Origin of the sequence: Plantactinospora sp. KLBMP9567 (assembly GCF_033446045.1) — a bacterium.
Lineage (GTDB): Bacteria > Actinomycetota > Actinomycetes > Mycobacteriales > Micromonosporaceae > Plantactinospora.
Genome location: NZ_JAWQRR010000044.1, coordinates 1 through 54768 on the forward strand (window position 1 = coordinate 1; position 54768 = coordinate 54768).

Genomic DNA, 54768 nt, shown 5'->3' on the forward strand with positions numbered 1-54768 from the left:
CGGCGGAGCGCCCTGCGCCGGGCCGGTCGGCGGAGCGCCCTGCGCCGGGCCGGTCGGCGGAGCGCCCTGCGCCGGGCCGGTCGGCGGAGCGCCCTGCGCCGGGCCGGTCGGCGGGGCGGTCTGTGGCGGGCCGGTCGGCAGCGCGGCGAGCGCGTACCGGCGGCCGAGGTCGGGCAGCAGCCAGTGCAGGGCGATCACCGTGCCCTGCCGGTTGCCGCCGGCGTCGTGCAGCAGCACGATCGCCCCGGGCGCGACTCTGGCGGTAACCCGTGCCGCGATGGCTCCGGGGCCGGGCCGGGTCCAGTCCTGTGGATCCACGGCCCAGTGCAGCGACGTCATGCCCAACTGACCGGCCACCGCGACCACGGATGCGGTCCAGGCGCCGCCCGGCTGCCGGAAGTACGGGATCCGCGCGTCGGGCACGGCCGCCCGGATCGCCTCGTTGGTGCGTACCAGGTCGGCCCGGATGCTGGCGGCGGGCCGGCCGCCGAGCTTGACGTCGTGCGTCCAGGAGTGGTTGCACAGGGTGTGCCCGTCCGCCACGATCGCCCGGACCAGCTCCGGATGCGCCAGGGCGTTCTGCCCGACCAGGCAGAAGGTGGCCTTGACGTGGTGTTCGCGCAGGACGTCCAGGGTCTGCGGGGTGTACCGGGGATCGGGGCCGTCGTCGAAGGTCAGCGCGACGTAGCGGGCGCCGGTACTGACCCGGGCCCCGTACGGTCCGCCGGGCTCGGCCGGCAGCTGCGGCGGCTCGTACGCGTGCGCCCGGTCCGGGTCCGTCGGCCCGGATGTCGGGGTGCCGCCCGGCGCGGTCGTGGTCGGTGCCGGAAGCCCCGGTCCGGTCCGGCCCGCGTCCGGTCCGCCCGGCTGCCCCGGGTCGGCCCGTTTCTCGGCAGTGCCGCCGAGCTGGTCCCCGGAGCGTGCGTCCGCGTCCGACTGGTCCCCGGACTGCGGGTCGGCCTGGTGCCGGGCCCGGCTCTCCGGCACGGCCAGTGGCCCGCCGGGCCGGCCGAGGGTGTGGCCGAGCGCGTAGGCGCCGCCGAGTACGGCGGCGCTGACCGCCGTCGCGACGACGAACATCTGGGTCCTGGACATGGTCGGCATCAGCGGACCGTCCCGGGGTGAACCTGAGCTGCCCCGCCAACCACCGTGGGAACCGCTGCTGCCACGTCTGCCTCCTCCGGATGCTCCCGGTCAAGGCTACGTACGGGTTGGCCGAATTATTATGGTTTCTCACACTCGTATGGCCTGATGCTGCGTCGTACCGGTATGGCGCCGGATCCGGCGCGTGCGTTGGGACGCGGTGGTCGCCGGGCGCGGGCTCGACCGCGAGCGGCAGGAGACCGAACGTGTCATCGCCCGGGGTCTTGGAGAAGGCTCAGGCGGTGGGCAGCGTCCGCGCCGATCTGACCGTCGCCGACTTCCGGCTGTTGAACGCTGCCCATCACGGCGTCATCCAGGCCGCTGGATCCAACGGCCGCCGCCAACTCCCAGCGCTACCTCAGGCTTATGCTGCGCTCGCTGCAAGCCTGAAAACGCCACGTCGCGTGGCGGGAACTCCGCAGGGCGCACCCTAGCGCCCTAGACGGGCAGTGGCACGCTCTCCGACTCGGGCAGCGGCCGGGACGGCGGGGTGACGAACTTGTAGCCCACCTGCCGGACGGTGCCGATCATCGACTCGTACTCCGAGCCGAGCTTGGCCCGCAGCCGACGTACGTGCACGTCGACGGTGCGGGTGCCGCCGAAGTAGTCGTAGCCCCAGACCTCGCGGAGCAACTGGTCCCGGGTGAAGACCCGGCCCGGGTGCTGGGCGAGGAACTTGAGCAGCTCGAACTCCTTGTAGGTCAGGTCGAGCGGCCGGCCCTTCAGCTTGGCGGCGTAGGTGTCGGGGTCGATGGTCAGCTCGCCGGCCCGGATCAGCCCGCCGGCCGCCGCGGTCGCGTTGCTGAGTCGGCCGACCGCGAGTCGCAGTCGGGCCTCCACCTCGGCCGGGCCGGCGCTGGCCAGGATCACGTCGTCGACGCCCCAGTCCGCGTTCAGGGCGATCAGACCGGCCTCGGTCACCACCGCGACCAGCGGCACACCGAGCCCGGTGGCGTGCAGCATCCGGCAGGTCGCCCGGGCCTCGCTCAGTTCCGAGCGGGCGTCGACGAGTACGGCGTCCGGGCTCGGCCCGGAGACGAGGGTGCGGACATCACGCGGGGCGGTACGCACCGAGTGGGGGAGCAGGTCGAGGGCCGGCAGCACGACGGACGGTTCGCCTGCGCGCGCGGTCACCAGCAGCAGGATCTCCACACATCACCTCCGTCCCGGCGGCACCTGGGCGCCGCGCGGTGGCCAGCGGCACTCGGGCGGGGACCCCGGGACCGCTGGGGATTGGGGTAGTCCCGGCGTCACTGACGGGCAGGTAAGGCTTAACCTTATCGGAACTTCCGCCGGACGCTCTCACACGTTCGGTTCATCGGTTGTGTGATCGGTCATTACAGGCAGGTTTCCCGGATCGTGTTCCGGTTCGGGGACGTCGGGCCCGGCGCGTCGGTTGTCGGTCTGGCACGATCGGGGCGTGTACCCCTCGACGCCACCGGAGACCGGCCGTGACTCCTGGCCGGAGAACCGCCCCGGTCCGGCCGGCCCGCACCGCGCCCCGGACCCGCGCGGTCGCCCCGCCGGGCCGGACGCCCGCAGCCCCTTCGACGGCCCGCGCGTGCCGGACGGCCCCCGGCACGGCGACGGACCCAGGCCCGGGGACGGCCCCCGGAACCCGGACGGCCACCGCGCCGGCGCCCGGGTCACGGACGGCCCGCGCCCGGACGGCGAGGTGGACCCCGAGGAGCTCGACGGCGAGGAGGAGTTGCCGCCGGTACCGGTCCGCCGGCTGCTCTCGGTGGCGATCGCCGGCTTCGCCGGACTGCTCGGCGTCGGGCTGATCTTCGGGGCGCAGACCGCCGGGCCCGGCGCCCGGCTGCCGTTCGCCGTGGTCGTCTTCGGGGTGCAGTTGCTTTTCGTCCTCGCCTGGACCATGGCGATGCGCCCGCCGGCCCTGCTGCTGGTGGGCGGGGTCGCGGTGGCGGTCGCGGCCGCCGCCGATGCGGCCGCCGTGCTGCCGCAGATCGCCGCGCTCGCCCCCCTCGGGTACGTGGCCGCGGGCGGCTTCCTCGTCGGGGTGCTCGGGCAGCTCGTCCGCCGGGCGGACCGGGCCCGGGTGACCGAGTCGCTCGGCGCCACCCTGTTCATCGTGGTCGGCGTGGTCGCCTTCGGCACCCTGATCGTGCTCAGCCGGATCCCGAAGGGTACCCAGGCGATCTTCGTCTGCCTGACCGCGGCGGCGGTGGCGCTGACCGTCGCCCGGGTGACCGACGCGGTGCTGCCCTGGCCGCGCCTGGCCCCACAGGTGCCACGCGGCGCCGCAGGTGTGGTGATCGGGGCGATGCTCGGCACCCTCGCCGCGGGCATCCTCGGCAGCTACCTCGTGGCGTTCACCCCGACCAGCGGTGCGGTGGTCGGACTGGTCGCCGCGGCCGCGGCGGCCCTGGCCGACCTGGGGGTTGGCTACGGCGAGGCGGGTCGGCAGATGGCCGGCGAACCGCCGACGATGTGGGTCGCCCGGCACATGCAGGGACCACTCGGCGGCTTCGCGTTGGCCGCACCGGCCGCGTACGCGATGAGCGTCTTCTTCCTCTGACCAGGGGGCGGCACCGGAGCGGAGTCGCGCCTCCCGCCACCCGACGGGGCGGCGTACCCCGACGGTTGGAGATGTGCCCGTTCGGGTAGATAGTGGTGCCGACGACGGTGGTAGGCGGGTGCGACGGCACCGGATCTGGGGGGCGGCGTGGCGGACAGCTATCCGGCAGACGGCGGGACGTACGGCGAACGGCCCCGTCGGCGCAGGGGGCGTCGGGCGCTCGTCATCCTGGTGATCCTGCTCCTGGTGCTGGCCGCGCTGCTGGTGGTGGCCGACCGGGTCGCCGCCGGAGTCGCCGAGCGGGTCGTCGCCGACCAGATCGACCAGGAGATCTCCCGGCAGAACGTGCAGTCCGCCGCTCCCGAGGTGACGGTCGGCGGCTTCCCGTTCCTGACCCAGGTGCTGGGCGGCCGGTACGACTCGATCAAGGTCGTGCTCCGCGACGTGCAGGGCCCGGTGCAGGGCACCGACGCCGCGGTGAAGGTGCCGGAGCTGACCGTCGACGCGCGGGACGTGATCGCGTCGCTCGACACGCTCCGCTCCGGCCAGGGCGAGGTCACCGCGAAGACGGTCCAGGGCACCGGGACCGTCGCGTACGACAGCGTGGTGGCGTTGATCGACCGACCGGGAGTCCAACTGCGCGAGCAGGACGGCAAGCTCGCGGTGACCGCGCCGGTCCAGGTGCCGATCCTGGAGCAGGAGCTGACCGTGCAGGGCACCGCGAACGTCTCCGTCGACGGCGACGACATCGTGGTCACCTTCGACCGGCTCACCTCGGCCGACCTGCCGAACAATCCGGTGATCCAGACCTTCGTCAACAACTTCGCCCGGCAGCTCTCGGTCCGGGTGCCGTTGCCGCCGCTGCCGTTCGCGCTGCAACTGCACGAGGTACGGCCACTGCCGAATGGACTGGCCGTCACGGCCAGCGCCCGGGACGTGGCGCTGAGCGAGGTTAGCTGATCAGGGCGGCCGGATCCGCCGGGCGCGTGATCCCGGATCGTGGTTGGTCCTGTGTGACGAGTCCGTAGCGCTGGTAAGCTCCCGGTTCATGGGGACGCTCCTCACCAAACGGCGCGCGGTCGACCTGTGCCGCGTGGCCACCTGCCTGTGTCGCCCCGTCATCTGACGGCGGGGCTGTCCTGCGTACCCTCTGAGTCCTTCCCTCACGCCCGGCAGCGGCGCCGTCGCACGTACCCGTGATCCCTACCTGTCCATGGGTCCCGCGCGTGAGATGCGACAACAACATCGGTCGACCTCCACGCGCAGGCTCACACAAATCCTCACCAAGGAGTGATCTGATGAGTCGCGACACCGCACTCGTCTCGGCCGACTGGGCCGAGAAGAACCTCGCCACTCCCGGCGTGGTCTTCGTCGAGGTCGACGAGGACACCACCGCGTACGACGGCGGGCACATCGCCGGTGCGATCAAGCTCGACTGGAAGACCGACCTCCAGGACCCGGTACGTCGGGACTTCGTGAACAAGGCGCAGTTCGAGGCGCTGCTCTCCGAGCGCGGCATCTCCAACGACGACGTCGTGGTGCTCTACGGCGGCAACAACAACTGGTTCGCCGCCTACGCGTACTGGTACTTCAAGCTCTACGGGCACCGCGACGTCAAGCTGCTCGACGGCGGCCGCAAGAAGTGGGAGCTGGACGCCCGTCCGCTCGTCACCGACCAGGTCTCCCGCCCCGCCACGCAATACACCGCGCAGGAGCCGGACCTGTCGATCCGGGCGTTCCGCGACGAGGCGGTCGCCGCCATCGGCAGCAAGAACCTGGTCGACGTGCGCTCCCCCGACGAGTACGCCGGCCGGCTGCTCGCCCCGGCGCACCTGCCGCAGGAGCAGGCGCAGCGGGCCGGGCACATCCCGACCGCGATCAGCGTGCCGTGGTCGAAGGCGGCGAACGAGGACGGCACCTTCAAGTCCGACGACGAGCTGCGCAAGATCTACGGCGAGGCGGGGCTGGACGGCAGCAAGGACACCATCGCCTACTGCCGGATCGGCGAGCGCTCCTCGCACACCTGGTTCGTGCTCAAGGAGCTGCTCGGGCACCAGAACGTGAAGAACTACGACGGATCCTGGACCGAGTACGGCTCGCTGGTGGGCGTGCCGGTGGCGCTCGGCGACGAGCCGGGAGAGGCGTGAGCACCGTGACCGCTCCGATCGCCGCCGGCTGCGCGGCGCCCGACCAGGCGGCTCCGCTGCCGGCGAGCCTGGACCTGGAGAAGGAAACCGTCATCACCGGGGTCGTCAGCGCCGCCAGCGGCGAGGCGGTTCCCGGGGCGTACGTGCGACTGCTCGACTCCACCGGTGAGTTCACCGCCGAGGTGGTCACCTCGCCGGCCGGGCAGTTCCGGTTCTTCGCCGCACCGGGCACCTGGACGCTGCGGGCGCTCTCCCGGCTCGGCAACGGCGACCTCTCGGTCACCGCCGGCCGGGGCATCAACGAGGTGGCCGTCACGGTCGCCTGACTCCGGTAACTCCACCGACAGCGCAAGGGTCCCGCCGACCTCCTCTGGTCAGCGGGACCCTTGCGTGTCATCGACGTGTGCGACGGGCGGGAACGGGAACCCGCAGTGTCGGGCAACGGGCTGAAACGGTCGATGGGGGACGTCATGCCGGAGTACGCGGCCGAAACCACGACCGTGGGCGAGTTTCTGCTCTGCCGGCTGCACGACCTCGGGGTACGGCACATCTTCGGGCTGCCCGGCGACTACAACCTGGAGTTCCTCGACCAGGTCGAGGCGTTCCCGGACATCGAGTGGGTCGGAAGCTGCAACGAGGTGAACGCGGCGTACGCCGCCGACGGGTACGCCCGGCTGGCCGGCATCTCCGCGATCGTCACCACCTTCGGCCCCGGCGAGCTGTCCGTGGTCAACGGCCTGGCCGGCGCGATGGCCGAGTCGGTGCCGATCGTCTCGATCGTCGGCGGCCCGACGACGGAGATCATGGATCGGCGGGCGGGCATGCACCACTCGCTCGGGGACGGCGACTTCGACCGGTGGGTCCGGGTCGCCCGGGAGGTGACGGTCGCGCAGGCGACCCTGACCGCCGGCAACGCCACCGTCGAGATCGACCGGGTGTTGCGGGAGTGCTGGACCCAGCAACGTCCGGTCTATCTGCGGCTGCCCGGCGACGTCGCCCGGCAGCCGGTCCCGAAGCCGCCCCGGCGGTTCGACCGGCCGGCACCGGTCAACGCTCCCGAGCAGCTCGACGCGTTCGACGCCGCCGCCCAGCGGCTGCTGAACGGCGCCACCTGCCCGGCCCTGCTGGTCGGCAACCTGGCCCTCCGGTACGGCCTCGGCGCCGAGATCGCCGCGCTGCTCGCCGACCGGCACTGGCCGGCCGCCACCCAGGGCCTCGGCCGGGGGCTGCTCGACGAGACCGGCCCGAACTACGTCGGCGTCTACAACGGCGGGGACAGCGTCGAGCCGGTGCGGCGGATCATCGAGGAGGCCGACGTGCTGGTCTGCGTCGGTACCAAGTTCTTCGACTGGGACGGGCTGTTCACCGCCGACCTGGATCCGGCCCGGATCATCTCGATCGGCCGACGGGCGAGTTCGGTGGGCGGGCGGCTCTTCGAACCGGTCGCCCCGGCCGCCGCGCTGGCCCGGCTGCACACCATCGGGCCGGTCCGCGCGGTCGACTGGGCGACCGCGGCCGATCCGGGCCGGCCGCCGGCAGCGCGGCTCGACCCGGCCAGCAACGCGCCGATCAGCCAGGCCCGGCTCTGGCCGGCGATCTCGGCGATGCTCGCCGAGGGCGACATCGTGGTGCCGGAGACCGGTACGCCGTCGTTCGGGGTCGCGTCGATCCGGCTGCCCAGGAGCGCGGTCTGCGTACAGGCGCCGCTGTGGGGAGCGATCGGGTACGCCGTACCGGCCGCGTTCGGAGCGGGGACGGCGGCACCCGAGCGGCGGGTGGTGCTGATCACCGGGGACGGGTCGCTGCAACTGACCGCTCAGGAGATCAGCCGGATGCTCGCCACCGGTCAGCGACCGGTCATCTTCGTACTCAACAACGCCGGTTACACGGTGGAGCGGGCCGTCGACGGCCGGCACCAGCCGTACAACGACATCGACAACTGGCGGTACACCGACCTGCCGTCCGTCTTCACCCGACAGATCGCGGTCGACTCGCACCTGGTCGGCACCGAGGGGGAGTTGGCCCGGGTACTGGCCGGGCTGAGCGGCGTACCGGACCGGCCGACCGTGGTAGAGGTGAACCTCGACCGGCTGGACCTGCCGGCCGGGATGCCGCAGTGGGGCCGGGAGACGACGGCGGTCGACTACCAGACGACGCTGGGCGAGGAACCCCGGCTCTCCTGGCGGGGCCCGCCGGACCAATGACCCCGATCACTCCGGCACGTGCACCCGGCACCCCGTACGCCCGAGTCGGGCGGCGACCGGCCGCCCAGGATGCCGGGCGGCGAGGTCGAGGATCTGCCGGGTCGGGTCGAGGGGCTCGGCGGGCGGCACCGGCTGCTGCGGTCCCCGGATCGGGAAATCCGGAGATGCCGGCAGACTGCGGTGCAGGGTGCCGGCGAGGTGGCGTAGGCAGTTCGGGACCGCCTCGGAGAGGCTGCGGTCGAGCGGAACTGTGGCGGGATCGAGCGGGGCGTCCGGGGCGACGGCGGTCACCTGCCAGCGCAGCCCGTGGGCGAGCCGGGGATCGCCGGCGTCGTGCCGGTGGTCGGCGACGGTGACCTGGAGGCCGAGGCCGAGCCCGCAGACCAGCCGGGCGAGTCGGGGTAGAGGCGGCACGTCCCGGCCGGCGGCGGAGACGACGACCCGGGCGGCCGGACGACCCCGAGCGACCGCCGAGGTACGCCTCGGCCGGGTCATCGTCCGGATCGGACAGTGTGACGACACCGTCCAGCAGGTCATGGTCGAGACTGCGCCCTGGCTGCGGAAACCTGACTCGCACCCGCACTGTCGAGTTGCCCCGCCTGTGCGTCCAAGCCGGGACTGCCGGTCGACCGGAGCTCCGATAGTGTTTGCGCGACGACGCAGATGTGAACTCGTTCGGGGTGCGACCGTCATGATCGGAGCTGCTCCGGAAGTCCGAAGAGGTCGCCAGCCGATTCTGACCGATCCGAGCGGAGCCAGCAGTACAACGTCAGCCACCGACCATCCGCCCGTGTTCGTGCGTCTCGAAGCGTTAGAGGTTATCGACCGATGTCAGGGCAAGGGTGTCTTCGTGACGGATCCGAAGACCTGGCTGCGGGAGCCTCAGCACCACCACGAGCGCCCAGTCCGAGCTGCCTCCCCGATCCGGGTCGGCGGCGTCGACGGGAAAGTCCGGGCTGGCGGCGTTGACCGCTCCAGGGCCCTCCTCGGCCTCTATGGTGATCCACCGTCCGTCCTGGAGCCGGAAGGTGTACTGGCCGAAAGCCGTCGTGTCGACCTCGTCGAGAAGCCCGAACTCAGGGTGTTCGATCAGCTCTACCGTCGCCGACCGATAGTCCCAGTTGGTGCCCAGGCCGTTGGCGAAGACCAGGTCGTATTCGGGCGACACGACGCCGTGGCAGAAGGCGAAGCGGTCCTGCCGGCCGATCTTCAACGACTGGTCGAGGTTGTACCAACCCGGGTCCCACAGCGCGAGGAGGGTCAGGTCGCTACCCACGCCACGACTGTAGGGCTGGCTGTCATCAGCTACGGGCCAGCGGCACCATCACCGGCCGCCACGCCGGGCGGATGACGTCCGGGGCCAGGACCGCCGACGGGCTCATGCCGAGAGATCCCGGCATGAGCCGTCGCTCCAGGCGCCGGCAACGGTTTGTTGCGGCAACTGCCGTAGGGATTCGATGCCCATCGGTGCTGGCCGGTGGCCGGCTGGCTCCCGCTGGCGTGGCCGCGACCGGCATGACCCTGCGAGAATCGACCTGCCACGATCGCCGCCAGTTCGCGGCGTCGACTGTTCCACTCCGGACGGGTGGGAAGGACGCACATGGCAGGGACAAGCTGGCGACTGAGCCTGACGATCAGCCCGGTCGCGATCCTCCCGACGTCCGCCCTCGCGGTGCTCGGCCTCGCGCTGGGCGGATTGGATTTCGACGACGGCTTCTGGGGTTGGGCGACGGTGCTCCTCGCCGGCTACCTGGTCAACGCCGGGCTGGACTGGCTGGGCACCGTCACCGGCTACTCCGGTTGGATCTCGGGGCGGACCGGGGCCTGGATCAAGGTGCGCTGGCTGTTGACCGGTGTGCTGGTCAACATGCTGCTGCTCGCCGTGCTCCCGTGGTTCGCCGGCCTCTTCGGGTTGGACATCTCGACCGGTGGGCCGGGCACGGTCCTGCTGGCGGCGGCGATACTCGGCCTCTGCTTCTATCTCGGTTCACGCTTCGAGGACATCTCGTTCTACTTCGAGAAGGGCGCACCCGAGCGGCCCGAATCCGACGAGCCGTAGCCAGCCGTAGTACGGGCCGAGGACCGCACCCGGCCGCCGTACTAGGCTCGCCTGGTCGGCGACCTTGGGGGAGGACGGTATGCGACCGGGGTGGTATCCCGATCCGTCCGGCCGGTACCCGTTGCGGTGGTTTGACGGTACACGGTGGACGCCGCAGGCGCTCGACGGATGGCAGCGACCGGTCGTCGACCCGCTGCCGGCGGTGGCCGAGACCGCCTCCGCAGCAGGCTCGCCGCCAGCAGTGTCCGGTACGCCGCCGGCAAGGTCAGGTACGCCGCCGGCATTGCCAGGTGTGCCGCCGGCATTGCCAGGTGCGGCTCCGGCGCCGCTGTCCGTGGCGGTGCGCCCGGCCGACCAGGGACGGTGGCTGTTCTGGCTGGCCTGGCGCATCTTTCTGCTCGCCGTCGCCCTCGGCCTGCTGTTGACCGGCTTCTTCGTGCTGCCGTGGGGCCACATCCTCCGCCCCGGAATGCCGGTGACAACGATCCACTACCTCGACTTCGCAGGCTGGATCGACGCGGCCGACCTGGAGGCCAGCGGATGGCAGCGCGCGTACGCCCAGGGACTGGGGCTGGTGCACGCACTCGTGGTACTCGTCGCCACCGCCGTGACGATCGCGGTGAGCCGGCCCGGCAGGCACGCCCCCTGGGGCGGCCTCCTGCAGTTGCTGCTCTTCGCGTCGATGATCGCCGTCCACTTCGGCTCACCGTTCGCCGACATCGAGGGCGTACATCCCGCAGGTGCGGGGCTGGCGGTCTTCGGCGGCATCTTCGCGCTCTTCGTCGCCTGCCCCGGTTTCGGGACGAAGCCCAAAACGCCGCCCCCGGCACGCTAGCCGGGCGCCGCTCACGCTCAGAGGCCGAGGTCGCTCAGCCCGGGGTGGTCGTCGGGGCGCCGTCCGAGCGGCCAGTGGTACTTCCGCTCCGACTCGGCGATCGGTAGGTCGTTGATGCTGGCCAGCCGGACCCGCATCAGCCCGTTCTCGTCGAACTCCCAGTTCTCGTTGCCGTACGACCGGAACCAGTTACCGGAGTCGTCGTGGCACTCGTACGCGAACCGCACGGCGATCCGGTTGCCCTCGGTGGCCCAGAGTTCCTTGATCAGGCGGTACTCCAGTTCCTTGGCCCACTTGCGGCGCAGGAACGCGACGATCTCGTCCCGCCCCTGGAGGAACTCGGCCCGGTTGCGCCATCGGGAGTCCGGGGTGTACGCCCGGGCCACCTTCTCCGGATCCCGGCCGTTCCAGGCATCCTCGGCCAGTCGCACCTTCTGGATCGCGGTCTCGGTGCTGAACGGGGGCACCGGAGGACGTGTCGCCATGATCCCATCCTAGGCAGGACGTCGGTTACCCGTGCTTCTCCCGGCTATCCGGGCGTCAGGCACCAGTAGCCGTACGGGTTGCGGTAGAGGTCCTCCGGGTCGTAACGGGCGCAGTCCCGGCTGCCCAGCACCCAGTGCGGGGCGTCGGCGGCGAGCGCGAAGGTCTCGCCGTCGCGGATCTGCCGCGCCCCGGGCTCGGTCAGCAGATAGCGGGCCAGGGCGTCGAGCAGGCGTACCTGCGGGTCGATCTCAGCAGCCCCGGTCGGCTGCCCGGCGCGCAGTTCGACATCCGGGGCGCCGAGCAGGTGCATCCCGCAACTGTAGACCGCCACGCCGTCGGTGATCGGCCGCTTGACCCAGGCCCGGTGCAGCACCACCGCCAGGGTCGGGTCGTCGGTCGCGGCGGCGGCCCGGTCGGCCAGGTCGAGCCAGCGGTCCCGGCCGTGCGCCAGGCCGCTGCTCTCGTTGCGTACCGCCGTGGCGCCGGCCCGGAGCAGCGCGGCGGTCAACGCCAGCATCCGCCGCGACACCTCCAGCGCGGTCTGCCGGGTGGCCGGCGGCGACAGCAGGTACGCCACCGTGTCGTGCTTCCTGACCGCTCGCCGGTCGGCGTCGGTGAAACTCGGGCTGGTCAGCGAGGACCGGAACGAGGCGACCATCCGCGGGTCGGGCTCCGGGCGGGAGTATTCGGTGTCGAGGGTGCAGTCCGGGCCACCGATCTCGGCCGCGAGCCGGGCCACGACGTCGAGGTCCAATCCTGCGCCGAGCACACAGAGCACGTGCTGCGGCGGCGCCGATCCGGCCTCGTCGATCACGCCCGGCAGGCTACCAACGGGTACCGCGCCGCTGTCAACGTGTCCGACGCAGCGGGCCGGCCGGACCCGGTAGCGCAGGGGCGCCCGACGGCAAGGGCGGTGCCCGCCGCCCCGGACAGGGACGGCGGGCACCACCGCTCTGCGGTCACCGCCGGGTCAGCACCCGGCTGCCACCGGTCAGATCCCGCCCAGCCGGGCCGGACACGGGTTCACCGGTGCCAGGGTGAAGTCGAGCGTGCTGACCAGACTGGCCTGGATCTGCTGCCGTTTCACCTGCGGCACCCAGCCGTCCTTGGCGGCGATGACGTCGTACCGGCCCCTCGGCAGCCACCACGAGTACGCCCCCTTGTCCACGGTGGAGAGCGTGTAGCCGGTGGACGGGTCGCCGACCAGGTTGACCCGGACCGTCGCCGCCAGCGACACCTCGGCGCCGCCGCAGGTCCGGCCGAGCACCGTACCCTGGATCTTGCCCCAGGTGCCGGGCGGGGAGACGTTCATCTCCACTCCGACCACCGGTACCGGATAGGGGCTGTCCGTCACCAGGCCGAGTTCGGCGGTGTAGGTGCCGGGCTGGGCGACCCCGGCCGCGGCGGTGGCGGTCAGGGTGACCGTGACGTTCCGGGACGCCCCGGCGGCCAGGGTGAAGCTGGCCGGCGCGGTGCTCAGCCAGGACGCCTCGCCCGCCGCCAGACAGGCTTCCAGCCCGCCGAGCCGCTCGGTCTCGGCCGACCCGACGAACGAACTCGGCGAGCCACCCACCTTGTACGCGCCGCAGACGCCGGCACCCCGGTAGCGGGCGAACTGCGCGTTCGGCAGGTTCACCCAGGCACCGGCCACCGGGTCGTACCCGATCGTCCGGTTGGTCAGCGTGGTCGTGGCGGCGGTGACACCGCCGGCCAGCACCAGCATGCCGCCGGCCGCCGCGTACTGAGAGCCCCAGAGGTCGATCGGCATGTCCGGCAGCGAGTCCCAGGCGTCGGTGGCCGGGTCGTAGACGTAGCCGTTCTTGTACTCCACCGCGCCGACACCGCCGGCACAGTAGACCTTGCCGCCGATGCCGCCGCAGGACATCCAGGAGGAACCCTGCGGATAGTCGGCGGCGGTGTCGAACGTGCCGGCGAGCGGGTCGAAGACCGTCACGTCCGGGGTGTCGACGGAGCACTCGTTGTCGCCGCAGCCACCGACGACGTAGAGCTTGCCGCCACTGGTCGCGAACGCGGCCGCCGCCCGGGGCGCCGGGTTGGTCACCCCGGGCAGGGTGCTCCAGGCCCCGGTCGCCGGGTTGAACACGTCGACCGTGGCCACCGGGGCCGAACCGGCACCCCAGCCGCCGATCGCGTAGATCCGGCCGTTCAGCGCGGCGACCGCCGGCTTCGACCGCGCGGTCGGCATGTCAGGCAGCGCCGTCCAGACGTTGGTCGCCGGGTCGTAGACCCAGGTCTTGCGCTCGGTGCCGGTGTCGGCACCACCACCGATCGAGTAGACCTTGCCGTCCAGGGTCACCGCCGAGTTGTCGTAGATCGACGCCGGGAGGTTCGCCACCCGGGTCCACGCCTCGTCGACCAGCGGCGCGGCGCCGGCGGTACCGGTGCCGGGCCCGTACGCGGTCCCGGTGCGGCTCTGGCTCAGCCCCTTCATCTTGTGTTCCACCAGCTCGGCGCCCTTCGCCGAGAGCTGGCTGAACTGGGCCGCCCGCTCCATCGCCTGCACTGTGGCCGGCGCGTTGCCGGTGTTCGTCACCGTCAGGGTGACGTTCCGGGTGGTGCCGTACGGCTGGTGCAGTTCCAGGGCGTCCGAGGTGACCGTCAGCCGGGCAGCCTTGAGCGCGAAGTCGGCCCGCCGGGTGGCGTCCGCAGGCACTGTCACCTGCTTGGTGAACGCCCGGTACGGCGACAGGCTGGCGGTGAGCGGCTGCGCCCCGGTCAGCCCGGAGAAGAGCCAGTAGAAGCCGTCCGGGATGTTCGGGTCGTCCGGCGTCGCCGCCGACACGCCCTTGTCGGCCGGCTGGTTGTCGCTGACCACCGTGACGCCGTTGAGCGGGCCGCCGGTGTTGGCGTCGGTGGTGAAGCCGGCGACCAGGCCGCCCGGCTTCGGGGTGCAGGTCCGGTTGACGAGCTGGACGTTGTCCACCTGCCACCACCAGGCGAAGGTGCCGTTGAACCGGAACCGCACCCGGGTGTTGGCCACGCCGGCCGCCGGATCCAGCGGTACCTCCTCGACCCGTGGGCCACGCCGGCTGACCGTCTGGTGCCAGACGTTGGTCCAGGTCGTACCGCCGTCGGTGGAGACGTCGACGTCGGCGGTGTCGCTGACCCCGACCGCCCGCCAGTCGCTGTTGAAGCGCAGCAGCGGCGCGCCCGTCGCCGAAAAGTCCAGCGGCGGCGTGACCAGGTCGGTGTCCTGGGTGTTGCCGCTGCCCAGAGCGTCACTGTCGATGATCGCGAAGTTGCCGGTGCCGCCGGTCAGGTTGGTCCGGCCGGCCGGGTCGTCGAAGGCCCAGCCGCCCTTGTCGGTCCGGTTCACCACCGACCAGCCGGCCGGGGTCGAGGTGCCGTCGAAGCTCTCCGTCAGCAGCGGGTCGCTGAACCCGGCCGCGTAGCCGGCGGCGGTGCAGGCCGGCAGCACGGTGGCGCTGACGTTGACGGTCTTCGAGCCGGTGCCGACCGCCACCTCGGTGCTGACCGGGCGGTAGCCGGGGTGGACGACCGTGGTGTCGAGCCGGTAGCTGGCGCTGCCGGGGACGGTGAACGAATAGGCGCCGGTCACCGGGTTGGTGAAGACCGGGCCGCCGGGCCGGCCGGAGACCTCGATCTTCGCGTACAGCGGCCAGCCGTGCCCGGAGCCGTCGGTGACCTTGCCGGCGACGGTGACCATCCGGGCCGTGCCGAGGGCGAAGTTCTGGGTGAGCACGTCGCCCCGGGCCACGGTCACGGTGGCGGTGCCGGGGTTGAAGCCGTACCCGCTGGCGGTCAGTTCGTGGGTGCCGACCGGCAGTACCAGCGCGTACCGGCCGTCCGCGTCGGTGACCGTGTTGAACTCGCCGGTACGCACCTCGGCGCCCGCGACCGGCTCCCCGGTGCTGGCGTTGGTGACGGCGCCGGTGACCCGGCCGGAGTCGCCGCGCGGCGCCGCCTCGACCGCCTGGTACGCGTTGAGCCGGCCCTCGCCGAAGGTGTTGTTGTCGTCGAGGGTGCCGCCGCAGGTGAGCGCGTCGACGTCGGTGGCGGTGTCGTCGAGCAGCCGTTCGGTGGCCGGGATGTTGCCCTTCAAGCCGGGCGCGGCCGACCAGATCAGCGCGACGGTGGCGGAGACGTGCGGTGCCGCCATCGAGGTGCCGCTGCCCGTCCCGTAGCCGTTGCTGGGCAGGCTGGACCGGACGTTGCTGCCCGGCGCGGCGATGTTCGGCTTGACCGACCCGTCGATGCTGGACACGCCCCGGCCGGAGAAGCTGGAGACGTTGTTGTTGCTGTCGTAGGACCCGGCCGCGTAGGTCAGGGGGTAGTCGCCGGGGTTCTCGGTGGTGTTGCAGCCCGGCCCGTCGTTGCCGGCGGAGAAGCTGGGGAAGATGCCGGCGGCCCGCCAGGAGACCACGGTCTGCTTGTACCACTCGTCGTTGCGGCCGCCGCCCCAGGAGTTGTTGACGATGTCCGGGGCCAGGTCGGGCCGGGCGTTCTGCCCGTTCAGGTCGGTCGGGGCGAGCACCCACTGGCCGGCGGCGAGCAGGGAGGCGTCGGTGCAGTCGTTGGTCTCGCAGCCCTTGGCGGCGATCCACCGGGCCCCGGGCGCCACCCCGATCTGGTTGCCGGCACCGTCGTCGCCGACCATCGTGCCCATGGTGTGCGTACCGTGGCCGTTGTTGTCGCACGGCGCCGGGCTGGCGCAGACCCCGGCCGGGTCGAACCAGTTGTAGTTGTGGTCGAAGCCACCACCGGTGTTGCCCCGGTAGGAGTTCCGCAGCGCCGGGTGGTCGAACTGCACCCCGCTGTCGATGTTGGCGACGACCACGTCCTCGCCCCGGGTGTCGAACTCGGACCAGACCCGGGGTGCCCCGATGTTGTCGATGTTCCACTCGACCGCGTTGGTGCCGGTGCCGGTGGTGGCGCGGAACGGCTCGGGCTTGATCAGTTCGTAGGTACGACTCGGTTCGATGCTCTGCACGTCGTCCCGGGCCGCGATCGCGTCGAGCAGGGCGCGGTCGCCCTCCACCCGCAACACGTTGGCGATCCAGTACGACCGGTACGTCACGCCGCGCTTGTCCAGTTCGGCGCGGAGGTCGCGCTGGCTGCGCTCCGCGGTGGCGGTGAGCGTCCGGTAGACCGCGCTGGCCCGGTCGGAGTCGGCCAGCTTCGCCGCTCCGCTCAGCTCGGCGCGTTCTCGCAGGTAGACGGTGAACGTGGTGCTGCCTTCTGCGGCGAGTTCGGCGAGCAGTTCCCGGTTCACCTCCGCCTCGGGACCGGCCGCCGTGGCGACCGCGGGCTGTGCGGTGACGCCGAGCAGCACGGCGGCCGCGGCGGCCACCAGGCGCCAGCGTCTCGGCCGTCGTGCCCAGCTCCGTCCGGAACGATGCAGCATGGTTCCTCCCCCACTGTTCGGCGTCCCGAGCCATCCCGGGAGCCAGTTCCCCCAGCTCCGGGCTGCCCGGTGCTGCCGCGCGCGCGTGGGTCCGACGTTTGCTTACGGACAGCGCCCCCCACATCGGCTTGGAGTAATGCTCTTGCGCCCCGGGGTGGTGATCAATGCCCGATGTCGGCCAGTATCTAGGCAGTAACTAGGCGTATCTCGGTCAGGAGTGAGCCGAATGCCTTACATCGGTTAGCGTCGCTGTTGACTCGCCCGGTCAAACCCGTTTGGCTAGGGTCCGCAGCCGACGGGGGAGGAGTGGAGCGAGGTGGCAAGCGGAGAAGTCCCGCTCGTCGTGTGCGTGTCGACGGACGTTGCGGTGCGGGAACGGGTGGTTCGACGACTCGACGACTTCGGTACGGTCGTGATCTGTTCGGACCTGTCCGAGTTGCGGGCAATGTTGTTTCCGATGGTTGGCAACGCGACGGATTCCGAACCAGGGCCGGTGAGCCTCGGTGACCTGTCCGTCGACCCGGGCGGCCACCTGGTCACCTGGCGCGGCGAGCCACTGGCGCTGACCCGGCTGGAGCGGGAGCTACTGGCCCGGCTGGCCAGCGCGCCGCTCGGGGTGTGGACCTACGAGCGGCTGTTCGCGTCGGTCTGGGGCGGCGCCTATCTCGGCGACACCGCCATCCTGCACTCCGCGGTGAAGCGGCTGCGCCGCAAGCTGCGCGCCGTCGAGGGCGGGCCGCAGGTGCAGACCGTACGCGGCGTCGGCTACCGGCTCGCCCCTGGACACTGACCGGGGGGCCACCGTGCCACCATGTCGGGCGTGAGCATCGACGCCCCGACATCGGCCTGGCCCGGCCAGCCGGCCCCTCCGGCCCCGCCCCGGCGGCAGCGCTGGCTGCTCGCCGGCCTGGTGGGCTGGGGCGCGCTGCTGCTGGTGCTCACTCTCGTCTCGGTCTACGGCGACGAGCCGACCGTGAAAGAGCAGCGCACCATCGAGCAGGCCGAACCGGTGCTGGACCGGGCCCTCGGTGAACTCGTCGCGGCAGCCGGCCCGGACGTCGCCGTCGAGATCGCCGGACTACCGGTACGTGACGACTGCGAACTCACCGTCGTCCGGGACGGCGCGTCGCTGGACGCGGCGGTGGTCGTGCACGCCCCGGACGCGGACGTACCCGCACTGCTGGACCGGATCGCGGACCGGCTGCCGGCGGCGTACCGGGCCAGGGTCCGGCACAGTGCCGACGGCAGCACCCACGCGCTGCGCGCCGACGCGGGTGAGTTCGTGGCGATCGACGGCGGTCAGGCCGGGCCCGGGGTGGTCGAGCTGACCGTCGACACCGGCTGCCGACCGGTCTCCGGCGACCCGGAGGAGCGGGCCGTTCCGCCGCTGCCGCCGGCCGAGCCGGACCCGCTCCGGGTGCTCGGCGTACTCGGCGCGGCCGAGCCGACCCCGGTCGAGCTGGTCGCCGCGCGCTGCCCGGGGCAGGGCACCACCTGGACCGCACGCGCCACCGGCCGGGGCGTGCCGGCCGGTCTACCGAGCGCCGCGCTGCCCCGGCCGGCCGGCGCCGTCGTGGTTGCCGACACCCCCGAGCTGTACGCGTACCGCAGCGGCCCGGTGAGCGTGGTGGTCGAGAGCGGCGACGGCCGGATCCGGGTCGCGGTCAGCACCGGCTGTGCTCGGTAACGGCGCATTCCGTGTGGAGCGCAGGCAGGCGCTTCCCGTTTCGCGGTGGTACCAGGATGTCGTTTCGCGGGTGATACCAGGATGTCATCGTGATGACACCCTGGTATCACGCCCGAAGTGCATATACCTGCGCGGCCCGGTCAGCTCCCGGCGCCCCCGGGCCCTAATAGACCAGCGCCTGGGCGCCGTCCGCCATCGCCTCCTCGACGAAGACCGCCGCCCCGGCGATGCGTACCCCGGGCAGCACGTCGGACTCGCCGATTTCCCGGCGGGCGGCACACTGGGTGCAGACCGTGACCCGGCCGCTGCTCAGGATCACGTGCAGCAGCTCAGCCAGCGGCGCGGAGTGCGGCAGCTCGAACTCCTCGGCCCGGCCGGGCAGCGCGAACCAGCTCGACTCACCGGTCAGCCAGAGCGACACGTCGACGCCGGAGGCGACCGCGGTCGCGGCGACGGTGAACGCCTGGGCGCAGCGCTCAGGCGAATCCGAACCGGCGGTGGCCTTGACGACCAGGGTACGAGCCATGCCGCCAGCATAGGATCTACCCGTCATGGTTACCGAGATTGGGTTCGTCAGCCTGCTGGTCGCGGGTTTCGGCGCGCTCGCCGGTTACCTGGTCTACTTGGCCGTGAGAATTTCGAGAGGACGTTGGTGAGCGACAACCCCATCGAGCCGCCGCCCTGGCTGAACGCGCCGCCGGTCGACCCGTACCCGTACGAGGAGACGTACGACCTGCGCAAGGGGCCGGACCTGCACCCGGCGCTGCTCGGCCTGCTGCCGTACGTCGGGCTCTGGCGTGGGCGGGGGCGGGGCGGGTTCCCCAGCATCGAGGACTTCGACTACGCCCAGGAGATCCGGATCACCCACGACGGGCGGCCGTTCCTCTACTACGAGTCCCGGGCCTGGATCCTGGACGAGCAGAGCCGGCCGGTCCGGCCCGCCGGTCGCGAGGTCGGCTGGTGGCGGGCCGTACTCGACGCCGACGGCAGGGGCACCGACGAGCTGGAGGTCCTGCTCACCACCCCTACCGGGATCATGGAGCTGCACATCGGCAAGGTCACCGGCACCCGGGTGGAGATCGCCACCGACGCGGTGGTGCGCAGCGCGACCGCCAAGGAGGTCACCGCCGGGCACCGGCTCTTCGGCATCGTCGAGGGGGCCCTGCTCTACGCCCAGGAGATGGCCGCGGTCGGGCACCCGCTCTCCCCGCACCTCTCCGCCCGGCTGATCCGGGTCGGCGGCTGACGGCCACCGCTCAGCGCGGCGGGACGGGGAAGCCGAGCAGGTCGGCCAGTACGGCGGTGTGCGGCGAGGCGGCCAGCGGCACCCCGTCCAGCTCGCGGACCTCGGCGAGGCCGCGTACCGACGAGGTGAACCAGACCCCGTCGGCGGTGTGCAGCTCGGCGGGGGTGACCAGGCGGCGGGCCGCCGTCCAGCTCAGGTCGTCGGCCTGCCGGAGCAGCCAGTCGGCGGTCACCCCGGGCAGGACACCGGTCTGCTCCGCCGGCACGGTGCACAGCTCCTCGCCGGTCAGCCAGACCAGGTTGGCGGTCGGCCCCTCCAGGGCGTACCCCTCGGTCGAGGTCCAGAGCACGTCGTCCACGCCGTTGCCGGCGGCCCAGCGCCGGGCGGCCGCACTCAGCGCGTACGACAGGGTCTTGAGCCCGCCGAGCAGCCACGGCCGGCCGGCGCGGGCGTCGGTGGCGATCCCGAGCGGCAGGGTCGCCACCCGGACGCCGTCCCGCCGGGCCTGCCGGGACGCGGCCGGCACCCGGGAGAGGGTGGCGTAGACGGTCGGTCCGGTGCCGCCCTCCGGTCCCCGGGTGCAGACCAGCCGCAGCGCCCCCTCGGTCCCGATCGGCCAGCCGGCGCAGGCGGTGTCGAGCAGTTCGCGCAGCTCGCCGGTGCCGGGAAGCGGCAGCTCCAGCGCCGCCGCCGACCGGGCCAGCCGGGCCAGGTGCTCCCCGACCAGCCAGGGGCGGCCGGCCCGGACGTGCATCGTCTCGAAGAGCCCGTCACCCTGGAGTACGCCCCGGTCGTCGGCCCGGATCAGTGGCTCGTCAGCCGGCATCACGCCCCGGCCGAGTACGGCGACGACCGGCCGCTCGCTCGACATCCTGCCGAGGGTAGCGGCCGAGGGGTCGTACTCGCCGAGGCGCACTATGCTTTGTCGGTGTCGGAATCGTCACTTGCGGAAATGCTGCGTTCCCGCGGACTGCGGTTGACGGCGCAGCGGCAGCTGGTCCTCGAAGCCGTGCTGGAGCTCGGGCACGCCACCCCCGAGCAGGTGCACTCGGCGGTCCGCGAGGTCGCCGCCGGAGTGAACATCACCACGATCTACCGGACCCTGGAACTACTCGAACGCCTCGGACTTGTTACCCATACGCACCTGTCCCACGGGTCGCCGACGTACCACGCCGCGGGTGAGGACACCCACGTGCACCTGGTGTGCCGGATCTGCGGGGCGGTGGACGAGGTCGATCCGGAGGTCTTCGGGCCGCTCTGCGACAAGCTCGCGGCCGAACGGGGCTTCCAGGTCGACATCGGGCACGTGGCGCTCTTCGGCGTCTGCGGGCGGAGCGACTGCGAGGAGCGGCGGGAATGATCGACATTGCGGGTGCGGTGGCTGTGCAGGCGATCGACGAGCAGACCCGGGACCAGCCGGAGCCGGAGCACGCCGCCGCCGGGGTACGCCCGGTGGCCGCCCACTACGGCGACCCGATCCGCGAGCAGCGACTGCTCGCCACCGACGTCGGCCTGGTCGACCGGTCGCACCGGGGGGTGATCGCCGTCCCCGGGGTCGAACGGGCGAGCTGGCTGCACACCCTGACCAGCCAGCACCTCGCCTCGCTCGCCGCCGGGCAGGGCAGCGAGCTGCTGGTCCTCTCCCCGCACGGGCACGTCGAGCAGCACGCCATGGTCGCCGAGGACGGCGAGACCACCTGGCTGGACACCGAGCCGGGCGACACCGGCGGCCTGCTGAGCTATCTGGAGAAGATGCGCTTCTTCACCCCGGTCGACCCCCGGGACGTTACCGCCGACTGGGCACTGCTCTCACTGGTCGGGCCGCGCGCCACCGAGGCGGTCGGCCCGCTCGGCGTCACCGGGCTGGCCGAACCGGACCTGCTCGGGGTGCCGGGCCCGAAGTTCGCCGCCGGCTCCCTGCCACCCCGGCCGACCGTCGTGTACGACGTACGCACGCTGCCGGGCGGAGGCTGGGCCCGCCGGGTCCGGCTCGGGGTCGACCTGCTGGTGCCCCGGGGGAGCATGCCGGAGGTGGTCGGCACGCTGACCGCCGCCGGCACGCCGGTCGCCGGGCTGTGGGCGTACGAGGCGGTGCGGGTGGCGCAGCGGCTGCCCCGGGTCGGCTTCGAGACCGACCACCGGACGATCCCGGCCGAGGTGGGACTGGTGGCTCCGGCCGTACACCTGGACAAGGGCTGTTACCGGGGGCAGGAGACGGTGGCCCGGGTGCACAACCTCGGACGCCCGCCGCGCCGGCTGGCGCTGCTGCACCTCGACGGGGTGACCACCGACCAGCTTCCGGCGACCGGTGCACCGGTGACCGCCGACGGGCGCACGGTCGGCTTCGTCGGTACGGCGGTCCGGCACCACGAGCTGGGCCCGGTCGCGCTGGCGGTGCTGAAGCGCTCGGTACCGGAGGACGCGGCCCTGCTGGTCGAGGGCTCGGCCGCCGCGATCGACCCGGAGTGACCGGCCGCCGCCTCGGTTAGGATCCCGGCATGACGGGCACCTTGATCACGGTCGCGCCGACCGGGGCCGAGTCGGCGAAGGCGGAGGTCCCGGCGCTGCCGGTCACCCTCGACGAGCTGGTGGTCACCGCGAAGGAGTGCGAGGCGCTCGGCGCGGCGGTGATCCACGTGCACATCCGGGACGGCCAGGCCCGGCCCACCCTCGACCTGGGCCGGCTGCGGGAGACCGTGGCCGCGCTGCAGGAGAGCACCGACCTGATCGTGCAGCTCTCCACCGGTGGCGCGGTGACCGATCCGGAGGCGGACCGGCTGGCCGTGCTCGACGCCGCTCCGGAGATGGCCTCCTGCACCATGGGTACGGTCAACTTCGGTGACGACGTCTTCCTCAACCGCTGGCAGTTCGTCGTCGACCTGCACACCCGGATGCAGGACCGGGGCGTCGTGCCGGAGTACGAGATCTTCGACCTCGGCCACCTGGCCGCGCTGCGCCGGCTGCTCGACCGGTACGGCCTGCCGGCCGGCGGGCACGTGCACGTCGACTTCGTGATGGGGGTGCCCGGCGGGATGCCGGGCAGCACCGAGGCGCTGGTCGCCTGTGCCCAGGCGCTGCGGGACCTGCCGGACGGGACGACGTTCTCGGCGACCGGCATCGGCCGGAGCACCATCCCGGTGATGCTCGCCTCGGTCTCGGCCGGCGGGCACCTGCGGGTCGGCATGGAGGACACCATCACGTACGCCAAGGGGCGTCCGGTGGAGTCCAACATGCAACTGGTCGCCCGGGCGGTCGGGCTGGCCCAGCTCGCCCAGCGCCCGCCGCTGAGTCCGGCCCAGGCCCGGGAGCTGTTGGGACTCGCGGCACAGCGCTGAGGGGTGCCGGGGCACCGGGCCGGCCCGGTGGGTACCGTCCGCGACCATGGGCGAGATCTACGACGGCGGCGTACCGCTGGTGGAGGCGGTCCGGTCGGGCTTCGTGGAGTCCGTGCACCGGGGTTCCGTGGTGGTACTGGACACGGCCGGTTCGGTGCGGGCCGAGGCGGGTGACGTACGCGGACCGGTCTTCCCGAGGTCGTCCAACAAACCGCTCCAGGCGATCGGGATGCTCCGGGCCGGGCTGCCGCTGACCGGTGCCGACCTGGCGGTCGCCTGCGCCAGCCACCACGGCGAGGAGCTGCACGTCGAGCGGGTCGGTGCGCTGCTGCGGCGCGCCGGGCTGGACGAGTCGGCGCTGCGCTGCCCGCCGGACCTGCCGCTGTCGGAGTCGGCCCGGGTCGCCCTGCTGCGGGCCGGGGGTGGGCCGTCCCGGCTCCGGATGAACTGCTCCGGCAAGCACGTCGGGATGCTGCTCGCCTGCCGGGCCGCCGGCTTCCCGACGGCGGAGTACTGGCGTCCCGAGCACCCGCTCCAGCAGCGGATCACCGCCGCGATCGAGGAGTTCACCGGCGAGCCGGCGGCGGCGGTGGGGATCGACGGCTGCGGTGCACCGCTGCTCGCCGTCTCGCTGACCGGCCTCGCCCGGGCGTACCTGCGGCTGGTCTCGGCCGAGCCGGGCTCGGTGGCCCGGACCGTCGCGGACGCGATGCGGGCGTACCCGGAGATGGTCGCCGGCACCGGCGCCGAGGCGTACGACACCCGGCTGATGACCGGGATCCCCGGGCTGCTCGCCAAGAGCGGCGCGGAGGGCGTGGTCGCGGTGGCGGTGCCCGGGGTCGGCGCGGTGGCGGCCAAGATCGACGACGGTGCGTCGCGCGGCCGGATGCCGGTGCTGGTCTCGGCGTTGCGCCGGCTGTCGCTGGACGCCCCGATCCTCGACGAGCTGGCCGAGTTGCCGCTGTACGGCGGCGGCGAGGTCGTCGGCTCGGTACGCACCCGCTGGTGACCCGGCGCCGGCCGATGAGACGCCGCTAACTATTGCTAACTTTCGCAAGCATTTTGCTTGCAGGAGCAAGCGCCGCTCGCTACCGTCGAGACATGGCCAATCCGAAGGACCTTCCGCGGGACATCGGCGGGTTCATCCGCGACCTGCGCCGCAACGCGAAGATCTCGTTGCGGCAACTGGCCGAACAGGCCGGGGTGAGCAACCCCTACCTGAGTCAGATCGAGCGCGGGCTGCGCAAGCCGAGCGCCGAGGTGCTCCAGCAGTTGGCCAGCGCCCTGCGGGTCTCCACACCGGCGATGTACCTCCGGGCCGGGCTGCTCGACGACCGCGAGGGGCAGGGCGTGCTCGCCGCCATCGCGGCCGACCCGGACCTGACGATGCCGCAGAAGCAGTCGCTGAGCCAGATCTACGAGACCTTCCGCCGGGAGAACCTCCGGCACGCGGACGTACCGGCCGAGCCGGCCGCCACCGGCGTCCCGGTCGTCGCCGCCGACGAGGATCCGGCGGAGGCCGTCCTCGAATCGGTGGCGGTGACCGAGGCGGGCGCCGCCGCACCACCCGCCGCACCACCGACCGAATCCCGGCCCGGCACGGAGCCCACGCCGCCGGCCGCAGCCACGAAGAGGACCGCCCGGAAGGCGGTCAAGAAGGCCGCGCCGTCGACTCCGACGGTCGTCTCGGCCTCTGACGAGGAGGAAAAGTCATGACCCAGCCCCGAACCGCCCGGATCCCCGCCCCGCTCTACGCGGTGGCCGGTGCCGGCGATCTCGCATACCAGCAGTTGCGCCGGCTGCCCGCCGTGGTCAGCGGGCTCGGTGACGAGGCGACCCGCACCGAGCTGCGGTCCAAGGCCGTGACGACCACCGCCGAGCTGCGGGAGAAGGCGATCGCGACCACCGCCGAGCTGCGGGAGAAGGCCGTACTGACCCTGCGCAACGCCAACTCCGGCGCGGCGAACCTGCGCAACCGGGCCGCCAGCGGCGAGCTGGATCTGGACCGGCTGCGGGAGGCGACCATCCGCAACGCGGCGGTGGTGGTGGCCGGTGCCCAGGCCGCGCAGGAGCGGGCCGTCGCCGTCTACGGCGACCTCGTTGCCCGGGGCGAGCGGGTGGTCGGTTCCGGCGTGGTGCAGGCCGCCGACACGGTCAACGCGGACATGGCCGTCACCGAGACTCCGGCGGTGGCCGCCGCCGGACAGCCGGCGCTGAGCACCACCCCGGCCGAGGTCGTCGAGCAGGTCAAGGAGCCGGCCGCGGCGGCCGCGGCGACCGAGGCCGCCCCGGCGAAGGCCCCGGCGGTGAAGCGCCGCCCGGCCGCGAAGTCGACCCGCCCGGCGGCCAAGCGGACTCGCCCGGCGGCCGACAAGTAGGCGGCCGGCGACCGCCGAGCAACGGCCGGTGACCTCGGGTGGGTGCGCCAAGTGGCACGTACCCGGGGTCGCCGGCATAAGCTTTCCGCCATGGGCACAGCCGCGCCGCTCTTCTTCGACGACGTCGTCTTCATCATCAACCTGGTGCTGATCGTCTTCGCCCTCGTGATCCAGGGCGTCGCGCTCGTGCACTGCATCACCCAGCGCTCGGACGCCTTCCCGGCGATCGGCACCCTCCCCAAGGGAGCCTGGGTGGCCATCCTGGCCGTCTGCCTGGTGCTCACCCTGCTGCTCTACCGGCCGCTCAGCCTCTTCGCGCTGATCGGCATCGCGGCAGCGTTGATCTATCTTTTGGACGTCCGGGTCGGGTTGCGTGACCTGACCGACGGCAAAGGCTTCTGGTGAGGGATTTCCGCTGGCCACCGCCGCCCGACGGCGGGCCACGGACGTACGGCCCGGGGCCGACCGCGCCGCGCAGCGGTCGGCCGGCGCTGCCCGATCCGGAGACCGAGCTGGTCGCCACCCCGCACGGCGCACGGCTGGAGCGGCTGGTCACCGGCGACGGTGATCCGGTCACGGTCTTCGCACACGGACTCGGCACCGGCATCTCCACCACCCGACCGCTGGGCAGCGCGGTCAACGGACGCAAGATCTTTTTCCAGTTCCGAGGGCACGGCCGCTCGGAGGCTCCGGAGGGCGACTGGAGCTACGCCGACCTGGCCCGTGACCTGCGGGCGGTCGCCGATCTCGGCGGCGCCAGCCGGGCGCTTGGGATCAGCCTCGGCGCGGGCGCGCTCTGCCGGCTCCTCTGGGAGAGCCCGGCCCGCTTCGAGCGCGCGGTCTTCGTGCTGCCGGCCGTACTCGACGAACCGCGTCCGGAGGTGGCCCGGCGGCGGCTCACCGAACTGCTCACCGCAGTACGCAGCGGCGACGCCGCCGAGGTGGCCGAGGCGGTCGCCTACGAGGTGCCACCGGCGATCCGCAACACCCCGGCCGGCTGGGCCTACCTGCGGCAGCGGGTGGACCAGTTGACCCGGGACGGTCTCGCCTCCGGGCTGGCGAGTCTGGCCGGTCAGGTCGCCGTCCGGCAGCGCTCGGCACTGGCCGCGGTAACCGCCCGTACCCTGGTGATCGGCTGTGCCGGCGACGACCTGCATCCGGTCGCGGTCGCCGAGCAGCTCGCCGAGGCGCTGCCCGGGGCGACGCTGCACGTCTACGACAAGCCGGGCCTGCTCTGGACGCACCGCGCCGACCTGCGTGAACGGATCTCCGGCTTCCTCAACTGACCCGGGTTCGGCGGGCGGATCACCCGGACCGGCGGCGCAGCAGGTACCTGTCGACCAGGCTGTCGAGCTGCCCCGGTTGTGCGCCCGGCCGAGCGGCCACCGGTACCACCGGAACCCCGCCGGCCGGAGTAACGTGGCGAGCCATGGGCGTTTCCCAGCACGGCCGGACGCACCGGCTCGACCTCGCCGACCCGACCCTGCGGGAGTGGGAGTGCACGGTGCTCTCCGCCGATCCCGAGCAGGGGATCGTGCTGGACCGGTCGGCCTTCTACCCGGGCGGCGGCGGTCAGCCGCCGGACCACGGGGTGCTGCTCTGGCAGGGTGTGCAGACCCGGATCGTCGGCACCCGCAAGGGCGACGACCTCTATCTGATCCCCGCCGAGGGTGACCCGCTGCCGCCGGTCGGCACGGCGGTGACCGGCGCGGTGGAGGACGTGCGGCGCAGCCTGCTGATGCGTACCCACTCCGGGCTGCACGTGCTCTGCGGCGTGGTGTTCCGCGACTTCGGCGCCCTGGTGACCGGCGGCAACATGGAGCCGGGCGAGGCCCGGATGGACTTCAACCTGCCGGAGGTGCCGACCGACTTCAAGGCCCGGCTGGAGGACCTGGTCAACACCGAGGTCACTGCCGACCGGGCGGTGGCGGTCAAGGTGCTGCCCCGGGACGAGGCGCTGACCCTGCCGGACATCATCCGTACCCAGTCCAACCTGATTCCCGCCGACGAGCAGGAGATCCGGATCGTCGACATCGTCGGGCTGGACGTGCAGGCCGACGGCGGCACCCACGTCGCCTCGACCGCCCAGATCGGCAAGGTCCAGGTGGTCAAGGTGGAGAGCAAGGGCCGGGCCAACCGGCGGGTACGGGTCCGGCTGGTCAACTGACCCCGAGCCGGCGCGGTGCTGACGCCGTCTCGCTGACCAGCACGTCGACGGAGCGGGCGCGGTGGCCGCTCCCGTCAGCGGCCATGCTCGCCCTGTCCCCGGCCGGATCACCAGGCCGACCGGGGACTTCAGCGCACCACCGCTGCAACAGCGGCACGCAAGGCCGGGACGCCGACCCTCACCCCTCGCTCGTGCCACCGATGATCGGGGGTGGCTCTGGTGGTGGCTGCCGGTCCGGCCAGCAGATTGGGCACACGCACAGCTTCGTCACCACGCCGGGACCGTCACCGACAATCACCGACCCGGGACAGCCGTGTGGCGTCTCGCTCGGCGGCGCCGGAGGAACGCCGAGCCGGCACGGCATACACACCGTCGTCGTGTCGCTCACTGGATCCGCCGACGGAGCGTCTGCGCGACCTCCCGCAGCTCGGCCGGTGTCACCTCGCCGGGATGGGATGCGCGGGCCAGGATGTCCGCAGCCTGACCGGGTACCGGATCGCCGATCCGGGTGAGGTAGCCGACGGCCCACGTCAGGTACCGGCACTTCCCGTCGTCGTCACACTGCCGACAGCGGCGGCCGTCCTTGTGCATGTGGAGGAACCGGCGGGCGGTCAGATCCTCCAGCGTCGTCGACCAGCTATCGAACATGGATGTCACGGCGGGTTCCTCCTGCTCTTGCTCGGGGTGTGCCAGCGGCCCGTACTGCCGGTCGAGGGCGTCGACCAGCAGCCGAGCCAGCGACCCGGGCGGCAGTGTCCGCTTCAAGGCGTACGCCCGCCGGAGCACCCGGCGTACCTGCTCCGGGTCGGGGGTCACTGGTCGGCCATCGCGTCGATCACGGCACCGACCCGAACGTACGCCCGGCCGGTACTGCCGGTTCGCCGACTCGGCTCCGACCGGTACCGCCGGGAACTGGAGCAAGTCCGGTCCGGCGAACTGGGCACGTCGTTCACCGCCGACCAGCAGATCGGCTGGTCCGACTACCGGCTCGACAGGGAGTTCCGCGAGGTGCCGGCAGACCGGGCGACCGCCGAACTGTTCGACGTCGCCCCGGGCACGATGCTGCTGGAACGCCGGTTCGTGTTCCGCTCCCAGGGCGTACCGCAGCAGATGTCGACGTCCTGCCTCCTACTCGACATGGTGGTCGACACGCCGGTCGCCGACCCTGACCGGGAGCCGTGGCCGGGCGGGAACACCGCCCAGCTTCACAGCCTCGGCATCACGATCACCGGAGTACGGGAGCGGGTGCGTTCCCGAATGCCGGTCCGCGAAGAGACCGAGGCGTTGCGGATCCCCGGCGGCGTGCCGGTGGTGACAATTACTCGACAGACGTACGCGGGTGAGCAGGTCGTTGAGGTCGCCACCGACATCGTGATCCCGGCCGACCGGGTTGAACTGGATTACTGGATCGACCTGACCTGATCGTTTGCCCAGAACCCGTGGCCGGATTCCCGGAGGAAATCCTGACGCGGGTTGTCAGAATTCGTTGCCAGAGTCGGCGTCATGACAGCAGAACTGACTGGAAAGGTCGCGCTCGTCGCCGGGGCGACCCGGGGTGCCGGCCGGCAGATCGCGGTGCAGCTCGGCGCGGCCGGCGCCACCGTCTACGCCACCGGGCGGAGCACCCGGGAGAAACGCTCCGAGCTGGACCGGCCGGAGACCATCGAGGAGACCGCCGAACTGGTCACCGAGGCCGGCGGGGTCGGGATCGCGGTACAGGTCGACCATCTCGTCCCCGACCAGGTACGCGCGCTGGTGGAGCGGATCGACCGGGAACAGGGCAAGCTGGACGTACTCGTCAACGACGTCTGGGGAGCGGACCCGCTGATCGGCTGGCACAAGCCGATCTGGGAGCAGGACCTGGACGACGGCTTCCGTACGCTCCGGCTCGCCGTCGACACGCACATCATCACCAGCCACTTCGTGCTGCCGCTGCTGATCCGCAACCCCGGCGGCCTGGTGGTGGAGGTCGGCGACGGCACCAAGGAGTACAACGACGCGAACTACCGGCTGTCGGCCTTCTACGACCTGGCGAAGACCGCGGTGAACCGGCTCGGCTACCTCTGGGCGCACGAGCTGAAGGAACACGGTGCCACGGCGGTCGCGCTCACCCCGGGCTGGCTGCGTTCCGAGTTCATGCTCGACGAGTTCGGCGTCACCGAGGAGAACTGGCGGGACGCCATCGAGAAGCAGCCGCACTTCGTCATCTCGGAGAGCCCGGCGTACGTCGGCCGGGCGGTAGCCGCGCTCGCCGCCGACCCCGGCAAGGCCCGCTGGTCCGGGCAGTCCCTCTCCAGCGGCCAGCTCGCCAAGGTGTACGGCTTCACTGACCTCGATGGCAGCCAGCCGGACGCCTGGCGCTACATCATCGAGGTGGAGGCCACCGGCAAGCCCGCCGACGCCACCGGCTACCGCTGACCGTCCTCCCCCGGGGTCGGGTCCTCGGATCGGGCCGGTTTCCGGCGGTCGGCGTAGAGCTGGGCCAGCCGCCGTGCCGCCGAGCTGAGCCGGGCCCGTAGCTCCGGCGGCTCCAGCACCTCGACCTCCGGGCCGAGGCTGAGCAGTTGGCCGTACGCGACGTCGGGGGACTCGACGGGCAGCCGGGTGACCACCCAGCCCTGCGCGTCGGGTTCCCCGGCGTTCGCCTCCGCCTCCCGTACGGCGGGCGGCTCGGTGACGAACCGCAGGGCGTACCGCCCGGCGGGGCTGAGCCGGACCGTGATCTCGTCGCCCAGCATCTCCCGGACGAACCGCTCCGCCTGGCTGGCCCAGTAGCCGGCCAGCTCGAACTCCTCGTCCCGGTCGAACGTCTCCGCGCCGACGGTCACCCCGGTCATCCGGTCCACCCGGTAGGTGCGGTGTCCCGCGCCGACCCGGGCCACCAGATACCATCCACCGCCCTTGCACACCAGCCCGTACGGCTCGACGGACCGGGTCACCTCCCGGTCGCCACGCCGGTAGCGGAACTCGACCGTCCGGTCCTGCCACACCGCCTCGGCCAGCTCACTGAGCCAGACCGGCGGATCCGCCGCCCGGAACCACCCCGGTACGTCGAGGTGGAACCGCCGCTCCACCCGGGTGGACGCGTCTCGCAGTCCTCTCGGCAGCGCGGCCAGTACCTTCAACTGGGCGGCCGCCACCACGTCGGCGAGACCCATCTCGCCGGCCGGGCCGGGCAGCCCGGAGAGGAAGAGCGCGTCGGCCTCGGTCCGGCTCAGCCCGGTCAGCCGGGTCCGGTAGCCCCCGAGCAGCCGGTAACCGCCGGCCCGGCCCCGGTCGGCGTAGACCGGGATGCCGGCGGCGCTCAGCGCCAGTACGTCCCGGTAGATCGTCCGTTCCGAGACCTCCAGCTCCCGGGCCAGTTCGGCACCGGTCATCGACTCGCGGTTCTGCAGGAGCAGGACCAGGGAGATCAGCCGGGCGGCGCGCATGCGTCCCATCCTGCCCGGCGGGACCCGCATCTTCGCCGGGCGGCGGCGCCTCGCCGCCGTGCCGGCGGTGGCAGCGGCCGATAGGCTTTCCGGTCGTGCAGACCCCCACCCCCGCCGAGTCGCGTCCCCGCCGGGTCGGCCCGTTCCTCTCCGCGTTCGGTTCCGGCGTCGGGCTGCTGTTCCGGGGGCTCGCGGTCTACGGTCGCAGCCCGATGCTGGTGCTGCTCGGCATCGTGCCGGCGGTGATCTCCGGGGCGCTCTACCTGGCCGGCCTCGGCACGCTGATCTACTTCTCCGACGACCTCGCCTCGTGGATCACCCCGTTCGCCGACGACTGGTCGGACGGGCCGCGCCAGCTCCTCCGGCTGATCGCCGGGCTCGCCCTGCTCGGCCTGGGTGGCCTGCTCGGAGTGCTGATCTTCACCGCCGTCACGCTGGTGATCGGCGACCCGTTCTACGAGAAGATCTCCGAACGGGTGGAGGAGCGCTACGGCGGGGTGCCGGACGAGGTCGAGCTGTCCTGGTGGCGCTCGCTGCGACGCAGCATCGCCGACGCGGCGCGGCTGCTCGTCCGGTCGGTGCTGTTCGGGGTACCGCTCTTCGTCGCCGGGTTCGTGCCGCTCGTCGGGCAGTTCGTCGTACCCGTGGTCGCCGCGATGGTCGGCGGCTGGTTCCTCACCCTGGGCATGGTCGGGGTGCCGTTCCAGCGGCGCGGGCTCCGGCTGCCGGACCGGCAGCGGGCGCTGCGGGCGAACCGGCCACTGACCCTGGGCTTCGGCGTGGCGGTCTTCCTCTGCTTCCTGATCCCGCTCGGCGCGGTGCTGCTCACCCCGGCCGCGGTCGCCGGGGCGACCCTGCTGGCCCGCCGCACGCTCGGCCAGTCGATCGACAACCCTGACCGGCCCCGCGTGACCGCCTCCGGGGCGGCCTGATGCGGATCGACCTGGTCCAGGGCGACATCACCGCCCAGCGGGTGGAGGTGATCGTCAACGCCGCCAACTCGTCGCTGCTCGGCGGCGGCGGAGTGGACGGCGCGATCCACCGCCGGGGCGGCCCGGCGATCCTCGCCGAGTGCCGGGCCCTGCGGGCCGCCCGGTACGGGCGCGGCCTGCCCACCGGGCAGGCGGTGTCGACCACCGCCGGTAACCTGCCGGCCCGCTGGGTGGTGCACACCGTCGGGCCGGTCTGGTCCGCCGCCGAGGACCGGTCGGCACTGCTGAGGGACTGCTACGCCAACAGCCTGGGCGTCGCCGACGGCCTGGGCGCGGCCTCGGTGGCCTTCCCGCTGATCTCGTCCGGGGTCTACCGGTGGCCGGTCGAGGACGCGGTCCGGCAGGCGTTGACCGTACTGACCGTCGCCCGGCCGGCCAGCGTCACCACCGCCCGCCTGGTGCTCTTCGACGCCGGCACCGCGGAGATTGCCCAGCGGGTACGCCACGAGTTCGACTGACCGTAGCCGGTGCGGGGTCAGGCGGAGGCGCGCAGTACGAGTTCGGTGGGGAGCAGGACGGTCGGCTCGACCCGTTCACCGGCGGCGAGCCGGAGCAACTGGCGGGTCATGGTCCGGCCGAGATCCTGGATCGGCTGCCGTACGGTGCTCAGCGGCGGGTCGGTGTAGCCAGCCAGCTCGATGTCGTCGAAGCCGATCACCGCCACGTCCTCCGGCACCCGGCGACCCGCCTCGCGCAGCGTACGGAGCGCGCCGTGTGCCATCAGGTCGGAGGCGACGAAGACCGCGTCCAGGCTTGGTTCCTCGGCCAGGAGCTGCCGCATCGCGACCGCACCGGACTCCCGGGTGAAGTCCCCGAACGCCTCCACCGGCCGGTGTCCGGCGTCCCGGAGTTCGGCCCGGTACCCGGCCAGCCGGTCGATCCCGGCCACCATGTCCTGCGGGCCGGCGATGGTGGCGATCCGCTGCCGGCCGGACCTGAGCAGGTGCCGGACCGCACCGCGTACCCCGGCGACGTGGTCCACGTCGACGTACGGCACCGGGACGGGGGGCTGGCCGAGCGGGCGTCCGCTGCACACCACCGGCAGCCCCGCCTGGGCGAGCGCGCCGGGCAGCGGGTCGGCGCCGTGCAGGGAGGCGAAGAGTACGCCGTCCACGTGCCCGCCCATCGCGTAGCGCTCGACCCGCTCGTGGCTGGCCGCCGACTCGGCCAGGGTCAGCACGAGCTGCTTGCCGGCCGCCTCCAGCTCCCGGCTGACCCCGAGGATGATGCCGGGGAACACCTGGTCGTCGGAGAAGACCCGGGTGGACGCCTCCGGCAGGATCAACGCCACCGAGTCGGTCTGCTGGGTGACCAGGCTGCGCGCCGCGAGGTTGGGCACGTAGCCCAACTCGCGCACCGCCCGCCGGACCGCCTGTTGGATCGGCTCGGCGACCGTGGTCGAGCCGTTCACCACCCGGGACACGGTGGCCCGGGACACCCCGGCCCGTTGAGCCACCGCCTCCAGCGTGGGCCGCGCGCGGGTCACCGCCATCTCCGCTCCTCAGCTCAGCCGCCGGGAAAATGGTTCCACGCGCGCCTGAAGGTCAACAACCCCGTCGGCGGGCGCCGGGTCCTCGGCCACGGCACGCGTGGCCCGGGACCGGTTCCGGTCAGCCGATGCGCAGCCCCTGCAGCAGCCCGGCGTCGCCCGCCACGTCCAGGGCGTCGAAGCCGAGCCGGCCCCAGAGAGCCAGCAGCAGGTCGCTGGCCGTACCCGAAATCTGTGCCCGGGCGTGGTGGTCGTCGCTGTCCAGGATCGTGTCGGTGTCCAGCAGGGCCACGCCCGCACCGCGCAGCCGCAGGTACCACTCCTGGCCGGCGTCGGTCGCGACCAGGTGGACCACGCCGTGGAACGGCTGGTCGGAGGCGCGCCGGCCGGCCGGTAGGTGGGTGTCGAGCACCTCACCGACCCCGTCCGCCGCGAGCTTGGCCTCGATTGGCTCCCCGGCGGCGACCGCCATCTGGGCGTCCCAGCGGTGCACCGCGGTCTCCTGCGCCATCCGGCGGTGCCAGAACCCGGCCTTCTTCGGCTGGGGCGCGTAGTTCCAGGCCGGCGCCTCCGGGTCGACCCGGTCCAGCACGGCCATGAGCTGGTCGAACTCCTGTCGCCACCACTCCACGGCCGCCGGCCCGGTCGGCAGGCCGTCCGGGACCGTGAGCGGGGCGGCGCGCTCGGTGGTGCCCCGGTTCAGGATGCCCCGGGCGCGGGCGTAGACGGACCCGAGGTGGTGTACCAGATCGGTCATGGTCCACTCGGGACAGGACGGCACCCGGATGTCGAGCGGCGCTTCGGCGACGGTGGCGCCGAAGGTCGGCCCCTCGGCGCGGAGTGCCCCGATCCAGAAGTCCTTGGTGCCGTGCAGTCTGGTCATGACGTTCCTCCCGTGCACCGGGCCGCCACCGGCCGGGCTGTCTCTCAGCCTAGGGTGAATGGTGTGCCAGACGTTAACGCCCGCCCGATAACTGCCGCCGACTCCGCCGATCCCACACCATTGGCCGGTTATACGACCCTGCGGCTCGGCGGCGCGCCGCGGCGACTCGTCACCGCCACCCGAACGGATGAAATCCCCGGGAAACTCCGCGAGGCCGAGTTGCGGGAGGAGTCGATCCTGGTGCTGGCCGGCGGCAGCAACGTGGTGGTCGCCGACGAGGGCTTCCCCGGCACGGTGCTGCTGGTCCGGTCGCGGGGCTTCGAGGTGGTCGCCGAGGACGAGGCGGCGGTGACCATCAGGGTGGCGGCCGGCGAGCCGTGGGACGACCTGGTCGCGGCCACCGTCGAGGCCGGCTGGTCGGGGGTGGAGTGCCTCTCCGGCATCCCCGGTTCGGCCGGCGCCACCCCGATCCAGAACGTCGGGGCGTACGGGCAGGAGGTCGCGGAGACGGTCACCGGGGTCGAGACGTACGACCGGCTGACCGGCGAGGTGACCCGGATGAGCGCGGCCGAGTGCGCCTTCGGGTACCGGTCCAGCGTCTTCAAGTACAACGACCGGTGGACGGTGCTCACCGTCGACTTCCGGCTGCTCCGCTCGACGCTCTCGGCTCCGGTGCGCTACGCCGAGCTGGCCCGGGCGCTCGGGGTGCAGGTCGGCGACCGGGTGCCCCTGGGCGACGCCCGGGCGGCCGTACGCGCGCTGCGCGCCGGCAAGGGCATGGTGCTGGACCCGGTCGACCCGGACACCCGCTCGGTCGGGTCGTTCTTCACCAACCCGGTGCTGGACGCCGGGGCGTACCAGGCGCTGCGGGAGCGGGCCGCCGGGCTCGGCGATCCGCCGTCCTGGCCGGGCACGGACGGCACGGTGAAGGTCAGCGCCGCCTGGCTGATCGACAAGGCCGGTTATCCGAAGGGCTACCAGGGGCCGGGCGGGGTGGCCATCTCCTCCAAGCACACCCTGGCGCTGACCAACCGGGACGGCGGCTCGACCGGGGCGCTGCTGGCGCTGGCCCGGGAGATCCGCGACGGGGTGCACGACCGGTTCGGGGCCACCCTGCATCCGGAGCCGGTACTGGTCAACTGCGCCCTCTGAGGCCGTACCGGACCTTCCGCCTTCGCTGGTGCTCGAATCCAACGGAACGCCGTCGCGGTTCCTTGCGCCGCAAGGTACCATGTTCCGCATGGTTGTCATCGACGCCCGCCGCCAGTAGATGGCGGCGGCCAAGCCCGAAGCGCTGCCCGGCCAGCTCCGCCGCGGAACGCTGGAGTACTGCGTACTCGCGCTGCTCCGGCCCGGCGAGCGCTACGCCCTCGACCTCGTCCGCGAGTTGGGCGCGGTCGACGGCATGGTGACCAGCGAGGGCACCATCTACCCCCTGTTGTCGCGGCTGCGCCGGGACGGTCTGGTGGAGACCGCCTGGCACGAGTCGTCGAGTGGGCCGCCCCGCCGCTACTACCGGCTCACCGCCGCCGGGCGGGACCGGCTCGACCAGTTCGTCGGTGAGTGGATCCGGTTCCGCGACGCGGTGGATTCCCTCGTCATCCCCGAGGAGACCAAATGAAGCCGACCACCCCCGACGCGCTCGTCCGGCGATACCTGCGTCAGTTGCGCGCCGAACTGGCCCCGCTGCCGGCCGACCGCCGGCAGGAGGTGCTCGACCAGATCGGCGAGCACATCGCCGTACGCCGGTCGGAGCCGGACGGCCAGGCCCTGGTTGAGGTACGCGCGATGCTCGACCGGCTCGGTGATCCGGCGACCCTCGGTGCGGACGCCCGGGAGCGGTTCGGGGTGCGGCCCCGGCGCCGCGGCCCGGTGGAGACGCTGGTGCTGGTCTGCGCCGTGGCCGGCCCGTTCCTGGTGCTGGTCCCGGCCGTGCTGCTGCCGTTCGGGTCGGTCCGGCCCTGGCACGTCGTCCCGGTAGCCGTCGCGGCGCTGCTCTGGCTCTCCCGGCTCTGGCGGGTCCGGGACAAGGTCGTCGGCACCGCCCTGCTGCTCGGCTGCGCGGCCGTCTTCGTCCTGCTCGACCTGCTCGGCTTCCAGGACACCGGCCTGGGCTCGCTGGCCCTGCTGCTGGTGGCGCTCTTCGTGCCCTTCGGCGCCGCCACCTGCTACCTGGCGATCCGGATGTACCGACTCGGCGCCGCTGTGCCGCCCAATCTCGGCACCCGGTAGCCGCGCGGCCGGGCTCGGCACGCAGTAGCCGAGTTGCACGGGAGGCGCGGGGCGCACCGGGGCGGCCCGCGTTACCGAGGCTCTCTCACCGGGGAGTCCCCGGGTGGTGCCACCGCCGGCCACGCCACGGTGACCTCGCCGAGCCGCCACCGCGCCGGCCGGTCCAGTACGGGCCAGCCGGCCGCCCGGACCGCCTCGACCGTACGCCGCCAGCGCTGCCGGGGCCCGAACGTGGCGTACGGGGCGGCGTCCCGCCAGCCCTCCTCCAGCGCCCGGATCAGCGCGTGGACTCCGGTGCCCGGCACGTTGTGGTGGATCAGCGTCTTGGGCAGCCGCTCGGCCAGCGTGGCCGGACTGTCCAGCGTGGAGAGCCGGGCGGCCAGGGTCAGCGACCGGGGGCCGGTGGCGTCGACGAGCAGCCAGCAGGCCAGCCGGCCCAGCTCGTCGCAGGTCCCCTCGACCAGTACCCCGCCCGGTTGCAGCGCCCCGGTCATCGTCCGCCAGGCCGGTGCCACCTCCGGCTCGGCGTACTGCCGCAGCACGTTGAACGCCCGGACCAGCACCGGGCGCAGCCCGGCCAGCTCGAAGCCGCCCCGGCCGAAGACCAGCCACGGCGGGTCGGCAGCGGGCGCGGCGGCGGCCACCCGTACCGGATCGATCTCCAGCCCGACCACCCGGACGTCCGGCCGGACGGCGGCGGCCAGCCGGGCCCGCAGCTCGACCACGGTGACCGGGCTGGCGCCGTAACCGAGGTCCACCACCAGCGGATCGTGGGCATCCCGGAGCAGGTCGCCGCAGGTCGCCGCGATCCAGTTGTCCACCCGGCGCAGCCGGTTGGGGGTGGTGGTCCCCCGGGTCACCGCGCCGACCGGGCGGACTGCCCCGCCGCGACCGGCACCGGCCGGCGGCACGCCGTCGATCCGCCTGATCCGTGACCCCACCGGCCCCCGCCGAGCGGATGGACCGGGAACACCGGCTCCCGGCTCACCGGCGGCGCCCGGTCGCGGCGGCACCCGGCTCACTGCCCGGTGTCGGTCCCGACCCGGTGCACCTTGTGCTGGGCCGCCTGGGCCAGCGGACGGACCACCAGCCGGTCCACGTTGACGTGGTGCGGACGGGTGGCGCACCAGGCGATGCAGTCGGCCACGTCGTCGGCGACCAGCGGCTCGGCGACCCCGGCGTAGACCGCCGCCGCCCGGCCGGCGTCGCCGTCGAAGCGGACCAGCCCGAACTCCTCGGTCCGGACCATGCCGGGGTCGATCTCGATCACCCGGACCGGCCGTCCACAGAGCTCCAACCGCAGCGTCTCGGCCAGCGCGGTCTGGGCGTGCTTCGCCGCCGCGTAGCCGCCGCCGCCCTCGTAGACGATCAGGCCGGCGGTCGAGCTGAGCACCACCACCGTGCCGGCGCCGGAGGATTCCAGCGCGGGCAGCAGCGCCTGGGTGACCCGGAGCGTGCCGAGCACGTTCACGTCGTACATCCACTGCCAGTCGGCGACCGAGCCCAACTCGACCGGATCCAGGCCGCGCGCGCCACCGGCGTTGTTGACCAGTAGGGTGACCGGCCCGCCCAGCTTTCCGGCGGCAGCGGCCAGCTCCGCCACCGACTCGTCCGAGGTGACGTCGCAGGGCTGTGCGGTGGCCGAACCGCCGGCCCGGCGGATCTCCTCGACCAGGGCGTCCAGCCGGTCGGCCCGGCGGGCGGCGGCGAGCACGGAGAATCCCTCGGCGGCCAGCCGGCGGGCCGTGGCGGCGCCGATTCCGCTGGACGCCCCGGTGACGATCGCGACAGGGGTCATCGGGACATTCTGGCCCAAGCCGTCCCGATGCCATGGACCTGGGCCCGAATGAGGTCGGTCACCTCCTCGGGTGCCCGGACGATTGGCCCTCGCCCGATCGGGAAGATGGCACGCAACACGGTGGTTGCTCTGTGAGGTGACCCGGTCGTGCGGGACGGCGCAACACGTTGACAGAAGGAGCGGACGTGGCGGAACTGCACACCGGGGTGGCCCGGCAACGAGGTACCCAGCCGTGGCCGACGCCACGACGCATCGCGACCCTCTCCGTACACACCTCGCCGCTGCACCAACCTGGCACCGGTGACGCGGGTGGGATGAACGTCTACATCGTCGAGGTCTCCCGGCGGCTGGCCGAGGCCGGCGTCGAGGTCGAGATCTTCACCCGGGCCACCTCCAGCGACCTGCCGCCGGTGGTCGAGATGGCCCCCGGAGTGACGGTCCGGCACGTCACCTCCGGCCCGTTCGAGGGACTGGCCAAGGAGGAGTTGCCCGGCCAGCTCTGCGCGTTCACCGCCGGCGTACTGCGGGCCGAGGCGGCCCGCCCGCCCGGCTTCTACGACCTCATCCACTCGCACTACTGGCTCTCCGGGCAGGTGGGCTGGCTGGCCAAGGAGCGCTGGGGGGTGCCGCTGGTGCACACCGCGCACACCCTGGCCAAGGTGAAGAACGCCCGGCTCGCCGAGGGCGACCGGCCCGAGCCGAAGGCGCGGGTGATCGGCGAGGAGCAGGTGGTGGCCGAGGCCGACCGGCTGGTCGCGAACACCACGGTCGAGGCCCGGGACCTGATCTCCCGGTACGACGCGGACCCGGAACGGGTCAAGGTGGTCCGCCCCGGCGTCGACCTGGACCGCTTCACGCCGTCCCCGCCCGGTCTCGAGGACGCCGCCCGGCTCGCCGCGCGGCGCCGGTTGGGGCTGCCCGAGCGGGGCACCATCGTCGCCTTCGTCGGCCGGATCCAGCCGCTGAAGGCGCCGGACGTGCTGCTGCACGCGCTCGCCGAGCTGTCGAGCTGGCAGCCCGGGATCGCCGGGACGGTCACCGTGGTGATCGCGGGCGGGCCGAGCGGTACCGGGCTGGACCGGCCGACCGCGCTGATCGAACTCGCCGCCAAGCTCGGCGTCGGCGACGCGGTGCGGTTCCTGTCGCCGCAGACCGGCGACGACCTGCCGGCGCTCTACCGGGCCGCCGACCTGGTGGCGGTGCCCTCGCACAACGAGTCGTTCGGCCTGGTCGCCCTGGAGGCACAGGCCTGCGGCACCCCGGTGGTCGCCGCCGCGGTGGGTGGTCTGGTCACCGCCGTGCGGGACGGCAGCAGCGGCGTACTCGTCGACGGGCACCATCCGCGCGACTGGGCCCGGGTGCTCGGCAGCCTGCTGGCCGCGCCGGTGCGCCGGGCCGAGCTGTCCCGGGGTGCGGTCGAGCACGCCCGCGCCTTCTCCTGGGCCCGTACCGCCAGCGGGCTGCTCGCGGTCTACCGTGAGGCGGTGGCGGAGTACCGTGACCGGCTCGCCTCCGAGCTGGCGGACGGCACGGCGACGCTTCCGCTGGCGACCTGCTGAGGCGCGTGCCACGGCCCCGGACGGGAAGGTGGACGGGAAATGGAGTCTCGGGCGGAGATCGGTCGGCTGATCGAGGCGGTCTGTGCCGACCGGGAGCTGGCCTGCGAGCCGACCGGCGAGTACTCGTACGCGGTCACCCTGCCGGGCACGCACAAGCTCAAGACGGTCTGCAACCTGATCGTCGGGGAGCACTCGCTGCGGATCGAGGCGTTCGTGATGCGCCAACCGGACGAACGGCGCGAGGAGCTCTTCACCTGGCTGTTGCAGCGCAACGCCCGGATGTACGGGGTGGCGTTCTCCGTCGACGCGGTCGGTGATGTCTACCTGACCGGCCGGGTGGGCCTGGCCGGGGTGACCGAGGAGGAACTGGACCGGCTCTTCGGCTCCGTGCTGACGTACGCGGACGAGTCGTTCGACACCATGCTGGAGATCGGGTTCGGTACGGCGATCCGCCGGGAGTGGGAGTGGCGGGTCAGCCGGGGCGAGTCGTTGGCGAACCTGCGAGCGTTCGCGCACCTCTTCGAACGTTCGGCGACGGAAAACTCGGGTTTGGACCGCCCCTGACGGGTATGCCCGGGCGGCGGCACCAGGATGTGGCGATGGCCGCGCCGCCTGCCGAGACAGACTGTCAGAGGGAGCGTGAGGATCTCATGGCTCAGCGGAACAGTTCCGGTCGCGGCGCAACCGCGACCGCGACGAAGCGCCGATCCAGCAGCAGCACGGGCGACATCAACGAGCGCAAGATCAGCCTGATGAAGGTCGACGACATCCGGGGGCAGCTCAGAAAACGCGGCATTTCAGGCATATCCGCGCTGCGCAAGATGGACCTGGTGAAGAGCCTGGTACGGACGTTGAAAGCCGAGAGCCGGGGCGGGACGGGCCGGAAGGCCACGACGGCGCCGAGCAAGCGGACGAGCGCGAAGAAGGCGCCGGCCAAGCGGGCCGCCGCGAAGAAGGCGCCGTCCCGTACGGTCGCGGCAAAGAAGGCACCGGCCCGCAAGGCCAGCACCGCCCGGGTGACCGGGAAGAAGGCCCCGGCCCGGAAGACCACCGCGAAGAAGGCCCCGGCCGGAAAGACGACTGCGAAGAAGGCCCCGGCCAAGCGGGCCACCGCGAAGAAGGCGCCCGCCCGCAAGGCCCCCGCGAAGAAGGCACCGGCCCGCAAGACGGTGTCCGCCGCCCGGAAGGCACCGGCCCGCAAGGCCGTGACCTCCGCCCGGACGACGAGCGCCGCCCAGCGGACCGGTACCGCGCCGGCCCGGAAGGCGACCGGGGCCCGGGCAACCGGCCCGGGTAAGGCGACCGGGGCCCGGAAGGGTACGGCCGCCGGGAAGAGCACCGCCGCCCGCAAGACGACCGGAGCGCGGAAGTCGACCGCCGCGCCGGCCCGGAAGGCGGGCGGGGCCCGAAAGGCCGCCTCGAACGGCGGTGGTCAGTCGAAGTCGCTGAAGTACGCCCAGCCGATCTCCTCACCGCAGGACACCCCGGAGCGCCCGGGGCGGAGCCTGGTGACCCGGGACCACGACGTGATCCGGCGCTGGGCCGAGGGCCGGAACGCCCAACCGGCGACGATCGAGGGCACCGAACGCGAGGGTCGGCTCGGCGTACTGACGTTTGACTTCCCCGGTTGGCGGGAAGGCGGACGACTGAAGCCGGTTAGCTGGGACGAGTGGTTCCACACCTTCGACCTACGCCAACTGAATTTCATTTACCAGGAGCAGCTTTCCGACGGTCGGCAGAGCAACTTCTTCCGTACCGAATCACCGATGCGCGAGGACGGCTGAATTCCGGGTAGCTGGAGCGGGAATACCCCGGGCCACCTGAGGCGTTGCATCACGAGGCGCCGGATATCGATCGCCCTTGGGTGTGATGGGCGAGACAGAGTTACCCGCTTGTGTCGGTCATCCGGCGACAACTAACGTTATTGCACGCGCCACGCTCGGAAGCGTTCGGGGGAACGGCAGATCGCGCAGATCTGTGCACCGGGCACTGGCGCTGGGGGACGGGTGGCAGTGAAGCCGTTGGGGGACGGCGCCGCCACCTGTAACCGGCGGTGTGTGCGGGCGACGTTTACGGGGGTGAACGTCGCCCGCCGCCGCCGGTCCATCCCGGCGGGCGTGCCGGCGGGCCGAGCCGCTCCGCACCTCCTTGACGGCGAACCCTCCCGGCCACACGCGATCCAGCCGGCAGCGAATGCCTCCCCGACGGCGAACCCGGCCGCACGCGATCCAGCCGGCAGCGAAATCCCTTCCCGCTACCGCGTCGTCGCGGCCTCGACCGAGAAGACCTCTCCGTTGGCCGGTACGCCGATTCCCCGCCAGGTGAACGGAATTCCCCGGGCGACGTCCGGATCCGGATTGTCCATCAATTGGAAGTGGACATGTGGTTCGGAGGAGTTGCCGGAATTCCCGCACTCCGCCACCGCCTGACCGGTTCGGACCCGGTCTCCCGGCCGGACGAGCAGCGAACCCCGGCGCAGGTGCGCGTACGCGGCGTACCGGCCGTCGCCGAGGTCCAGGATCAGGTGGTTGCCGAGGATCTGGCCGGGGCCGACGATCTCCCGGACCAGCCCCTCGAAGACCAGGTAGAGCAGGGCCGGGTACGAGTTGCGGCTGAGGTGGTCGCGGTTGCGGTCGACGGCCCGGACGACGGTGCCGTCGGCGACCGCCAGCAACGGTGCCCCGAAGGCCGGGAAGTCCCGGTTGCGCCGGGCCGGCGGCCACCAGCCGAAGCCCGGGCGCGGCCGGTCCACCGGCTCCGCGACCAGGTCGATCGCGTACGCCTGGCCGTAGGCGCGTACGCCGTGGCTGGGTACCTTGCTGGCCGGGCTGTTCAGCGCCGACCAGCGGCCGAGGACCGGTGGATCGACCTCGATCGGCGGTCCGGCGTCCGGTCCCCTGGCGAGCATCCGACCCAGCACCACTCGTAGGGCGATGGCGAGGACGATCGCCAGCCAGCCCCACAGCGACGTGAAGTCGACGAAGAAGCCGGCCACCAGGATCGCCAGGAACCCGAGCCAGCAGCAGCGGTGCAGGATCATCAATGCCTTGAGCATGGAAATCTCCTCTCGGGCGAGGTCAGGCCCGGGCGATCGCCACCGCCACCAGCAGCGGTACGACACGCCCGGCGGGCACCTCGTAGCGCCCCCGGCCGGGGCTGTGCAGCCAGCCGGCCGCGGCCAGTTGCCGCAGGTGGTGGTAGGCCTGTCCGGTGGTGCCCAGGCCGTCGAGTGCGGTGAGCTCGGCGACCGTACGCCGGCCGGCGAGGATCTCGCGGAGCAGTCGCAACCGGACCGGGTGGCCGAGTGCGGCGAAGGAGTCCGCCACGTCGCTCCAGTCGCCCGCCTCGCCGTCGAGCAGGGCCTCGGTCGGCAGGCCGTACTGCCAGTCGTAGCGCTCGTGGCTGGGTAACCGGACCGAGCCGGTGTAGAGCACGCCGCCCTGCTCGGCGCCGAGCGCGGCGAGCCGCGCCTTCAGGCCGTCCAGGGCCCAGAAGTCGCCCTCGCCCGGCGGTGGCTGCGGCGGGGCCGCCGGGGTGTCCGCCCGCTCCTCCAGGGTTGCCAGCCGGCGTTCCAACTCGGCAACCCGCTCCTCCAACGTCATGAGCTCGAAGTTTACGTAATTACGTAACTCCCTGCCAGTCCGCGCCTGCCGCCGAGGAATGTCCGCAGCTCAGGCGGGGGCCGCAGCCGACCGCCGGGTCGAGCCCGCCCCACCGGCTGGCACCCCCGCCCCACCGGGCTCCGGTTCCGTCGTCCCGGCCGCCAGCCCCGCCGCGCCGATCTCGGCCGTACGCAGTGCCCGGACCCGCCGTTCCCGGGCCGGCCCGGAGAGCAGGTGGGCCACCGCGACCACGCCGCCGAGCGCCGCGCAGCCCAGCCAGAGTGCCGCGTTGCCGAACTGCTCCCGCACGAAGCCCCCGGCGACCGGGGCGGCGAACGTCGCCACCGACCAGGAGAGCGAGAAGAGTCCCTGGTAGCGACCGCGCAACGCCGCCGGGGACAGCTCGGCGATCAGCGTCGAGTTGGAGGGCGAGTTGAGCATCTCGCCGAGGGTCCAGATCAGCACGGTGAGCACGTAGAACCAGGCTGCGTCCGCGAACGCGGTCAGCCCGAAGCCGACCCCGACGATCAACGCGGCCAGCGCCAGTACCCGCGAGCGGCCCCGCCCCCGGATCAGTCGCGGTACGAAGAGCTGCCCGGCGACGATCAGCACCCCGTTGACCGCGATCACCGACCCGTACGTCGACGGCGACAGCCCGTCCTGGCCCATCGCGATCGGCAGCATCGAGATGTGCTGCATGAAGACCAGCGCCAGCAGGATGTTCAGCGCCACGAAACCGACGAAGACCCGGTCGCGCAGCGCGCTGCCCAGCCCGCCCCGGTGCGGGGCGGCCAGGCCGGTCGCCGGCGCGGCACGGACCCGGCGGGTCTCGCCCACCCTCATAAAGATGATCAGTGCGGTGGCGACCGTGGTCGCCGCGTCGACCACGAAGAGCAGCAGGTAGCTCGCCTCGGCGGCCAGCCCGGCCAGGATCGCGGCGGAGGCGAAGCCGAGGTTGATCGCCCAGTAGTTCAGGGTGAAGGCGCGCAGCCGGTCCCGTTCCGGCACGACGTCGACCATCATCGCGCCGAAGGCCGGCCGGGCCGCCTCGGCGAACATCCCGAGCAGCAGCGCCCCGAGCCCGACCAGCCAGAGGTCCCGGGCGAAGCCGAGCGCCAGCATCATCGCCGCCGCGCCGAGGTGCGCGGTGAGCAGGGTGGGCCGCCGGCCCCACCGGTCGGCCAGGATCCCGCCGGTGAGGGTGCCGACCGCGCCGCCGGCGCCCCAGAGGCCGAGCACGATCCCGGCCTGGAACTCGGAGAAGCCCCGCTCGGTGGTCAGGTAGATGGCCAGGAAGACGAGGACGAAGGAGCCGAGCCGGTTGATCAGTGTGCCGGCCCAGAGGTACCAGAAGGTCCGGGGTAGACCGCCGGTGGTGTCCTGGAACCACTTCCCGACCGCCCGCATCCGCCGCCCCCGTACTTGTAATGACCGCTCATCGTTAAACGCCTTACGAAGCTAGTGCGGCGGGTCCGGCCTGGTCATCCCGTTTTCCACGTGTCGGTCGTCACCCCGGGTCGCCGCATGGCGGTCGGGCGGGTCCGGCAGGATGAGTTGCATGACTGCGAGCACGAGTGATCGGCCGGAGGAAACCGTGGTGGCAGGCGAGGGCGCCGCGGTGGGCACGTTGGTGCTGCTCCGGCACGGCGAGAGCGACTGGAACGCCAAGAACCTCTTCACCGGCTGGGTCGACGTGGACCTCACGGCCAAGGGTGAGAGCGAGGCCCGGCGCGGCGGCGAGCTGCTGCGCGCGCACAACCTGCTGCCCGACGTGCTGCACACCAGCGTGCTCCGCCGGGCGATCCGCACCGCCGAGCTGGCGCTGAACGCCGCCGACCGGCACTGGATCGCGGTACGCCGCTCCTGGCGGCTCAACGAGCGGCACTACGGCGCGCTCCAGGGCAAGGACAAGAAGCAGACCCTGGCCGAGTACGGCGAGGAGCAGTTCATGCTCTGGCGCCGGTCGTACGACACCCCGCCGCCGCCGATCGCCGACGGCGACGAGTGGTCCCAGGCCGGCGACCCGCGCTACGCCCTGCTCCCGCCCGAGCTGATGCCGAAGACGGAGTGCCTGAAGGACGTCGTCGACCGGATGCTGCCGTACTGGTTCGACTCGATCGTCCCGGACATCCTGGCCGGTCGCACCGTGCTGGTCGCCGCGCACGGCAACTCGCTGCGGGCGCTGGTCAAGCACCTGGACGACATCTCCGACGAGGCGATCGCCAAGCTCAACATCCCGACCGGGATCCCGCTGCGCTACGACCTCGACCGGTCGATGCGCCCGCTGGTGACCGGCGGGGCGTACCTCGACCCCGAGGCGGCCAAGGAAGCCGCCGCCGCGGTCGCCAACCAGGGCCGCTGAGCCGCACGACGCCGAACGCCCCTTCCCGGCCCAGGGAAGGGGCGTTCGACGTGTTCGGGTTCAGTCGGTGACGGGCTCGCCGGTGACCAGGTAGACGACCCGGCGGCCGGCGTTCACCGCGTGGTCGGCGTACCGCTCGTAGAAGCGGCCGAGCAGGGTCGCGTCGATGGCGGTCTCCACCCCGTACGGCCAGTCGTCGGCGAGCAGCACCGCGAAGAGCTGCCGGTGCAGGTCGTCCATGGCGTCGTCGTCGGAGTCCAGCTCGGCGGCGAGATCGGCGTCAGGCTTGGAGAGTACGTTCGCGATCTTGTCGGCGATCCGGTCCGCCACCCCGGCCATCTCGGTGAAGACCGGGCGCAGTTCGGCCGGTACGGCGGGCGACGGGTGCCGGCGTACGGCCGTCTTGGCCACGTGGTCGGCGAGGTCGCCCATCCGCTCCAGGTCGGCGGCGACGTGCAGGGCGGTGATCAGGGCGCGCAGGTCGGAGGCGACCGGCGCCTGCCGGGCCAGCAGGTCGCAGACCCGCTCCTCGACCTGCCGGTAGAGGGAGTCGATCTCCGCGTCCCGTTCGATCACGGTCTCGGCGGCCGACCGGTCGGCGGTGAGCAGCGCCCGGGTGGCCTGGCGCATGGCGGCCCGGATCGCCTCGGCCATGTCCACCAGCAGCTGGCTCACGATGTTCAGGTCGATCCGGAATTCGTCGCGCATGATCACGTCCTGCGGGGAGTGGCGGTTTCGCCGACCGTGGCGGGTTCGCGCACGGACGGTGCTACAGGTGTCGGTCCGGACCACGGTAGGGGGATCCGGCGGCGCCGGGGTGAACATCGGTGAACGGCACTGGGCCGGCGGGTGAACATTCTCGGATGCGCGCGTGATTCGCCCAATTTTGCCTGGTCGATAGGTTAACGATGACCCTACGATCGCCGCGTGGAATGGGGGGTGGTCGCGGGCGTGCTCGTCGGGCTCGGCCTCGGCCTGTCCCTCGGTCCGCTCCGCCACCGGGTCGCCGGATGGTTCTCGGCCGGGCGCACCGCGACCGGACGAGGCGGGACACGCAGCAACAGGAGGCCGGCGATAGGCACTGACGAGCAGGCCGGCGGGCTGCCGGGACTCGGCCGCAAGAGCCTCGACTCGCTCCGGGTCGGGGTGGTCGTCCTCGACGCCCACGACGTTCCGGTCCTGGTGAACCCGGCCGCCCGGGCGATGGGACTGCTCCGGGTCGGCGCCACCCCCGGCACGGTCGCCGCGCACCCGATCATCCGTACCCTGGCCGGCCAGGTGCGGCGCACCGGAGTGCGCCGCGAGGTCGAGCTGGACCTGCCCCGGGGCCGCGAGGGCGGCATGTCCGACCCGCTCGGCGTGCACCTGCGGGCGATGGGCCTGGGCTCCGGTTACATCGCGGTTGAGGCGGCCGACGTGACCGAGTCGCACCGGGTCGCCCGGGTCCGCCGGGACTTCGTCGCCAACGTCAGCCACGAGCTGAAGACCCCGATCGGTGCGCTGCAACTGCTCGCCGAGGCGCTGCTGGACGCCACCGACCAGACCACCGGAAACGGGACTCTGGACCCCTCCGAGGACATGGCGGCCGCCCGCCGGTTCGCCGAGCGGATCCAGCACGAGTCCACCCGGCTCGGCAAGCTCGTCAACGAGCTGCTCGAACTCACCCGGCTGCAGGGCGCGGAGCCGCTGCCCGCGCCGGAGCCGGTCGCGCTGGACTGGGTCACCGCCGAGGTGGTCGACCGGACCCGTACCGCCGCCACCGCCCGGGAGATCACCGTCGTGGTCGAGGGCGAACGGGACCTGACCGTCTACGGCAGCGACAGCCAGATCGCCACCGCGGTCAGCAACCTGGTGGAGAACGCGATCGCGTACTCCGCGGAGCGGACGCAGGTGACGGTGGCGATCAAGAGCACCGGCGAACACATCGAGATCGCCGTCACCGACCAGGGCATCGGGATCGCCCCGGACGACGTGGGCCGGATCTTCGAGCGCTTCTACCGGGCCGACCAGGCCCGGTCACGGCAGACCGGCGGGACCGGGCTCGGCCTGGCGATCGTCAAACACATCGCCACCAACCATGGCGGCCGGGTCGAGGTGTCCAGCACTCTTGGTGGTGGCTCGACGTTCACCCTCCGGCTTCCCGCGCGTCCGCCGGACGCCTTCCTACCGCCAGCCCCGTCAGTTGAGATCGAGACCGGTTCGTTCGGATAGTTCCGAGCGGACCGACACCAGAGAGGAAAGTCCGTGGCCCGCGTACTCGTGGTCGAGGATGAGGAGTCGTTTTCCGACGCCCTCTCCTACCTGCTGCGCAAGGAAGGATTCGAGGTCTCGGCCGCGGCGACCGGTACCGCGGCGCTGACCGAGTTCGACCGCACCGGCGCGGACATCGTGCTGCTCGACCTGATGCTGCCGGAGATGTCCGGTACCGAGGTGTGCCGGCAGCTCCGGCAACGTTCCCAGGTGCCGATCATCATGGTCACCGCCCGGGACAGCGAGATCGACAAGGTGGTCGGGCTGGAGATCGGCGCCGACGACTACGTGACCAAGCCGTACTCGCCGCGCGAGCTGGTCGCCCGGGTCCGGGCGGTACTGCGGCGGCGTGGCAACGAGACGGTCGAGCCGGGCACCCCGACGCTGACCGCCGGCCCGGTCCGGATGGACATCGAACGGCACGTGGTCACCGTCGACGGCTCCCCGGTGCAGCTTCCGCTGAAGGAGTTCGAGCTGCTGGAGCTGCTGCTCCGCAACGCCGGGCGGGTGCTCACCCGGGGGCAGTTGATCGACCGGGTCTGGGGCGCGGACTACGTCGGCGACACCAAGACCCTCGACGTACACGTGAAGCGGTTGCGCTCGAAGGTCGAGCCGGAGCCGTCCGCACCGCGCTTCATCGTCACCGTCCGGGGCCTGGGCTACAAGTTCGAGCCGTAGGCCGGGGCGTTCGCCCGGTCAGCGGGACGTGCCGCGCGGCCTCCGCTGCGGTGCCGGCCGCCGGCCGGCGCTGGCGGCCTTCGGGCTGGCCGGCTCCCGGCCACCCTCCTCGGGACGGTCCAGCACCGGGTCGGCCCCGGCGGTCGCCGGATGCGTCGCCACCAGGCCGCGCCGCTCCCGCTCCGCGCACAGCTCGGCCAGTTTCGCGTACGCCGGCTTGCCGATCAGCGCGGTCAGCTCCGGCTCGTACGACAGGTACATCGGCTCGGTGCCGACGTGCGCCTCAGGCGACGAGGTGCACCACCAGTCGAGGTCGTGCCCGCCCGCGCCCCAGCCGCGCCGGTCGAACTCGCCCAGCGTCGAGACCAGCACCTTCGTCCCGTCCGGCCGCTTGACCCAGTCCTGGTCCCGGCGTACCGGTAGCTGCCAGCAGACGTCCGGCTTGTATTCCAGCGGGTGTACGCCGTCGCGCAGTGCCTGGGCGTGCAACGCGCAGCCGCCCCCGCCGGGAAAGTCGGCGTCGTTGAGGAAGACGCACGGCGCCTCCTCGCTCCGGGTCGCCGTACGCCGGGCCGGGGTCTCGCCGTCCACCGAGTCCATCTCGGTGTAGTTCTTGAAGCCCCGCCGGTAGTGCTGCCACGTCTGCGGGGTGAGCCGCTTGACCGCCGACCGGACCCGCTTCTCGTCGTCGGCGTCGGTGAAGAACGCGCCGTGCGAGCAGCAGCCGTCGGCGGCCCGGCCGGCGATGATGCCGTGGCAGGCCTGGCCGAAGACGCAGGTCCACCGGGAGAGCAGCCAGGTCAGGTCGGCCCGGACCAGGTGCTCGGGGTCGGCCGGGTCGGCGAATTCGAGCCACTCCCGGGGAAAGTCGAGCGGGACCTCCCGGCTGCGGGGGTCGGCGGGGTCGTCCACCAGGATCCGGAGCTGGTTACGTGCTGCTGCCACCCGGTCAGCCTACGCCCGCTATCCGCCCGCGACCTGCGTCTAGTGTCTTTCCCATGCGACTCGGCGTGCTTGATGTCGGTTCCAACACCGTGCACCTTCTGGTCGTGGACGCGCACCACGGCGCCCATCCGTGGCCGGCGCACTCCGAGAAGGCGGTGATCCGGCTCGCCGAGCAGATCGGCCGGGACGGGGAGTTGACGGTCGCCGGGGCGGACGCGCTGGTCGCGGCGGTGAACGAGGCGAAGATGGCCGCGGCCCGGCTGACCGCCGACGACCTGCTGGCCTTCGCGACCTCCGCGGTCCGGGACGCCACCAACGCGCCGGAGGTGCTGACCCGGGTCCGTACCGAGACCGGGGTACTCCTCCAGGTGCTCTCCGGTGCCGACGAGGCCCGGATGACCTTCCTCGCCGTACGCCGGTGGTTCGGTTGGTCCGCCGGTCGGCTGCTGGTGCTGGACATCGGCGGCGGTTCGCTGGAGCTGGCGGCCGGGATCGACGAGGAACCCGAGTTCGCCCACTCACTGCCGCTCGGTGCCGGCCGGCTCACCCGGGAGTGGCTGGACGTGGGGCCGGACAGCAACCACACCCCGTCGTCGGCGGCGGTGGCCAAGCTGGAGGCGTACGTCGAGGAGATGCTGGAGACCGTGGTCGACGACACCGTCGAGGTTGGCTGGGACCGGGTCGCCGCCACCAGCAAGACGTTCCGGACCCTGGCCCGGCTCGCCGGGGCGGCGCCGTCGTCGGACGGGCTCTGGGCGCCGCGCAGCCTCTCCCAGACGGGGCTGCGGCAGGTGATCGGGTTCATCCGGCACATTCCGCCGAGCAAACTCTCCGAGCTCGAAGGGGTCAGCGCCCGTCGGGCACACCAGTTGCTGGCCGGGGCGATCGTGGCCGAGGCGGCGATGCGCCGGCTCGGGGTGGAGAACCTGGACGTCTGCCCGTGGGCGCTCCGGGAGGGTGTGATCCTGCGCCGGCTCGACCTACTGGAGCCGGCGCAGGGCCCACGAGAGCCGGTCTGACCTGCGAGTTTGTCCCTCGCTGGGGCCTTGTGGCCGGTGCGCGACCGGGTGTGGTTCGCCGGGTCGGGCTACCCTGAGACCGTGACCACCCGCGTACTGCTGTCCAGTTCCTCGGTCTTCCCCGAGCCGACCGCGGCCGCCTTCGAGATGGCGGCGGCGCTCGGCTACGACGGCGTCGAGGTGATGGTCTGGACCGACGCGGTGAGCCAGGACGCCGGAGCACTGCACGGCCTGGCCCGGCACTACGGGGTACCGGTGCTCTCGGTGCACTCGCCCTGCCTGCTGGTCACCCAGCGGGTCTGGAGTCCCGACCCGTGGGAGCGGCTGCGTCGCTCGGCGGTGCTGGCCGAGACCCTGGAAGCGTCGACCGTGGTGGTGCACCCGCCCTTCACCTGGCAGCGGGATTACGCCCGCTCGTTCGTCGACGGGCTGGGCAAGCTCGGCGACGAACACCCGGGGATCCGGTTCGCGGTGGAGAACATGTACCCGGTCCGGATGGCCGGCCGGGAGTTCGTCCCCTACATGCCGGGGTGGAACCCGACCGACACCGGTTACCCCGCCTACACCCTGGACCTGTCACACTGTGCCGCCTCGCACAGCGACGCGCTGGAGATGGCCGACAAGATGGGGGCCGGGCTGGCGCACGTACACCTCGGAGACGGCACCGGCGAGGGTCGGGACGAGCACCTGGTGCCCGGCCGGGGCACCCAGCCCTGCGCCGAACTGCTGACCTCGCTCGCCGGGCGTGGCTTCACCGGCTCGGTCGCGGTGGAGGTCTCCACCCGGCGGGCCCGCAGCCGCGCCGACCGGGAGGGCGACCTGCGGGCGGCGCTGGAGTTCGCCCGCCAGCACCTGGCCGCGCCGACCCCGGTCGACGCCCGCTGACCGACAGCCGGCACCGGGGCCGGTACGCGACGCCGTATTGACCGGCGGGATTGTCGGTGCCGGTCAATACCATCGTCGAATGGTGACCGTAGCCGAGGTACGGGCGCTGGCCCGGACGCTGCCGCGCAGCAGCGAGCACCTGATCCGTGACCGGGTGAAGTTCCGGGTCGGCGCGATCGTCTACGTCGCCTTCTCCCGGGACGAGACGACGATGGGTTTCGGCTTCCCCAAGGAGGAACGCGACGCCCTGGTCGCCAGCGACCCGGAGCTGTTCTTCCTGCCCGGCGAGTCCGACCTGCGGTTCAACTGGGTCTGCTGCCACCTGGACCGGCTCGACCACGACCAGATGACCGAGCTGGTCACCGAGGCGTGGCGGATGGTGGTGCCCAAGTTCCTGGCCCGGCAGCGGCTGGGCGGCTGACCGGCGCGGTCAGTCCCTCATCTCCGGCGGCAGCACCGGTGTGGCCGGGCCGGTGCCCCGTGGGGGCCGGCGGTGGCGGCGGCGGCCCGGACTATCCCTTGGAATAGACCACGTTGTCGACGCCGGGCATCTCACGCAGTTCGGTGAGCAGCGGACCGGCGACGGTGCGGTCGAAGGCGTCGCGGTCGCGCAGGGTCAGCTTGAAGGACTCGGGGGAGGGTGTCGGGGCGTACGCCGTCCAGCAGCTCCGGGTCGTCCAGCCGGCCAGGCCGCTGCCCAGCAGGGTCGCCGACACCAGGATCATCGCGGCTCTGCGCCCGGTTCCGCAGCGTAGCGGAGCGCGGCGACCCCGGGTGCGGCCGGGTTTCCGCGCGCTGTGCCGTCCGCCGCCGCCGGCCTCACCGGCGTGTCGGGTTGCTGGTGATTGCTGGAAAAGAGTGGAACTCGTACTCTGCGGTCGTGCCGGAGCCGGTGGATCTGCTCGAACGCCGGATCGACGCCCTGCGGGCCGAGATCCGGCGCGCGGTGGCGGCCCGGGACACCGCCCGGACCCGGGGACTGCGGGCCGAGCTGCGGGCCGCCGAACGCGCCTGGGAGCAGGCCATCACCGACCTTGCCGAGGAGACGGGCGGCGAGCCCGCCGAGGCGGTCCCCGGGGTGGGGGTGCCGGGAGTACTCCCGCCGATCCGATCCGGGTCGCCGATGTCGTCCAGCTCCCTGGTGCCGGTACGCGAGCAGGTGCACCACGCGCTTACCCTGCTCTCCGTACCGGCCGCGCCGAAGCTGATCGCCGAGGTGCACGCGGCGTTCTTCGGGGCGCCGGGCACCGGCTTGGCGGCGAACCGGCTCACCCACCTGCGGCGGGACGAGAAGCGGTCGTTCGAGACGGCACCGTACGCCCGGCCGTACCATCTCTGCGCCGCGCTGACCGCCGCACACCTGGCGCCGGCCCGCGGCCTGATCGCGGTCTCGACCTGGTCGCTGGAGCGGCGGATCGTCGGCCCGCTCAGTCCCCGGGTCGACTTCCTGACCGCGGCGGTCCGGGTCGCGCAGCGCGCCGGCACGGTCCCGGACGGCAACGTCCCGGTCACCCGGCTGCTGTGGCGGTTCGCCACGAACATCCCGGGGGCGACCGGTTCGCCCGGCATGTTTGATCGACATGACACAGTGGATCCGCAGACGGTGATCCGGGCGGCCGAGGCCGAACGCGCGGTACACGCCGACGCCGACCGGACCCAGCGGGCGGCGGCGGCCGATCGGGCCCGCCGGCAGCTCGACGACGTGCAACAACTCTTCGGCAGTACGTTGCGGACGCTCCAGGGGAAGACGGCATGACGAGCATCAGCATGGGGACCAGCAGGAGCACCGCCGAGCGGCTGGCCGCGATCCGGGGCGGGGTCAAACCGAAGCGGCACAACGCCCGGACGATCGCCGCGCTGACCCGCAATCCCGGGTGTGCCCGGCGGGCCGTACTCGACACGGCCGGGGTGGACAAGCAGCGGCTGGCGGCGTACATCGACTTTCCGGCCCGGTTCGGGCAGTCCGGGTTCGCCATTGCCCGGGGCAACGCGTTCGAGGCGCAGGTGAAGGCGAGCGGCGCCGCCGAGTTGGTGAAACTGCTCCGGGAACGGCTCGGGCTGCCGATCCCCGAGGTGGCGTACGACGACCTGGAGACGGTGACCGGGCGGGAGAAGGAAACCCCCGAGGTCCGGTACGCCCGTTCCCGCGCGCTGTTGCTGCGGGCCGCCGCCGGGGACTCCGACGCCGGCACGCTCTTCGACCATCCGCTGCTCGGGCTCGACGTGGCAGGCCAGCGGGTCTATCTCGAACCGGACCTGATCGCGTTCCAGCACGAGGGCCGGTTTCACGTCGTCGAGATCAAGTCGTTCGCGGTGCTGGACGGGCAGGCCGACCCGGGCAAGGTGTCGTCGGCGGCGATCCAGTCCGCCGTCTACGTGCTGGCGATGCGCCAGATGCTGGCCGAGGCCGGGCACGACCCGGAGATCGTGGCGCACGATGTGGTACTGGTCTGCCCGCGCGACTTCTCCAACCAGCCCACGGCGGTGCTGGTCGACGTACGCAAGCAGTTGGCCGTGCTGCGACGGCAGCTCGGCCGGATGACGAAGGTCGACGCGATGCTGGCCGCCCTGCCGCCGAACCTGAGTTTCGACCTGGCGCCGGACGCCGACGGGGTGCCGACCCGGGCCCCGGAGGCGCTGGTCGACGCGCTACAGACGGTCGACGCCCGGTACGCCCCGGACTGCCTGTCGGTCTGCGAGCTGGCCTACTTCTGCCGGGCCGAGGCGCGCGGCTGCACCGCCGCGCTCGGCACCTCGGCCCGGGAGGAGCTGGGCGGGATCGAACGGGTCGAGACCGCGCTGGGGCTGGCGAAGGGCGAGCTGACCCCGGCCGAGGAGCAGGAGGAGGCGGCGGCGCTGCTCCGGAACGCCGCCCGGCTCCGCGCCGAGGTACTGGCGGCGGCCGGGGCGGCGGGATGACGCTGCGGCCGCTGTTGCCCGGCTCTGCCGGGTTGGAGTTGCTGCCCGGGCCCGCCGGGTCGGACATCCTCGGGTGCAGACTGTCGAGCTGGGTGCACAAACGGGGCACCCG

General features: G+C 72.6%; 61 protein-coding genes and 2 pseudogenes. 41 read left to right on the top strand and 22 right to left on the bottom strand.

Translation table 11 applies throughout. The annotated features are described in order from the left end of the window. Both R6Y94_RS33020 and R6Y94_RS33025 read right to left on the bottom strand, forming a co-directional pair. A partial coding sequence (locus tag R6Y94_RS33020; protein WP_318400037.1) for a polysaccharide deacetylase family protein occupies nt 1-1104 on the bottom strand: 1104 nt, incomplete at its 3' end. Between the two features lie 477 nt (nt 1105-1581). After that, the gene (locus R6Y94_RS33025) at nt 1582-2295 is read right to left on the bottom strand and encodes a winged-helix domain-containing protein (protein ID WP_107257554.1); all 714 of its coding nucleotides are present in this window, start codon (nt 2293-2295) and stop codon (nt 1582-1584) included. 268 nt (nt 2296-2563) lie between these two features. On the opposite strand from R6Y94_RS33025, the gene R6Y94_RS33030 reads away from it, so the two are divergent. The 6 genes from R6Y94_RS33030 (at nt 2564) to R6Y94_RS33055 (ending at nt 8033) form a co-directional block, all read left to right on the top strand. Beyond that, complete coding sequence (locus R6Y94_RS33030; RefSeq protein WP_318400039.1) at nt 2564-3682, top strand: hypothetical protein; 1119 nt, start codon at nt 2564-2566, stop codon at nt 3680-3682. 147 nt (nt 3683-3829) lie between these two features. Further along, the gene (locus R6Y94_RS33035; RefSeq protein ID WP_318400041.1) at nt 3830-4642 is read left to right on the top strand and encodes a DUF2993 domain-containing protein; all 813 of its coding nucleotides are present in this window, start codon (nt 3830-3832) and stop codon (nt 4640-4642) included. 88 nt (nt 4643-4730) lie between these two features. Then, on the top strand, nt 4731-4808 hold the full coding sequence (locus tag R6Y94_RS33040) for an Ms5788A family Cys-rich leader peptide (RefSeq protein ID WP_311202345.1): 78 nt from the start codon (nt 4731-4733) through the stop codon (nt 4806-4808). A gap of 172 nt (nt 4809-4980) precedes the next feature. Further along, a complete protein-coding gene (locus tag R6Y94_RS33045; protein WP_318400043.1) occupies nt 4981-5829 on the top strand; it encodes a sulfurtransferase in 849 nt (282 codons plus the stop codon). Further along, entirely contained in the window at nt 5826-6155 is a 330-nt protein-coding gene (locus R6Y94_RS33050) for a DUF1416 domain-containing protein (RefSeq protein WP_318400045.1), read from the top strand. The genes R6Y94_RS33045 and R6Y94_RS33050 overlap by 4 nt, the downstream gene beginning before the upstream one ends. Nucleotides 6156-6299: 144 nt before the next feature. After that, the gene (locus tag R6Y94_RS33055) at nt 6300-8033 is read left to right on the top strand and encodes an alpha-keto acid decarboxylase family protein (RefSeq protein ID WP_318400046.1); all 1734 of its coding nucleotides are present in this window, start codon (nt 6300-6302) and stop codon (nt 8031-8033) included. Nucleotides 8034-8039: 6 nt separating this feature from the next. Here the strand turns inward: R6Y94_RS33055 and R6Y94_RS33060 are convergent, their stop codons facing one another. After that, a complete protein-coding gene (locus tag R6Y94_RS33060; RefSeq protein ID WP_318400049.1) occupies nt 8040-8528 on the bottom strand; it encodes a hypothetical protein in 489 nt (162 codons plus the stop codon). 196 nt (nt 8529-8724) lie between these two features. Between R6Y94_RS33060 and R6Y94_RS45380 the strand changes: the two are divergent. Beyond that, nucleotides 8725-8916, top strand: a pseudogene (locus R6Y94_RS45380) (hypothetical protein); the annotation flags it as partial. Here the strand turns inward: R6Y94_RS45380 and R6Y94_RS45385 are convergent. After that, nucleotides 8845-9309, bottom strand: coding sequence for a hypothetical protein (locus R6Y94_RS45385; protein WP_412102949.1), 465 nt, complete (start codon nt 9307-9309; stop codon nt 8845-8847). The pseudogene R6Y94_RS45380 and the gene R6Y94_RS45385 sit on opposite strands and share 72 nt — an antisense overlap. A 324-nt stretch (nt 9310-9633) precedes the next feature. Here R6Y94_RS45385 and R6Y94_RS33070 point away from each other — a divergent pair, with 324 nt between their 5' ends. The 3 genes and pseudogenes from R6Y94_RS33070 to R6Y94_RS33075 all read left to right on the top strand — a co-directional run bounded on the left by R6Y94_RS33070 (nt 9634) and on the right by R6Y94_RS33075 (nt 10927). Further along, nucleotides 9634-10092, top strand: a complete 459-nt coding sequence (locus R6Y94_RS33070) for a hypothetical protein (protein WP_318400051.1) — start codon at nt 9634-9636, stop codon at nt 10090-10092. Between the two features lie 79 nt (nt 10093-10171). Continuing rightward, nucleotides 10172-10243: pseudogene (locus R6Y94_RS45390) on the top strand (DUF2510 domain-containing protein); the annotation flags it as partial. Nucleotides 10244-10396: 153 nt separating this feature from the next. Continuing rightward, on the top strand, nt 10397-10927 hold the full coding sequence (locus R6Y94_RS33075) for a hypothetical protein (protein ID WP_318400053.1): 531 nt from the start codon (nt 10397-10399) through the stop codon (nt 10925-10927). 17 nt (nt 10928-10944) lie between these two features. On the opposite strand, the gene R6Y94_RS33080 is transcribed toward R6Y94_RS33075, so the two are convergent. From R6Y94_RS33080 to R6Y94_RS33090, 3 genes are all read right to left on the bottom strand, one after another. Next, nucleotides 10945-11412: a nuclear transport factor 2 family protein gene (locus R6Y94_RS33080; protein ID WP_318400055.1), complete on the bottom strand. Its 468-nt coding sequence runs from the start codon at nt 11410-11412 to the stop codon at nt 10945-10947. Nucleotides 11413-11456: 44 nt separating this feature from the next. After that, nucleotides 11457-12227 (bottom strand): hypothetical protein, encoded by a 771-nt coding sequence (locus tag R6Y94_RS33085; RefSeq protein ID WP_318400057.1) that lies wholly within the window; start codon nt 12225-12227, stop codon nt 11457-11459. A gap of 177 nt (nt 12228-12404) precedes the next feature. Beyond that, a complete protein-coding gene (locus tag R6Y94_RS33090) occupies nt 12405-16799 on the bottom strand; it encodes a S8 family serine peptidase (protein ID WP_318400058.1) in 4395 nt (1464 codons plus the stop codon). Nucleotides 16800-17115: 316 nt separating this feature from the next. Between R6Y94_RS33090 and R6Y94_RS33095 the strand changes: the two genes are divergently transcribed. Together R6Y94_RS33095 and R6Y94_RS33100 are read left to right on the top strand one after the other, a co-directional pair. Next, nucleotides 17116-17589 carry a winged helix-turn-helix domain-containing protein gene (locus R6Y94_RS33095; RefSeq protein ID WP_318400060.1) on the top strand — a complete coding sequence of 158 codons (474 nt, stop codon included), beginning with the start codon at nt 17116-17118 and terminating at the stop codon, nt 17587-17589. 30 nt (nt 17590-17619) lie between these two features. Continuing rightward, nucleotides 17620-18486 carry a hypothetical protein gene (locus tag R6Y94_RS33100; protein WP_318400061.1) on the top strand — a complete coding sequence of 289 codons (867 nt, stop codon included), beginning with the start codon at nt 17620-17622 and terminating at the stop codon, nt 18484-18486. 163 nt (nt 18487-18649) lie between these two features. Here R6Y94_RS33100 and R6Y94_RS33105 read toward each other — a convergent pair whose 3' ends face one another. Then, the gene (locus R6Y94_RS33105) at nt 18650-19012 is read right to left on the bottom strand and encodes a DsrE family protein (protein WP_318400063.1); all 363 of its coding nucleotides are present in this window, start codon (nt 19010-19012) and stop codon (nt 18650-18652) included. 25 nt (nt 19013-19037) lie between these two features. On the opposite strand from R6Y94_RS33105, the gene mtfM reads away from it, so the two are divergent. Together mtfM and R6Y94_RS33115 are read left to right on the top strand one after the other, a co-directional pair. Continuing rightward, a complete protein-coding gene (gene mtfM / locus R6Y94_RS33110; protein ID WP_278065698.1) occupies nt 19038-19142 on the top strand; it encodes a small membrane protein MtfM in 105 nt (34 codons plus the stop codon). Beyond that, on the top strand, nt 19136-19732 hold the full coding sequence (locus tag R6Y94_RS33115; protein WP_318400065.1) for an FABP family protein: 597 nt from the start codon (nt 19136-19138) through the stop codon (nt 19730-19732). The genes mtfM and R6Y94_RS33115 overlap by 7 nt, the downstream gene beginning before the upstream one ends. A 10-nt stretch (nt 19733-19742) precedes the next feature. Here R6Y94_RS33115 and R6Y94_RS33120 read toward each other — a convergent pair whose 3' ends face one another. Continuing rightward, nucleotides 19743-20603, bottom strand: a complete 861-nt coding sequence (locus R6Y94_RS33120) for an aminotransferase class IV (protein WP_318400066.1) — start codon at nt 20601-20603, stop codon at nt 19743-19745. Nucleotides 20604-20660: 57 nt separating this feature from the next. Here R6Y94_RS33120 and R6Y94_RS33125 point away from each other — a divergent pair, with 57 nt between their 5' ends. The 8 genes from R6Y94_RS33125 (at nt 20661) to R6Y94_RS33160 (ending at nt 26731) form a co-directional block, all read left to right on the top strand. After that, nucleotides 20661-21092, top strand: coding sequence for a Fur family transcriptional regulator (locus R6Y94_RS33125; RefSeq protein WP_318400068.1), 432 nt, complete (start codon nt 20661-20663; stop codon nt 21090-21092). Next, nucleotides 21089-22201, top strand: coding sequence for a folate-binding protein (locus R6Y94_RS33130; RefSeq protein ID WP_318400070.1), 1113 nt, complete (start codon nt 21089-21091; stop codon nt 22199-22201). Before R6Y94_RS33125 ends, R6Y94_RS33130 begins: the two co-directional genes overlap by 4 nt. A 29-nt stretch (nt 22202-22230) precedes the next feature. Beyond that, nucleotides 22231-23067 carry a 3-keto-5-aminohexanoate cleavage protein gene (locus R6Y94_RS33135; RefSeq protein ID WP_318400072.1) on the top strand — a complete coding sequence of 279 codons (837 nt, stop codon included), beginning with the start codon at nt 22231-22233 and terminating at the stop codon, nt 23065-23067. A 46-nt stretch (nt 23068-23113) separates the two neighbouring features. Next, complete coding sequence (locus R6Y94_RS33140; protein ID WP_318400074.1) at nt 23114-24076, top strand: asparaginase; 963 nt, start codon at nt 23114-23116, stop codon at nt 24074-24076. A 92-nt stretch (nt 24077-24168) separates the two neighbouring features. Next, the gene (locus R6Y94_RS33145; RefSeq protein ID WP_318400076.1) at nt 24169-24783 is read left to right on the top strand and encodes a helix-turn-helix transcriptional regulator; all 615 of its coding nucleotides are present in this window, start codon (nt 24169-24171) and stop codon (nt 24781-24783) included. Then, complete coding sequence (locus R6Y94_RS33150) at nt 24780-25445, top strand: hypothetical protein (RefSeq protein ID WP_318400078.1); 666 nt, start codon at nt 24780-24782, stop codon at nt 25443-25445. The genes R6Y94_RS33145 and R6Y94_RS33150 overlap by 4 nt, the downstream gene beginning before the upstream one ends. A 90-nt stretch (nt 25446-25535) precedes the next feature. Next, nucleotides 25536-25850: a DUF2516 family protein gene (locus R6Y94_RS33155; RefSeq protein ID WP_107257588.1), complete on the top strand. Its 315-nt coding sequence runs from the start codon at nt 25536-25538 to the stop codon at nt 25848-25850. Next, nucleotides 25847-26731 (top strand): alpha/beta hydrolase, encoded by an 885-nt coding sequence (locus R6Y94_RS33160; protein ID WP_318400080.1) that lies wholly within the window; start codon nt 25847-25849, stop codon nt 26729-26731. Before R6Y94_RS33155 ends, R6Y94_RS33160 begins: the two co-directional genes overlap by 4 nt. 19 nt (nt 26732-26750) lie before the next feature. Here R6Y94_RS33160 and R6Y94_RS33165 read toward each other — a convergent pair whose 3' ends face one another. Further along, a complete protein-coding gene (locus R6Y94_RS33165) occupies nt 26751-26876 on the bottom strand; it encodes a hypothetical protein (RefSeq protein ID WP_318400081.1) in 126 nt (41 codons plus the stop codon). On the opposite strand from R6Y94_RS33165, the gene R6Y94_RS33170 reads away from it, so the two are divergent. Next, nucleotides 26875-27612, top strand: coding sequence for an alanyl-tRNA editing protein (locus R6Y94_RS33170; RefSeq protein WP_318400083.1), 738 nt, complete (start codon nt 26875-26877; stop codon nt 27610-27612). The genes R6Y94_RS33165 and R6Y94_RS33170 overlap by 2 nt on opposite strands. Before the next feature lie 384 nt (nt 27613-27996). Here the strand turns inward: R6Y94_RS33170 and R6Y94_RS33175 are convergent, their stop codons facing one another. Further along, nucleotides 27997-28269, bottom strand: a complete 273-nt coding sequence (locus R6Y94_RS33175) for a hypothetical protein (RefSeq protein WP_318400085.1) — start codon at nt 28267-28269, stop codon at nt 27997-27999. Between the two features lie 27 nt (nt 28270-28296). On the opposite strand from R6Y94_RS33175, the gene R6Y94_RS33180 reads away from it, so the two are divergent. Continuing rightward, nucleotides 28297-29034: a UTRA domain-containing protein gene (locus R6Y94_RS33180; RefSeq protein ID WP_318400087.1), complete on the top strand. Its 738-nt coding sequence runs from the start codon at nt 28297-28299 to the stop codon at nt 29032-29034. An 81-nt stretch (nt 29035-29115) separates the two neighbouring features. Continuing rightward, nucleotides 29116-30030 carry an SDR family oxidoreductase gene (locus R6Y94_RS33185; RefSeq protein WP_318400089.1) on the top strand — a complete coding sequence of 305 codons (915 nt, stop codon included), beginning with the start codon at nt 29116-29118 and terminating at the stop codon, nt 30028-30030. On the opposite strand, the gene R6Y94_RS33190 is transcribed toward R6Y94_RS33185, so the two are convergent. After that, entirely contained in the window at nt 30021-31043 is a 1023-nt protein-coding gene (locus tag R6Y94_RS33190) for a YafY family protein (RefSeq protein ID WP_318400091.1), read from the bottom strand. The genes R6Y94_RS33185 and R6Y94_RS33190 overlap by 10 nt on opposite strands. A gap of 95 nt (nt 31044-31138) precedes the next feature. On the opposite strand from R6Y94_RS33190, the gene R6Y94_RS33195 reads away from it, so the two are divergent. Both R6Y94_RS33195 and R6Y94_RS33200 read left to right on the top strand, forming a co-directional pair. After that, nucleotides 31139-31975 carry an EI24 domain-containing protein gene (locus R6Y94_RS33195; RefSeq protein WP_412102935.1) on the top strand — a complete coding sequence of 279 codons (837 nt, stop codon included), beginning with the start codon at nt 31139-31141 and terminating at the stop codon, nt 31973-31975. After that, nucleotides 31975-32493: an O-acetyl-ADP-ribose deacetylase gene (locus R6Y94_RS33200; protein WP_318400093.1), complete on the top strand. Its 519-nt coding sequence runs from the start codon at nt 31975-31977 to the stop codon at nt 32491-32493. The genes R6Y94_RS33195 and R6Y94_RS33200 overlap by 1 nt, the downstream gene beginning before the upstream one ends. Nucleotides 32494-32510: 17 nt before the next feature. Here the strand turns inward: R6Y94_RS33200 and R6Y94_RS33205 are convergent, their stop codons facing one another. Next, on the bottom strand, nt 32511-33527 hold the full coding sequence (locus R6Y94_RS33205) for a LacI family DNA-binding transcriptional regulator (RefSeq protein WP_318400095.1): 1017 nt from the start codon (nt 33525-33527) through the stop codon (nt 32511-32513). A gap of 118 nt (nt 33528-33645) precedes the next feature. Beyond that, entirely contained in the window at nt 33646-34407 is a 762-nt protein-coding gene (locus R6Y94_RS33210; RefSeq protein WP_318400097.1) for a maleylpyruvate isomerase family mycothiol-dependent enzyme, read from the bottom strand. Nucleotides 34408-34470: 63 nt separating this feature from the next. Between R6Y94_RS33210 and R6Y94_RS33215 the strand changes: the two genes are divergently transcribed. The 3 genes from R6Y94_RS33215 (at nt 34471) to R6Y94_RS33225 (ending at nt 36639) form a co-directional block, all read left to right on the top strand. Continuing rightward, entirely contained in the window at nt 34471-35559 is a 1089-nt protein-coding gene (locus tag R6Y94_RS33215) for a UDP-N-acetylmuramate dehydrogenase (RefSeq protein WP_318400098.1), read from the top strand. Between the two features lie 118 nt (nt 35560-35677). Beyond that, the gene (locus tag R6Y94_RS33220) at nt 35678-36028 is read left to right on the top strand and encodes a PadR family transcriptional regulator (protein ID WP_318400099.1); all 351 of its coding nucleotides are present in this window, start codon (nt 35678-35680) and stop codon (nt 36026-36028) included. Further along, nucleotides 36025-36639, top strand: coding sequence for an HAAS signaling domain-containing protein (locus tag R6Y94_RS33225; RefSeq protein WP_318400100.1), 615 nt, complete (start codon nt 36025-36027; stop codon nt 36637-36639). The genes R6Y94_RS33220 and R6Y94_RS33225 overlap by 4 nt, the downstream gene beginning before the upstream one ends. Nucleotides 36640-36710: 71 nt before the next feature. Here the strand turns inward: R6Y94_RS33225 and R6Y94_RS33230 are convergent, their stop codons facing one another. Together R6Y94_RS33230 and R6Y94_RS33235 are read right to left on the bottom strand one after the other, a co-directional pair. Next, nucleotides 36711-37550: a class I SAM-dependent methyltransferase gene (locus tag R6Y94_RS33230; RefSeq protein ID WP_318400336.1), complete on the bottom strand. Its 840-nt coding sequence runs from the start codon at nt 37548-37550 to the stop codon at nt 36711-36713. 107 nt (nt 37551-37657) lie between these two features. Further along, a complete protein-coding gene (locus R6Y94_RS33235) occupies nt 37658-38437 on the bottom strand; it encodes an SDR family oxidoreductase (protein WP_318400102.1) in 780 nt (259 codons plus the stop codon). 185 nt (nt 38438-38622) lie between these two features. Between R6Y94_RS33235 and mshA the strand changes: the two genes are divergently transcribed. The 3 genes from mshA (at nt 38623) to R6Y94_RS45395 (ending at nt 41780) form a co-directional block, all read left to right on the top strand. Further along, nucleotides 38623-39996 (top strand): D-inositol-3-phosphate glycosyltransferase, encoded by a 1374-nt coding sequence (mshA, locus tag R6Y94_RS33240; protein ID WP_318400104.1) that lies wholly within the window; start codon nt 38623-38625, stop codon nt 39994-39996. A gap of 39 nt (nt 39997-40035) precedes the next feature. Continuing rightward, nucleotides 40036-40560 (top strand): YbjN domain-containing protein, encoded by a 525-nt coding sequence (locus tag R6Y94_RS33245; protein WP_318400105.1) that lies wholly within the window; start codon nt 40036-40038, stop codon nt 40558-40560. An 86-nt stretch (nt 40561-40646) separates the two neighbouring features. Continuing rightward, the gene (locus R6Y94_RS45395) at nt 40647-41780 is read left to right on the top strand and encodes a hypothetical protein (RefSeq protein WP_412102936.1); all 1134 of its coding nucleotides are present in this window, start codon (nt 40647-40649) and stop codon (nt 41778-41780) included. Nucleotides 41781-42250: 470 nt separating this feature from the next. On the opposite strand, the gene R6Y94_RS33260 is transcribed toward R6Y94_RS45395, so the two are convergent. The 3 genes from R6Y94_RS33260 to R6Y94_RS33270 form a co-directional block, all read right to left on the bottom strand. Then, the gene (locus R6Y94_RS33260; protein WP_318400107.1) at nt 42251-43051 is read right to left on the bottom strand and encodes a M23 family metallopeptidase; all 801 of its coding nucleotides are present in this window, start codon (nt 43049-43051) and stop codon (nt 42251-42253) included. A 22-nt stretch (nt 43052-43073) separates the two neighbouring features. Then, entirely contained in the window at nt 43074-43598 is a 525-nt protein-coding gene (locus R6Y94_RS33265) for a helix-turn-helix domain-containing protein (protein WP_318400108.1), read from the bottom strand. A 69-nt stretch (nt 43599-43667) separates the two neighbouring features. Next, nucleotides 43668-45005, bottom strand: coding sequence for an MFS transporter (locus R6Y94_RS33270; protein WP_318400110.1), 1338 nt, complete (start codon nt 45003-45005; stop codon nt 43668-43670). A 187-nt stretch (nt 45006-45192) separates the two neighbouring features. Between R6Y94_RS33270 and R6Y94_RS33275 the strand changes: the two genes are divergently transcribed. After that, the gene (locus R6Y94_RS33275; protein WP_318400337.1) at nt 45193-45960 is read left to right on the top strand and encodes a phosphoglyceromutase; all 768 of its coding nucleotides are present in this window, start codon (nt 45193-45195) and stop codon (nt 45958-45960) included. 60 nt (nt 45961-46020) lie between these two features. Here the strand turns inward: R6Y94_RS33275 and phoU are convergent, their stop codons facing one another. Further along, the gene (gene phoU / locus R6Y94_RS33280) at nt 46021-46668 is read right to left on the bottom strand and encodes a phosphate signaling complex protein PhoU (RefSeq protein WP_318400111.1); all 648 of its coding nucleotides are present in this window, start codon (nt 46666-46668) and stop codon (nt 46021-46023) included. 219 nt (nt 46669-46887) lie between these two features. On the opposite strand from phoU, the gene R6Y94_RS33285 reads away from it, so the two are divergent. Both R6Y94_RS33285 and R6Y94_RS33290 read left to right on the top strand, forming a co-directional pair. Beyond that, nucleotides 46888-48171, top strand: coding sequence for a sensor histidine kinase (locus R6Y94_RS33285; protein ID WP_318400113.1), 1284 nt, complete (start codon nt 46888-46890; stop codon nt 48169-48171). Nucleotides 48172-48204: 33 nt separating this feature from the next. Then, complete coding sequence (locus tag R6Y94_RS33290; RefSeq protein WP_101369394.1) at nt 48205-48888, top strand: response regulator; 684 nt, start codon at nt 48205-48207, stop codon at nt 48886-48888. 18 nt (nt 48889-48906) lie between these two features. Here the strand turns inward: R6Y94_RS33290 and R6Y94_RS33295 are convergent, their stop codons facing one another. Beyond that, nucleotides 48907-49806, bottom strand: a complete 900-nt coding sequence (locus R6Y94_RS33295; RefSeq protein WP_318400338.1) for a hypothetical protein — start codon at nt 49804-49806, stop codon at nt 48907-48909. Between the two features lie 80 nt (nt 49807-49886). On the opposite strand from R6Y94_RS33295, the gene R6Y94_RS33300 reads away from it, so the two are divergent. The 3 genes from R6Y94_RS33300 (at nt 49887) to R6Y94_RS33310 (ending at nt 52158) form a co-directional block, all read left to right on the top strand. Then, the gene (locus tag R6Y94_RS33300; protein WP_318400115.1) at nt 49887-50852 is read left to right on the top strand and encodes a Ppx/GppA phosphatase family protein; all 966 of its coding nucleotides are present in this window, start codon (nt 49887-49889) and stop codon (nt 50850-50852) included. Nucleotides 50853-50999: 147 nt separating this feature from the next. Beyond that, entirely contained in the window at nt 51000-51737 is a 738-nt protein-coding gene (locus R6Y94_RS33305) for a sugar phosphate isomerase/epimerase (RefSeq protein WP_318400339.1), read from the top strand. A 79-nt stretch (nt 51738-51816) separates the two neighbouring features. Beyond that, nucleotides 51817-52158, top strand: a complete 342-nt coding sequence (locus R6Y94_RS33310) for an MmcQ/YjbR family DNA-binding protein (protein WP_318400116.1) — start codon at nt 51817-51819, stop codon at nt 52156-52158. 91 nt (nt 52159-52249) lie between these two features. Here R6Y94_RS33310 and R6Y94_RS33315 read toward each other — a convergent pair whose 3' ends face one another. Further along, nucleotides 52250-52462 (bottom strand): hypothetical protein, encoded by a 213-nt coding sequence (locus R6Y94_RS33315; protein ID WP_318400118.1) that lies wholly within the window; start codon nt 52460-52462, stop codon nt 52250-52252. 155 nt (nt 52463-52617) lie between these two features. Between R6Y94_RS33315 and R6Y94_RS33320 the strand changes: the two genes are divergently transcribed. Together R6Y94_RS33320 and R6Y94_RS33325 are read left to right on the top strand one after the other, a co-directional pair. Then, a complete protein-coding gene (locus tag R6Y94_RS33320; RefSeq protein ID WP_318400119.1) occupies nt 52618-53493 on the top strand; it encodes a hypothetical protein in 876 nt (291 codons plus the stop codon). Continuing rightward, on the top strand, nt 53490-54656 hold the full coding sequence (locus R6Y94_RS33325) for a hypothetical protein (protein ID WP_318400121.1): 1167 nt from the start codon (nt 53490-53492) through the stop codon (nt 54654-54656). Before R6Y94_RS33320 ends, R6Y94_RS33325 begins: the two co-directional genes overlap by 4 nt. Nucleotides 54657-54768: the final 112 nt, after the last annotated feature.

Coding starts and splice junctions, on each gene's coding strand:
- R6Y94_RS33040 (WP_311202345.1), top strand. CDS start 4,731: ATGGGGACGCTCCTCACCAAACGGCGCGCGGTCGACCTGTGCCGCGTG.
- R6Y94_RS33045 (WP_318400043.1), top strand. CDS start 4,981: ATGAGTCGCGACACCGCACTCGTCTCGGCCGACTGGGCCGAGAAGAAC.
- R6Y94_RS33055 (WP_318400046.1), top strand. CDS start 6,300: ATGCCGGAGTACGCGGCCGAAACCACGACCGTGGGCGAGTTTCTGCTC.
- R6Y94_RS33060 (WP_318400049.1), bottom strand. CDS start 8,528: ATGACCCGGCCGAGGCGTACCTCGGCGGTCGCTCGGGGTCGTCCGGCC.
- R6Y94_RS33070 (WP_318400051.1), top strand. CDS start 9,634: ATGGCAGGGACAAGCTGGCGACTGAGCCTGACGATCAGCCCGGTCGCG.
- R6Y94_RS33080 (WP_318400055.1), bottom strand. CDS start 11,412: ATGGCGACACGTCCTCCGGTGCCCCCGTTCAGCACCGAGACCGCGATC.
- R6Y94_RS33090 (WP_318400058.1), bottom strand. CDS start 16,799: ATGCTGCATCGTTCCGGACGGAGCTGGGCACGACGGCCGAGACGCTGG.
- R6Y94_RS33105 (WP_318400063.1), bottom strand. CDS start 19,012: ATGGCTCGTACCCTGGTCGTCAAGGCCACCGCCGGTTCGGATTCGCCT.
- mtfM (WP_278065698.1), top strand. CDS start 19,038: ATGGTTACCGAGATTGGGTTCGTCAGCCTGCTGGTCGCGGGTTTCGGC.
- R6Y94_RS33120 (WP_318400066.1), bottom strand. CDS start 20,603: ATGTCGAGCGAGCGGCCGGTCGTCGCCGTACTCGGCCGGGGCGTGATG.
- R6Y94_RS33130 (WP_318400070.1), top strand. CDS start 21,089: ATGATCGACATTGCGGGTGCGGTGGCTGTGCAGGCGATCGACGAGCAG.
- R6Y94_RS33135 (WP_318400072.1), top strand. CDS start 22,231: ATGACGGGCACCTTGATCACGGTCGCGCCGACCGGGGCCGAGTCGGCG.
- R6Y94_RS33140 (WP_318400074.1), top strand. CDS start 23,114: ATGGGCGAGATCTACGACGGCGGCGTACCGCTGGTGGAGGCGGTCCGG.
- R6Y94_RS33145 (WP_318400076.1), top strand. CDS start 24,169: ATGGCCAATCCGAAGGACCTTCCGCGGGACATCGGCGGGTTCATCCGC.
- R6Y94_RS33150 (WP_318400078.1), top strand. CDS start 24,780: ATGACCCAGCCCCGAACCGCCCGGATCCCCGCCCCGCTCTACGCGGTG.
- R6Y94_RS33155 (WP_107257588.1), top strand. CDS start 25,536: ATGGGCACAGCCGCGCCGCTCTTCTTCGACGACGTCGTCTTCATCATC.
- R6Y94_RS33170 (WP_318400083.1), top strand. CDS start 26,875: ATGGGCGTTTCCCAGCACGGCCGGACGCACCGGCTCGACCTCGCCGAC.
- R6Y94_RS33165 (WP_318400081.1), bottom strand. CDS start 26,876: ATGGCTCGCCACGTTACTCCGGCCGGCGGGGTTCCGGTGGTACCGGTG.
- R6Y94_RS33185 (WP_318400089.1), top strand. CDS start 29,116: ATGACAGCAGAACTGACTGGAAAGGTCGCGCTCGTCGCCGGGGCGACC.
- R6Y94_RS33190 (WP_318400091.1), bottom strand. CDS start 31,043: ATGCGCGCCGCCCGGCTGATCTCCCTGGTCCTGCTCCTGCAGAACCGC.
- R6Y94_RS33200 (WP_318400093.1), top strand. CDS start 31,975: ATGCGGATCGACCTGGTCCAGGGCGACATCACCGCCCAGCGGGTGGAG.
- R6Y94_RS33205 (WP_318400095.1), bottom strand. CDS start 33,527: ATGGCGGTGACCCGCGCGCGGCCCACGCTGGAGGCGGTGGCTCAACGG.
- R6Y94_RS33210 (WP_318400097.1), bottom strand. CDS start 34,407: ATGACCAGACTGCACGGCACCAAGGACTTCTGGATCGGGGCACTCCGC.
- R6Y94_RS33220 (WP_318400099.1), top strand. CDS start 35,678: ATGGCGGCGGCCAAGCCCGAAGCGCTGCCCGGCCAGCTCCGCCGCGGA.
- R6Y94_RS33225 (WP_318400100.1), top strand. CDS start 36,025: ATGAAGCCGACCACCCCCGACGCGCTCGTCCGGCGATACCTGCGTCAG.
- R6Y94_RS33235 (WP_318400102.1), bottom strand. CDS start 38,437: ATGACCCCTGTCGCGATCGTCACCGGGGCGTCCAGCGGAATCGGCGCC.
- R6Y94_RS33245 (WP_318400105.1), top strand. CDS start 40,036: ATGGAGTCTCGGGCGGAGATCGGTCGGCTGATCGAGGCGGTCTGTGCC.
- R6Y94_RS45395 (WP_412102936.1), top strand. CDS start 40,647: ATGGCTCAGCGGAACAGTTCCGGTCGCGGCGCAACCGCGACCGCGACG.
- R6Y94_RS33260 (WP_318400107.1), bottom strand. CDS start 43,051: ATGCTCAAGGCATTGATGATCCTGCACCGCTGCTGCTGGCTCGGGTTC.
- R6Y94_RS33265 (WP_318400108.1), bottom strand. CDS start 43,598: ATGACGTTGGAGGAGCGGGTTGCCGAGTTGGAACGCCGGCTGGCAACC.
- R6Y94_RS33270 (WP_318400110.1), bottom strand. CDS start 45,005: ATGCGGGCGGTCGGGAAGTGGTTCCAGGACACCACCGGCGGTCTACCC.
- phoU (WP_318400111.1), bottom strand. CDS start 46,668: ATGCGCGACGAATTCCGGATCGACCTGAACATCGTGAGCCAGCTGCTG.
- R6Y94_RS33300 (WP_318400115.1), top strand. CDS start 49,887: ATGCGACTCGGCGTGCTTGATGTCGGTTCCAACACCGTGCACCTTCTG.
- R6Y94_RS33305 (WP_318400339.1), top strand. CDS start 51,000: ATGGCGGCGGCGCTCGGCTACGACGGCGTCGAGGTGATGGTCTGGACC.
- R6Y94_RS33310 (WP_318400116.1), top strand. CDS start 51,817: ATGGTGACCGTAGCCGAGGTACGGGCGCTGGCCCGGACGCTGCCGCGC.
- R6Y94_RS33315 (WP_318400118.1), bottom strand. CDS start 52,462: ATGATCCTGGTGTCGGCGACCCTGCTGGGCAGCGGCCTGGCCGGCTGG.
- R6Y94_RS33325 (WP_318400121.1), top strand. CDS start 53,490: ATGACGAGCATCAGCATGGGGACCAGCAGGAGCACCGCCGAGCGGCTG.